The 54443-nt window shown below is 70.8% G+C and carries 56 protein-coding genes, 1 tRNA gene and 1 pseudogene (1 of these 58 only partly in view); 29 read left to right on the top strand and 29 right to left on the bottom strand.

Annotated elements, in window-relative coordinates; translation table 11 throughout:
• Nucleotides 1-383, top strand: partial view of an LLM class flavin-dependent oxidoreductase gene (locus HWV07_RS13180; protein ID WP_178334747.1) — the 3' portion only. 601 nt of this gene lie to the left of the window's left edge; the window shows 383 of its 984 coding nt (coding positions 602-984); its start codon lies off the left edge, out of view; it ends in the stop codon at nucleotides 381-383.
• Nucleotides 384-475: 92 nt separating this feature from the next.
• Nucleotides 476-1891: an LVIVD repeat-containing protein gene (locus HWV07_RS13175; protein WP_178334746.1), complete on the top strand. Its 1416-nt coding sequence runs from the start codon at nucleotides 476-478 to the stop codon at nucleotides 1889-1891.
• Here HWV07_RS13175 and HWV07_RS13170 read toward each other — a convergent pair.
• Together HWV07_RS13170 and HWV07_RS13165 are read right to left on the bottom strand one after the other, a co-directional pair.
• Nucleotides 1871-3241: a ribonuclease FAU-1 family protein gene (locus HWV07_RS13170; protein WP_178334745.1), complete on the bottom strand. Its 1371-nt coding sequence runs from the start codon at nucleotides 3239-3241 to the stop codon at nucleotides 1871-1873. The two genes, HWV07_RS13175 and HWV07_RS13170, sit on opposite strands and share 21 nt — an antisense overlap.
• On the bottom strand, nucleotides 3238-3612 hold the full coding sequence (locus HWV07_RS13165) for a DUF7532 family protein (protein ID WP_178334744.1): 375 nt from the start codon (nucleotides 3610-3612) through the stop codon (nucleotides 3238-3240). The genes HWV07_RS13170 and HWV07_RS13165 overlap by 4 nt, the downstream gene beginning before the upstream one ends.
• 130 nt (nucleotides 3613-3742) lie before the next feature.
• Here HWV07_RS13165 and HWV07_RS13160 point away from each other — a divergent pair, with 130 nt between their 5' ends.
• Entirely contained in the window at nucleotides 3743-4786 is a 1044-nt protein-coding gene (locus tag HWV07_RS13160; RefSeq protein ID WP_178334743.1) for a PrsW family intramembrane metalloprotease, read from the top strand.
• Nucleotides 4787-4855: 69 nt separating this feature from the next.
• Here the strand turns inward: HWV07_RS13160 and HWV07_RS13155 are convergent, their stop codons facing one another.
• Together HWV07_RS13155 and HWV07_RS13150 are read right to left on the bottom strand one after the other, a co-directional pair.
• The gene (locus HWV07_RS13155) at nucleotides 4856-6286 is read right to left on the bottom strand and encodes a hypothetical protein (RefSeq protein ID WP_178334742.1); all 1431 of its coding nucleotides are present in this window, start codon (nucleotides 6284-6286) and stop codon (nucleotides 4856-4858) included.
• Nucleotides 6283-7020, bottom strand: a complete 738-nt coding sequence (locus tag HWV07_RS13150) for an ABC transporter ATP-binding protein (protein WP_178334741.1) — start codon at nucleotides 7018-7020, stop codon at nucleotides 6283-6285. Before HWV07_RS13150 ends, HWV07_RS13155 begins: the two co-directional genes overlap by 4 nt.
• An 80-nt stretch (nucleotides 7021-7100) precedes the next feature.
• On the opposite strand from HWV07_RS13150, the gene HWV07_RS13145 reads away from it, so the two are divergent.
• Complete coding sequence (locus HWV07_RS13145; protein WP_178334740.1) at nucleotides 7101-8018, top strand: oxidoreductase; 918 nt, start codon at nucleotides 7101-7103, stop codon at nucleotides 8016-8018.
• Here HWV07_RS13145 and HWV07_RS13140 read toward each other — a convergent pair.
• The 6 genes from HWV07_RS13140 to HWV07_RS13115 form a co-directional block, all read right to left on the bottom strand.
• A complete protein-coding gene (locus HWV07_RS13140) occupies nucleotides 8015-8161 on the bottom strand; it encodes a DUF7331 family protein (protein WP_178334739.1) in 147 nt (48 codons plus the stop codon). The two genes, HWV07_RS13145 and HWV07_RS13140, sit on opposite strands and share 4 nt — an antisense overlap.
• 70 nt (nucleotides 8162-8231) lie before the next feature.
• Complete coding sequence (locus HWV07_RS13135; RefSeq protein WP_178334738.1) at nucleotides 8232-8864, bottom strand: DsbA family oxidoreductase; 633 nt, start codon at nucleotides 8862-8864, stop codon at nucleotides 8232-8234.
• An 84-nt stretch (nucleotides 8865-8948) separates the two neighbouring features.
• Nucleotides 8949-9416 carry a DoxX family protein gene (locus tag HWV07_RS13130; protein WP_178334737.1) on the bottom strand — a complete coding sequence of 156 codons (468 nt, stop codon included), beginning with the start codon at nucleotides 9414-9416 and terminating at the stop codon, nucleotides 8949-8951.
• Nucleotides 9417-9510: 94 nt separating this feature from the next.
• The gene (gene corA, locus HWV07_RS13125) at nucleotides 9511-10491 is read right to left on the bottom strand and encodes a magnesium/cobalt transporter CorA (RefSeq protein ID WP_178334736.1); all 981 of its coding nucleotides are present in this window, start codon (nucleotides 10489-10491) and stop codon (nucleotides 9511-9513) included.
• Nucleotides 10488-10658 carry a hypothetical protein gene (locus tag HWV07_RS13120; RefSeq protein WP_178334735.1) on the bottom strand — a complete coding sequence of 57 codons (171 nt, stop codon included), beginning with the start codon at nucleotides 10656-10658 and terminating at the stop codon, nucleotides 10488-10490. Before HWV07_RS13120 ends, corA begins: the two co-directional genes overlap by 4 nt.
• A gap of 39 nt (nucleotides 10659-10697) precedes the next feature.
• Nucleotides 10698-11522, bottom strand: a complete 825-nt coding sequence (locus HWV07_RS13115; protein WP_178334734.1) for a CehA/McbA family metallohydrolase — start codon at nucleotides 11520-11522, stop codon at nucleotides 10698-10700.
• Nucleotides 11523-11621: 99 nt separating this feature from the next.
• On the opposite strand from HWV07_RS13115, the gene HWV07_RS13110 reads away from it, so the two are divergent.
• A complete protein-coding gene (locus HWV07_RS13110) occupies nucleotides 11622-12821 on the top strand; it encodes a potassium channel family protein (RefSeq protein WP_178334733.1) in 1200 nt (399 codons plus the stop codon).
• Nucleotides 12822-12854: 33 nt separating this feature from the next.
• Here HWV07_RS13110 and HWV07_RS13105 read toward each other — a convergent pair whose 3' ends face one another.
• From HWV07_RS13105 to HWV07_RS13095, 3 genes are all read right to left on the bottom strand, one after another.
• Nucleotides 12855-13370: a magnesium transporter gene (locus tag HWV07_RS13105; protein WP_178336067.1), complete on the bottom strand. Its 516-nt coding sequence runs from the start codon at nucleotides 13368-13370 to the stop codon at nucleotides 12855-12857.
• A gap of 47 nt (nucleotides 13371-13417) precedes the next feature.
• A complete protein-coding gene (locus HWV07_RS13100; protein ID WP_178334732.1) occupies nucleotides 13418-13993 on the bottom strand; it encodes a magnesium transporter in 576 nt (191 codons plus the stop codon).
• 118 nt (nucleotides 13994-14111) lie between these two features.
• Nucleotides 14112-14390 carry a hypothetical protein gene (locus HWV07_RS13095; RefSeq protein ID WP_178334731.1) on the bottom strand — a complete coding sequence of 93 codons (279 nt, stop codon included), beginning with the start codon at nucleotides 14388-14390 and terminating at the stop codon, nucleotides 14112-14114.
• 99 nt (nucleotides 14391-14489) lie between these two features.
• On the opposite strand from HWV07_RS13095, the gene mutS reads away from it, so the two are divergent.
• Complete coding sequence (gene mutS, locus HWV07_RS13090; RefSeq protein ID WP_178334730.1) at nucleotides 14490-17129, top strand: DNA mismatch repair protein MutS; 2640 nt, start codon at nucleotides 14490-14492, stop codon at nucleotides 17127-17129.
• A 16-nt stretch (nucleotides 17130-17145) separates the two neighbouring features.
• Here mutS and HWV07_RS13085 read toward each other — a convergent pair whose 3' ends face one another.
• Entirely contained in the window at nucleotides 17146-17295 is a 150-nt protein-coding gene (locus HWV07_RS13085; RefSeq protein WP_178334729.1) for a hypothetical protein, read from the bottom strand.
• 178 nt (nucleotides 17296-17473) lie between these two features.
• On the opposite strand from HWV07_RS13085, the gene HWV07_RS13080 reads away from it, so the two are divergent.
• On the top strand, nucleotides 17474-18379 hold the full coding sequence (locus tag HWV07_RS13080) for a hypothetical protein (RefSeq protein ID WP_178334728.1): 906 nt from the start codon (nucleotides 17474-17476) through the stop codon (nucleotides 18377-18379).
• Between the two features lie 24 nt (nucleotides 18380-18403).
• Here HWV07_RS13080 and HWV07_RS13075 read toward each other — a convergent pair whose 3' ends face one another.
• Nucleotides 18404-19000, bottom strand: a complete 597-nt coding sequence (locus HWV07_RS13075; RefSeq protein ID WP_178334727.1) for a riboflavin synthase — start codon at nucleotides 18998-19000, stop codon at nucleotides 18404-18406.
• Nucleotides 19001-19088: 88 nt separating this feature from the next.
• On the opposite strand from HWV07_RS13075, the gene HWV07_RS13070 reads away from it, so the two are divergent.
• On the top strand, nucleotides 19089-19412 hold the full coding sequence (locus HWV07_RS13070) for a DUF7533 family protein (protein ID WP_178334726.1): 324 nt from the start codon (nucleotides 19089-19091) through the stop codon (nucleotides 19410-19412).
• A gap of 6 nt (nucleotides 19413-19418) precedes the next feature.
• Entirely contained in the window at nucleotides 19419-19679 is a 261-nt protein-coding gene (locus HWV07_RS13065; RefSeq protein ID WP_178334725.1) for a DUF7533 family protein, read from the top strand.
• Nucleotides 19680-19709: 30 nt separating this feature from the next.
• Here HWV07_RS13065 and HWV07_RS13060 read toward each other — a convergent pair whose 3' ends face one another.
• Nucleotides 19710-21554: a UvrD-helicase domain-containing protein gene (locus HWV07_RS13060; protein ID WP_178334724.1), complete on the bottom strand. Its 1845-nt coding sequence runs from the start codon at nucleotides 21552-21554 to the stop codon at nucleotides 19710-19712.
• Between the two features lie 133 nt (nucleotides 21555-21687).
• Nucleotides 21688-21858, bottom strand: coding sequence for an HVO_0416 family zinc finger protein (locus HWV07_RS13055; RefSeq protein WP_178334723.1), 171 nt, complete (start codon nucleotides 21856-21858; stop codon nucleotides 21688-21690).
• A gap of 117 nt (nucleotides 21859-21975) precedes the next feature.
• Between HWV07_RS13055 and HWV07_RS13050 the strand changes: the two genes are divergently transcribed.
• From HWV07_RS13050 to HWV07_RS13040, 3 genes are all read left to right on the top strand, one after another.
• Nucleotides 21976-22635: an alpha/beta hydrolase gene (locus HWV07_RS13050; RefSeq protein WP_178334722.1), complete on the top strand. Its 660-nt coding sequence runs from the start codon at nucleotides 21976-21978 to the stop codon at nucleotides 22633-22635.
• Between the two features lie 116 nt (nucleotides 22636-22751).
• Complete coding sequence (gene larE / locus HWV07_RS13045; RefSeq protein WP_178334721.1) at nucleotides 22752-23612, top strand: ATP-dependent sacrificial sulfur transferase LarE; 861 nt, start codon at nucleotides 22752-22754, stop codon at nucleotides 23610-23612.
• 69 nt (nucleotides 23613-23681) lie between these two features.
• Nucleotides 23682-23909 carry a hypothetical protein gene (locus HWV07_RS13040; protein ID WP_178334720.1) on the top strand — a complete coding sequence of 76 codons (228 nt, stop codon included), beginning with the start codon at nucleotides 23682-23684 and terminating at the stop codon, nucleotides 23907-23909.
• 33 nt (nucleotides 23910-23942) lie between these two features.
• Here HWV07_RS13040 and HWV07_RS13035 read toward each other — a convergent pair whose 3' ends face one another.
• The 4 genes from HWV07_RS13035 to tatC all read right to left on the bottom strand — a co-directional run bounded on the left by HWV07_RS13035 (nucleotide 23943) and on the right by tatC (nucleotide 27373).
• Nucleotides 23943-24980, bottom strand: coding sequence for a hypothetical protein (locus HWV07_RS13035; RefSeq protein ID WP_178334719.1), 1038 nt, complete (start codon nucleotides 24978-24980; stop codon nucleotides 23943-23945).
• A 1-nt stretch (nucleotide 24981) separates the two neighbouring features.
• Entirely contained in the window at nucleotides 24982-25836 is an 855-nt protein-coding gene (locus tag HWV07_RS13030; protein WP_178334718.1) for a hypothetical protein, read from the bottom strand.
• 73 nt (nucleotides 25837-25909) lie between these two features.
• Nucleotides 25910-26527: a histidine phosphatase family protein gene (locus HWV07_RS13025; protein ID WP_178334717.1), complete on the bottom strand. Its 618-nt coding sequence runs from the start codon at nucleotides 26525-26527 to the stop codon at nucleotides 25910-25912.
• 69 nt (nucleotides 26528-26596) lie between these two features.
• Complete coding sequence (tatC, locus tag HWV07_RS13020) at nucleotides 26597-27373, bottom strand: twin-arginine translocase subunit TatC (protein ID WP_178334716.1); 777 nt, start codon at nucleotides 27371-27373, stop codon at nucleotides 26597-26599.
• Between the two features lie 161 nt (nucleotides 27374-27534).
• Between tatC and HWV07_RS13015 the strand changes: the two genes are divergently transcribed.
• From HWV07_RS13015 to HWV07_RS13000, 4 genes are read left to right on the top strand one after another with little or no spacing between them, the layout of a single operon-like run.
• Nucleotides 27535-29778 carry a twin-arginine translocase subunit TatC gene (locus tag HWV07_RS13015; protein ID WP_178334715.1) on the top strand — a complete coding sequence of 748 codons (2244 nt, stop codon included), beginning with the start codon at nucleotides 27535-27537 and terminating at the stop codon, nucleotides 29776-29778.
• Nucleotides 29779-29820: 42 nt separating this feature from the next.
• Nucleotides 29821-30000, top strand: coding sequence for a ribbon-helix-helix domain-containing protein (locus HWV07_RS13010; RefSeq protein WP_178334714.1), 180 nt, complete (start codon nucleotides 29821-29823; stop codon nucleotides 29998-30000).
• A complete protein-coding gene (locus HWV07_RS13005) occupies nucleotides 29993-30727 on the top strand; it encodes a queuosine precursor transporter (protein ID WP_178334713.1) in 735 nt (244 codons plus the stop codon). The genes HWV07_RS13010 and HWV07_RS13005 overlap by 8 nt, the downstream gene beginning before the upstream one ends.
• A gap of 40 nt (nucleotides 30728-30767) precedes the next feature.
• Nucleotides 30768-30962, top strand: coding sequence for a hypothetical protein (locus HWV07_RS13000; protein ID WP_178334712.1), 195 nt, complete (start codon nucleotides 30768-30770; stop codon nucleotides 30960-30962).
• Here the strand turns inward: HWV07_RS13000 and HWV07_RS12995 are convergent.
• Entirely contained in the window at nucleotides 30959-31717 is a 759-nt protein-coding gene (locus tag HWV07_RS12995) for a 23S rRNA (uridine(2552)-2'-O)-methyltransferase (protein WP_178334711.1), read from the bottom strand. The genes HWV07_RS13000 and HWV07_RS12995 overlap by 4 nt on opposite strands.
• A gap of 128 nt (nucleotides 31718-31845) precedes the next feature.
• On the opposite strand from HWV07_RS12995, the gene lpdA reads away from it, so the two are divergent.
• Nucleotides 31846-33270, top strand: coding sequence for a dihydrolipoyl dehydrogenase (gene lpdA / locus HWV07_RS12990; RefSeq protein ID WP_178334710.1), 1425 nt, complete (start codon nucleotides 31846-31848; stop codon nucleotides 33268-33270).
• A gap of 11 nt (nucleotides 33271-33281) precedes the next feature.
• On the opposite strand, the gene HWV07_RS12985 is transcribed toward lpdA, so the two are convergent.
• Entirely contained in the window at nucleotides 33282-34166 is an 885-nt protein-coding gene (locus HWV07_RS12985; RefSeq protein ID WP_178334709.1) for a hypothetical protein, read from the bottom strand.
• A gap of 90 nt (nucleotides 34167-34256) precedes the next feature.
• Between HWV07_RS12985 and pheA the strand changes: the two genes are divergently transcribed.
• Together pheA and HWV07_RS12975 are read left to right on the top strand one after the other, a co-directional pair.
• A complete protein-coding gene (gene pheA, locus HWV07_RS12980; RefSeq protein ID WP_178334708.1) occupies nucleotides 34257-35060 on the top strand; it encodes a prephenate dehydratase in 804 nt (267 codons plus the stop codon).
• Nucleotides 35061-35306: 246 nt separating this feature from the next.
• Nucleotides 35307-36581, top strand: coding sequence for a CARDB domain-containing protein (locus tag HWV07_RS12975; protein WP_178334707.1), 1275 nt, complete (start codon nucleotides 35307-35309; stop codon nucleotides 36579-36581).
• A gap of 12 nt (nucleotides 36582-36593) precedes the next feature.
• On the opposite strand, the gene radA is transcribed toward HWV07_RS12975, so the two are convergent.
• From radA to HWV07_RS12945, 6 genes are all read right to left on the bottom strand, one after another.
• Nucleotides 36594-37628, bottom strand: coding sequence for a DNA repair and recombination protein RadA (gene radA / locus HWV07_RS12970; protein ID WP_178334706.1), 1035 nt, complete (start codon nucleotides 37626-37628; stop codon nucleotides 36594-36596).
• A gap of 116 nt (nucleotides 37629-37744) precedes the next feature.
• Nucleotides 37745-38347, bottom strand: coding sequence for a PspA-associated protein PspAB (gene pspAB / locus HWV07_RS12965; protein ID WP_178334705.1), 603 nt, complete (start codon nucleotides 38345-38347; stop codon nucleotides 37745-37747).
• Nucleotides 38348-38562: 215 nt separating this feature from the next.
• Nucleotides 38563-40638, bottom strand: coding sequence for an NAD-dependent DNA ligase LigA (ligA, locus tag HWV07_RS12960; protein ID WP_178334704.1), 2076 nt, complete (start codon nucleotides 40636-40638; stop codon nucleotides 38563-38565).
• A 73-nt stretch (nucleotides 40639-40711) separates the two neighbouring features.
• Nucleotides 40712-41824 (bottom strand): pyridoxal-phosphate-dependent aminotransferase family protein, encoded by a 1113-nt coding sequence (locus HWV07_RS12955; RefSeq protein ID WP_178334703.1) that lies wholly within the window; start codon nucleotides 41822-41824, stop codon nucleotides 40712-40714.
• Between the two features lie 83 nt (nucleotides 41825-41907).
• A complete protein-coding gene (locus HWV07_RS12950; RefSeq protein ID WP_178334702.1) occupies nucleotides 41908-43098 on the bottom strand; it encodes an MFS transporter in 1191 nt (396 codons plus the stop codon).
• 102 nt (nucleotides 43099-43200) lie between these two features.
• Nucleotides 43201-43482, bottom strand: coding sequence for a MarR family transcriptional regulator (locus HWV07_RS12945; protein ID WP_178334701.1), 282 nt, complete (start codon nucleotides 43480-43482; stop codon nucleotides 43201-43203).
• 146 nt (nucleotides 43483-43628) lie between these two features.
• Between HWV07_RS12945 and HWV07_RS12940 the strand changes: the two genes are divergently transcribed.
• The 10 genes and pseudogenes from HWV07_RS12940 to HWV07_RS12895 all read left to right on the top strand — a co-directional run bounded on the left by HWV07_RS12940 (nucleotide 43629) and on the right by HWV07_RS12895 (nucleotide 54388).
• Nucleotides 43629-43946: an EMC6-like membrane protein gene (locus HWV07_RS12940; RefSeq protein WP_178334700.1), complete on the top strand. Its 318-nt coding sequence runs from the start codon at nucleotides 43629-43631 to the stop codon at nucleotides 43944-43946.
• Nucleotides 43946-45790 carry a ribosome biogenesis/translation initiation ATPase RLI gene (locus HWV07_RS12935; RefSeq protein WP_178334699.1) on the top strand — a complete coding sequence of 615 codons (1845 nt, stop codon included), beginning with the start codon at nucleotides 43946-43948 and terminating at the stop codon, nucleotides 45788-45790. Before HWV07_RS12940 ends, HWV07_RS12935 begins: the two co-directional genes overlap by 1 nt.
• 189 nt (nucleotides 45791-45979) lie before the next feature.
• Nucleotides 45980-48346 (top strand): DEAD/DEAH box helicase, encoded by a 2367-nt coding sequence (locus HWV07_RS12930; protein ID WP_246279765.1) that lies wholly within the window; start codon nucleotides 45980-45982, stop codon nucleotides 48344-48346.
• Nucleotides 48347-48393: 47 nt separating this feature from the next.
• The gene (locus HWV07_RS12925) at nucleotides 48394-48777 is read left to right on the top strand and encodes a Rid family detoxifying hydrolase (RefSeq protein WP_178334698.1); all 384 of its coding nucleotides are present in this window, start codon (nucleotides 48394-48396) and stop codon (nucleotides 48775-48777) included.
• Nucleotides 48774-49034 (top strand): DUF7981 family protein, encoded by a 261-nt coding sequence (locus HWV07_RS12920; RefSeq protein ID WP_178332315.1) that lies wholly within the window; start codon nucleotides 48774-48776, stop codon nucleotides 49032-49034. The genes HWV07_RS12925 and HWV07_RS12920 overlap by 4 nt, the downstream gene beginning before the upstream one ends.
• A gap of 56 nt (nucleotides 49035-49090) precedes the next feature.
• A tRNA-Ser gene (locus HWV07_RS12915) sits at nucleotides 49091-49172 on the top strand.
• Between the two features lie 623 nt (nucleotides 49173-49795).
• Nucleotides 49796-50791 (top strand): glycosyltransferase, encoded by a 996-nt coding sequence (locus HWV07_RS12910; protein ID WP_178334697.1) that lies wholly within the window; start codon nucleotides 49796-49798, stop codon nucleotides 50789-50791.
• A gap of 94 nt (nucleotides 50792-50885) precedes the next feature.
• A complete protein-coding gene (locus tag HWV07_RS12905) occupies nucleotides 50886-51758 on the top strand; it encodes an alpha/beta fold hydrolase (protein ID WP_178334696.1) in 873 nt (290 codons plus the stop codon).
• Between the two features lie 268 nt (nucleotides 51759-52026).
• A pseudogene (thsB, locus tag HWV07_RS12900) lies at nucleotides 52027-53671 on the top strand (thermosome subunit beta).
• Between the two features lie 249 nt (nucleotides 53672-53920).
• Nucleotides 53921-54388 (top strand): cupin domain-containing protein, encoded by a 468-nt coding sequence (locus HWV07_RS12895; protein WP_178334695.1) that lies wholly within the window; start codon nucleotides 53921-53923, stop codon nucleotides 54386-54388.
• Nucleotides 54389-54443: the final 55 nt, after the last annotated feature.

The raw sequence follows: 54443 nt of genomic DNA, 5'->3' as shown, positions 1-54443 counted from the left end.
CCGACGTCGACGTCGCTCCTTACGTGCCCGCGGCCGTCGCCGACGACCCCGAGGAAGCGAAGGACGTCGTCCGCGGCCACGTCGCCTACTACGTCGGCAACGGCCGCGGCTACGAGCGGGCGGTCGCCGGGCGGTTCCCGGACGGCGCGGAGGCGGTCGCCGAGGCCTGGCGTGACGGCGACCGGTCGGCCGCCGCTGAGCGCGTCACCGACGAGATGGTGGCGGCCCTCGGCGTCGCCGGGACCCCCGAGGAGGCCCGCGAACAGTTCCGCGAGGTCGCGGCCATCGACTGCGTCAGCCGCCCGATGGTGACCATCCCCAGCAACGCGGACGACGAGACCGCCCGCCGGACCATCGAGGAACTGTCGCCCTCGCGGACCTGAGCGGCGTCGTCACAGTCGCCGGCTCGGGGAGCCGCGACGCCGACGACTGCCGGACCGAAACCCATAGGCGGCACACCGGCGTAGCGGGCGCAATGCGACGACGCGACGCGCTGCGGGCGACCGCCGGGGGGCTGGTCGGCGGCTCGCTGGCGGCCGCGCGGGCGGCGGCCCACGGCCACCCGACGCCGGAGTCCACCGACGACGGGGGCGGGGGCGGCGACGACACGAACGTCGCCACCGGCGGCTTCGAACCGCTCGGCCGACTGCCCGTCGCGGGCGCGAAGGAACTGGTCGTCGACGGCACCACCGCCTACGTCGCGGCGACCGACGGCTTCGCGACGGTCGACGTCTCGGACCCGGCCGACCCGACGCTCCTGGCGGAGCGTCGCGACCTGCTGGCCGACCATCCCGACGGGCCGCTCCGGAACATCTACGACGGCAAGTTCGGCGGCGGGCTCTACGCCCTCGGCGCGCCAGGCAACCCCACGGCGGGCGCGCTGAACGCCGCGGTCGTCTACGACGTCTCCGACCCCGCCGACCCCGAGCGCGTCCTGACCCACGAGACGGCGTTCTACCACCACAACCTCGACACCGACGGCGAGACGCTCTACCTCTGCGGCAACGACCGCGACCGGAACCCGCTGGTCTGCGTCGACGTCGACTCCGGCGAGGAACTGGGCCGCTGGTCGGTCCTCGACGAGGACGAACGCTGGGCGGACGTCGACCCCGGACTCTGGGAGATCCACGACGTCTGGGTCGAGGGCGGCGTCGCCCACGTCGCCAACTGGAACGCCGGAACGTGGCTCGTCGACGTCGCCGACCCCTCGGACCCCTCGACGATCGTCGGGCTCCGGGGCCTCGACCCGGGCGAGCAGGCGTCGGTCCAGAGCGACGAAGCGATTCGACGCGGCCGGTTCGGACTGCCGGGGAACGACCACTTCGCGATGCCGCAGCGCGGCGCCGACGGCGACCTGGTCGCCCTCAACGAGGAGGCATGGGGATTCGAGGCGGACGCACCGACGAGCGACCTCGGGAGCGTCGAGATCTGGGACGCCGCCAGCGAGGAGCGGCTGGCGAACATCGAGGCGCCGCCGACCGAGGACGCGACCTACGCCGGCGTCTGGACGACGCCGCACAACTTCGAGTTCTTCGAGGACTCGCTGTACACCGCCTGGTACCGCGGCGGCGTGAAGATCCACGACGCCAGCGACCCCTCGAATCCCCGGGAGCTGGCCCACTGGCGGGACTCCGCGACGACCGAGTTCTGGACCGTCCAGCGCGCCGAGAGCTGCCTGGTCGCCAGCAGCTGGCGGGACCCCTCGGCCGACGACCCCGAGGCGTCGGCGGCGGTCTACACCTTCCCGGACCGCGACGGCCTGTCCGAACGCGGCGCCGGCACGGAGACGGCGGGCGACGGCAACGGACTGGGCCTACTCGCCGGCGCGGTCGGCCTCGGGGCGGCCGCGAGCGCCGCCGTCCGTCGCCGCCTAGAGCGCGCTCTCGATTGACGACGCGACCTCGCGGGCCCGCTCGGCGAGCGGCTCGCTCATCCGGCCGGCGTCGACCGCCGCGTCGAGTTCGTCGTCGTCGACGCGGCGCACCTCGCCGTCCGGTCCCTTCACCACGTCGACGTGGAGGTCGACGTACCGCACCGAGTCCGGGAATATCTCGACGGGCGTGCAGACGTTGACGTAGGTGCCGCGGCGCTGTCCGTCGCTCCCCTCGTAGACGGTCGCGTACCACCACCGGCCCTCGACGAACGTCGTCCGCGCGACGTCGCCGGCCCGCCGGTCGACGCCCAGGGCGTCGTAGGTGCCGCCGCCGGTCATCTCCCGCTCGACGACGATCGACCCCTCCGGGTCCCGCTCGGTCACCTCGCCGCGGCCGAGCGTGACGCGGCGACCGTCCGGCTTGCCGTGCTCGATGGCGACGTCGTCGCCACGCTGCGGGCCGAACTGCCGCGTGACCACGTCGAAGGGGAACTCGCCCGACGGCTCACAGAGCGCCTCCGCGAAGTCGACCGCCGCGCTGGCGGCGTCGGTCGCTGCCTTCGTCCGGTGGTGGCCGGGCATCGTCGTCTCGACGGCCCGCCGGTGCTCGTCGAGTTCGAAGCGGCACTCCCGGCCGAACCAGATCCAGGCGCCCGACTGGGGCTCGGCCACCCGCCCGGGGGCGTCGTCCGCGTCGAAGTCCGCGACGGCCGCCATCACGTCCTCGGCGCGCTCCGCCGCCCGCTCCAGCGCCGCGGCCATCGCGTCCAGCGAGGCGTCGTCGGCCGCCCGGGACCACCGCGGCGCCCACCCCTCCGGCGGGTCGACCGGCAGGAGGTCCGCCATCCGCGCCGTCTCGTTCGTCGACCCGCCGCCCCCGCGCCGGAGCTCCACGAGGCCGCCCGGGACGCGCAGGTCCGTCGCCAACGACGGCCGGTCGCCGCTCCACGGCGGTTCCGGACCGGCGACCTGCAGCCGGTAGGTGTCGCCCTCGTTCACGTAGCCGTCGACGCGGTTGTACGGGAGGAATCCCTCCGCCTCGCCTAGATCCACGACCGCACCGGACCCCAGCGTCTCGCTCACGACGCCCTGGAAGACGGCGCCGCGCGGCGCGGGGTCGTCCCAGTCGAAGGCGTCGCGGCCGACGCCCCGGAGCCGCTCGCGGAGGGCGGCGACGGCGCCCTCCTCGCCCGAGACGCCGACCCCCTGGCGGTCGTCGGTGGTGTCGACGGTCGCGTCGGCGACGTCGGCCGGGAACTCGGCGTCGAACCGCTCGCGGATCGGCGGCGACGCCTGGACGACGTCGTGGTCGCCGCGGAGCAGTTCGGTCAGCGCGGTCGTGTAGATGCCGCGGACCCGGACGTTCATAGCGCGTCGCGGTCGGCGGCGAAGCGGACGCGGTCGTGGACGGTCTCGCCGAGGGACAGCTCCACGACGTCCTCCGAGAGGACCCGCCCGCCCTCGACGTAGGCGCCCCACCCGTCGAACTTGACGTACCCGCGGAGGTCGTCGGCGTGGGTGTAGAGGTCGACGTACTCCAGGTCGTGCTCCGGGAACTCGTCGGCGGAGTGGGCCAGGTCCATGTCGGAGTAGACGGTCTCTCGGTCGGCGAAGAACGCCTCGAGGTCGGCGGCGGCCTCGGCGGTGGCCTCGACGACCGCCTCGCTCACCTCGCGGACGTCGTCGGTCGAGAGGCCGAACTCGCGGAGCGCCTGCTGGGTGCGCTGGTCGAAGTGCATGCCTCCGGGTTCGGCGCCGGGGACCGAAAGCGTCCCGGCTCCGGGTCGCTCGCCGGTCGACCGCTGGCTCACCGGCGACAGAGGTTCGGAGAGCCAAAGCGTTAGGGCGAACCCGGGCGAACGCCAGGGTATGCAAGACCCGGTGGAGGCCCGCGCCGACGAGGACGAGGACCTCTACGACGTCGCGTCGTGGGAGCCGCGGACCGCGCTCGACCGCCTGGCGGTGAAGACCCACCGCAGGGTCCTGAAGGCCAGCCGGTGGCTCGTCATCCTCCTCGGGGTGTTCGTCCTCGTCCTCATCCTCGCCGGGGGCGCCGGCGCCATCCTCATCGAGGACCCGTTCGTCCTCGGGCTGATCGTCCTCTCGATCGTCCCCGCGGGGCTGCTGGCGCTGTACATCTACCGCAGCGACATCACGACGAAGGAGCCGCCGCAACTGTTGGCCGCCACGTTCCTCCTCGCGATTCTGTTCGCCGGGTTCGCCGCCGTCGTCAACTCCATCTTCGGGTTCCTGCAGGCGCTCGGGCTCGTCGGCATCGTCCTCTACTACTACCTCGTCGTCGGCCCCGGCGAGGAGGCCGTCAAGCTGCTGGCCGTCCGGCTGTACGCCTACCGGGACGGCCGGTTCGACTCGGTCATCGACGGCGCCGTCTACGGCGCCGTCGCGGGGCTCGGCTTCGCCACCATCGAGAACGTCCTCTACATCACGCAGGGGCTGCAGACGCCGTCGTCGCTGCTCGCCGCGAGCGCCGCGTCGTACGCCGCCCAGTTCTCCGAGACCGTCGAGGCAGGCGGCCAGCTGGCGGCGGTCCGCGGCCTCGCCGGCCCGGGCCACGTCATCTACTCGGCGTTCGCCGGCTACTACCTCGGGCTCGCGAAGTTCAACCGCGAGAACGCCGGCCCCATCGTCGCGAAGGGGCTGCTCATCGCCGCGTTCATCCACGCGACGTACAACACGCTCGTCGGCATCGTCCCGGCGCTCGTCGCCCTGGTCGTCCCCGGCGTCCCGCTGCTCGTGCTGTTCTTCGGGTTCGTCGTCGTCTACGACAGCCTGTTCTTCTACGTCCTCTACCGGAAGATCCGGCGCTACCGGCGCACGTACACCCGGGTCCACGCGGGCCCCGACCGGGCGGTCGACCACGACTCGGAGCTGACGGAGTTCGACTCCCGGTAGCGAGGCAGGGTGAAGAAGCGGAGGACGAGGTGGAGGACGAGCGAGGGACGGACCGAGGCCCTCGCCGGTCTACGCGCCGTCGGCGAGCACCGTCCGCTCCCAGCGCGACCCGGCGGACCGGTAGAGGGCGAATCCGAGCCCGCCGGCGAGCCAGGCGTAGGCGACGCTGCCGGCGGCGAGGCCGGTCGGCGAGAGCCGGAACGCGATGGCGGCGACGACCAGCGGGATGAGCGCGACCATCATCGCCAGCGTGAACGCGGCGAAGATGGGCGTGTCGAACAGCAGTTCGGTCGGCTCCAGGCCGGCGACGTAGGCGGTGACGCCGAAGACGTAGAGGCACAGCGGCGGGAAGACCGCGACGCCGACCAGCATCGTCCCGGTGCCGAAGACGACGCTGCCGACGGCGAGGAAGGCGAGGCCGGCCGGCAGCGCCAGCAGGCAGAAGCCCAGCAGCTTCGCCCGGAAGACCGCCCGGAGGGTCACCGGGTACCGGAGGTAGAACTCGGTGTCGTCGAACTGGCAGAGCCAGTTGTAGGTGGTGAACGACCCGAGGGCGAGCACGGCGGCGATGGTGAGGCCCGGCTCCGGACGGACCGGCACCACGTCGGGGAGGAACGCCAGCAGCACCGCGAGCACGGCGAAGACGAGCCCCTGCGAGAAGACGACCTTCCAGAGCCCCCCGGAGGACCGGACGACGTCGAGCAGCGACTTGGCGAGGAGCCCCTGCCGGTCGACGGCCCCCAGTTTCCGGTGGAGCGTCCCGAAGCGGTTCGCGGCGGTCCGGGAGGGCGTCCGGCGGTCGAACTGGAAGGCGGCGACACCGACGACGCCGAGGGCGACCGGGAGGAGGACGCTGGCGGCGACCGTCAGGGGCCGAACGCCCGAGAGCAGGCCGTAGGGCGTCAGGGAGAGCACCCGGCCCCCGTCGACGACGAGCGCGGCGACGGCGGCGAGCCCGACGGCCAGCGACGCGACCCGGGAGCGCGTGTGGACGCCGACCAGCGCGAAGCTGGCGGCGACGCCGACCGCGAACATCCCGACGCTGGTGCCGAACAGCAGCGGCAGGCGGGTGGCGGGGACGTCGGCCAGGACGACCAGCGGGACGAGCCCGACGGTCAGCGGCAGCAGGAACAGCCCCGCGTAGTAGCCGACGTCCTTCACGAGGAAGGCGACGAGCAGCTTCCGGGGGTCCAGCGGGAGCGTCCGCGCCGAGAACAGCAGCAGCGTCGTCTCGCCGAGCAGGTCCTCGAGGGCGTCGCGGCCGACGAGACCGACGGTGCCGACCTGGAGACCGAGCGCGGCGACGACGAGGTGGAGCCCGGCGATCAGCAGGTCCGTGTCGGCCTCGGCCAGCGCGAAGAAGGCGGCCGTCCCGGCGGCGACCGCGGCGACGAAGACCGGGAACAGCGCGAAGCGCGCGCCGCCGAACAGCCGGCTGTGGAGCCGCCACTCCTCGCGGGCCATCACGCGGAGCAGGTAGCGCGTCGAGATGCCCGTCATCGCGTCAGGGCCGCGGCCTCGACGTCGTCCTCGACCGACGCGAAGAACCGGTCGAGCAGCGCGTCGCCGTCCATCCCGCGAGGTCGGATCTCCTCGAGCAGGCGCCCGCGGTTGATGATGCCGACCTGGGTGCACACCTCGGCGGCCGTCTCGACGAAGTGCGTCGAGAGGAACAGCGTGTTGCCGGCCTCGCGGTAGGTCTCGAAGAACCGCTTGACCCGCTCCTGCATAATGGGGTCGAGGTTCGTCAGCGGCTCGTCGATGAAGACGACCCGGGGCTCGTGGAGGAACGCCTGCGTGATGAGGACCTTCTGGCGCTCGCCCTGCGAGAGGTCCGTACAGAGGGTGTCGAGCTTGTGGGCGAACTCCAGTCGCTCGGCCCAGCGGTCGATACGGTCCTCGAGGGTCGACTCGTCGAGTTCCCGGGTCGCCGCGGCGAACTCGAAGTACTCGCGGACGGTGAGGAACGACGGGGGGCGTCCGCTCTCCGGCAGGACGCCGACGTGGCGGCGGACCTCGACGGGCGCCTCGACGGGGTCGACCTCCGCGACCCTGACGCTGCCGGAGTCGGGGACCAGCTGTCCGGTGAAGATGTTGATCGTCGTCGACTTCCCGGCGCCGTTCGGCCCGAGGAAGCCGTAGCACTCGCCGTCGTCGACGGTGAGCGACAGCGAGTCCAGCGCCGTCACCTCGCCGTACCGCTTCGACAGTTCGCGCGTCTGGATGGCGGCCATTCGAAGCGGGTTCGACGCGGGGTGGTGTATAGCCTGCGGCGACATCGAGTATTTAGTCGGTGGCGGTGCAACCGTCACCCATGTCGAAGTGGACCGCCGACGACGTGCCGGACTGTTCGGGGGCGACGGTCGTCGTCACCGGCGCCAACAGCGGGCTCGGCCTCGAGGCGACCCGATTGTTCGCCCGCGAGGGCGCCGAGGTCGTGATGGCCTGCCGGGACCTCGACCGCGCCGAGACGGCCCGCGAGGAGGTCCGGGCGGACGTCTCCAGGGCCGACCTGGACGTCCGGAAGCTGGACCTCGCCGACCTCGACTCGGTGCGGCGCTTCGCCGACGGCGTCGCAACCGACCACGAGCGGGTCGACGTCCTCTGCAACAACGCCGGCGTGATGGCGCTGCCCCGCGGCGAGACCGCGGACGGCTTCGAGCGGCAGTTCGGCGTCAACCACCTCGGCCACTTCGCGCTGACGGGGCTGCTGTTGGAGGCGCTCCGCGCGGCGCCGGACCCGCGGGTAGTCACCCAGAGCAGCGGCCTCCACGCGAACGGCGAGTTGGGCTTCGAGGACCTCCACGGCGAGGCCGACTACGACCCCTGGGACGCCTACGCCCAGAGCAAGCTCGCGAACCTGCTGTTCGCCTACGAGCTCGACCGCCGCTACGGCGGCGAGCTGACGAGCGTCGGCTGCCACCCGGGCTACGCGGCGACGAACCTCCAGCGCCGCGGCCCCGAGCAGCGCGGCTCGCGGCTCCGGGTGGCGCTGATGTCGGTCGCCAACCGGCTGTTCGCCCAGCCGGCCGAGCGCGGCGCGCTGCCGATGGTCTACGCGGCGACGGCCGAGGGGGTCGACGGCGGCGAGTACGTCGGGCCGGGCGGGTTCCGGAACATGCGGGGGCACCCGGAGGTCCAGCGCTCCAGCGGCCGCTCCTACGACGAGGCGACGGCGCGGCGGCTCTGGGCGGTCTCCGAGGAGCTGACCGGCGTCGAGTACCCCGACTAGGTCTCCAGCGCGGCGGGCGGCGCGACGCGGACCCACGCGCTGGCGTTCTCGCGGTCGTAGACGACGAGGCCGTCGTCGCCGAGCCGGAACTGCCCGTAGCGGTCGTCCCGGGCGTCGGCCCCGTCAGTGTGCAGCAGCGACATGTTCATGCTGTGCCTTGCCGTCACGTACCCGTTCCGGACAAAAAGTCTCTCGGCCGCCTCGGGCGGTGATTCAGGTCCCGTCGACCAGTCGCCGAAGCTGCTCCGGCGGCACCGCGCCGCGGGCGGCGTGCTCGCCGGCGACGAACGTCGGGACCCCGGAGACGCCGCGCTGCTGGGCCGCGCGGAAGGCGTCCTCCAGGGCCGCCTCGCTGGACTCGTCGGCCAGCACCTCGCCGACGTACCCGTCCGGCAGGCCGGCCTCGGCGGCGAGGTCCTCGAGCACCTCTCGCTCGCCGATGTCCCGGCCGTCCTCCCACAGCGCGTCGAAGACCGATCGGTGGAACGCCTCGAAGGCCTCGGGGTGGTCGTCGCGGGCCCGCCAGGCGACCCGCTGGGCGTCGAAGGAGTCGACGTCCTTCCGGAGCTCCTGTGCCAGCTCCACGTCGTACTCGTCGGCCAGCCGCCGGACGTTCTTCCGGGCCTCCTCGTAGTAGTCCTCGTCCTTCCCGTCGTCGACGGCGTGGTCGATGGAGCCGTCCTCGTTCCGCTTGCCCGACCGGAGGTCGAAGGGGTGCCAGTCGGCCTCGACCGGGTCGTCGCGGTCCTCCCGGAAGCGGTCGAACGACGCGTACCCGAGGTAGCAGAACGGGCAGACGTAGTCGGCGTAGACCTGGACCACCGGCGTGGACTGGGGTTCGCTCATACCTCGACTGGGGACCGCAGCGTGAAAAGGGCGGGCCGGCTGTGCGAGCGGTGTCGCACACCGCGATCGGCTGTCGTCGCTACGCTACTCGTCGCGCTCGCGGCCGAGCTGGAGGAAGACCAGCGCCGCGCCGAACAGCGCGCCGTTCTTCATGAACTGGATGATCTCCTGCTGCTGTTCCGCGTCGTCCTCGGCGTTCCAGAAGTCGTGCATCAGGGGGGTGACGCCGAGGAAGAACCCGGCGACGGCGGTCGCCGACGCCCGCGGGAGCCGCCACAGCGCCAGGCCGACGCTGCCGAACAGCAACCCGGTGCTGACGCCGGGGACGGTCAGGTCGGGGGCCGGGGCGCCCTTCGCCTCGGCGTACTGGACGCGCTCCTCGAGGTTCCGGAGGTTGTCGATCGCGAGGAAGGCGAGGATGCCGCCGAACAGGGCGCGTCCGAGCTGGAACGCCGAGGCGTCGAAGACCACGTTCGAGACGTCCCGGCGCTCCGAGGGGCCGAGCGTCCGCTCCTCCGACGGCGATCCCGTCTCCCGTAACTGGTCGAGCATTACCCCCACGGAGGAGCCTCCGGCATTTACCCGCGCTGCTTGCATTTGAGGGCCGGCGACCCGACGGCGGCGCGGCGGCACGGTCGGCGCGCGCTCAGATGTACCCCTCGCGGCGGAACGCCCACACCATCACGATGCCGAGCAGCGCCATCCCGGCCATCACCGCGGGGTAGCCGAACCGCCAGGTCAGCTCCGGCATGTTGTAGGGGCTCCCGCCGAAGTTCATCCCGTAGACGCCGGCGACGAACGTCAGCGGCAGGAAGACCGTCGCGATGACCGTCAGCACCTTCATCACCTCGTTGCTGGACTGCTGGAGGGTGTTGAGGTAGATGTCGCGCGTACCCGCGACCAGGTCGCGGTATGTCTCGATGAAGTCGACGACGTGGACGAGGTGGTCGTAGACGTCCCGGAAGTACTTCTCCGTGGACTGCCGGACGTGGGCGGGGTCGCCGCGGGCGAGGACGGACAGCGACTCCCGCATCGGCCAGGCGAGCTTCCGGAACGACAGCAGGTCCCGGCGGACGTCGTTGATGGCCTGGAGGGTCTCGATGTCGGTGCTGACGAGCACCTCCTCCTCGATGGCCTCGATCTGGTCGCTGATGTGGTCGAGCAGCGAGAAGTACTCGTCGACGACGACGTCGACGATGCGGTAGGCGGTGAAGTCCGGGCCCTGCTGGAGGAGGCGCTCGTCGCCGCGAACGACGGCCGACCAGACGCGGTCGACGGGCGCGTCGTCGCCAGTCGCCATCGAGACGATCCAGTCCGAGCCGACGAAGACGCCGACGGACTCCTCGATGATCTCCTCGTCGAAGCGGGTCTCCCCGCGGGTCAGCTCGGCCGACTTCACGAGCACGAACGTGTACTTCGAGAACTCCTCGGTCTTCGGTCGCACGCCCTTGACGACGTCCTCGATGGCGAGGCGGTGGATATCGAAGGCGTCGGCGACGGCGTCGACCTCGGCGTCGGTCGCCGTCGAGGCCCGCACCCAGGTCGTCCCGTCGGCGGCCTTCGCGGCGGCGAGGTCGTCGTACTCGGCTGTCCCGTCCTCGCGGTAGACGACGGCCCGGAGGGTCACGGGTTCGCCTCCCGGGCCGTCCGCCCGACGACGACCAGCGCCAGGCCGAGCATGAACGCCGTCACGGAGAACGACCGGCCCGGGTAGGCCACGAACACCCCCGCGGCGTAGCCGACCGCGCCGGCGCAGAGCGCGGCCGCGCCGGCCGCCAGCAACAGCCGATCCATACCTCCGAGTCGCGGGCGCCGCTCAAAAGCGTTTGCCGGCTAGACGAACGGGAGCGCGCCGGCCGCGACGCGCCGGGCGCCGTAGCCGCCCTTCCGGAGGACGGTCGAGGCCCCGCCGCCCCCGTGCTTCGCGGCGACCATCGCGCCGTAGCCGCTCTTCCGGGCGGCGGTCTCGACGCCCCAGGCGGCCTTCCTGCCGGCGGCCTTCGCGTAGTGGCCCGCCGAGCGCCGGACCGAGGCGCGGTGGCCCCGGATGTCGGTGTCGCCGGCCCGGATCGCGTCGACGACGTCCGCGGCGTCGACCTCGGCGATCGGCGCGTCGACCGTGACCTCGGTGTAGGCGCGGCCGACCGTCAGCAGCGAGTGGGCGTCGCTGCCGCCGACGCCGGGGTAGCCGTAGCGGGCGGCGTACTGGCGGGCCCGCCGGTTCCGGTAGCCGGTGAACAGCCAGGCGTTGAACGTCTCGATGGCGTCGGGGTCGACCGCCTTGAGCCGGCGCTTCCGGACGCCGTGGCGCGTGCGCTGGAAGGGGTGGGGGACGACCGCGACGCCGCCCTGCGCCCGGACGGCGGCGACCGTCTCCTCCATCGGGCGGCCCGTCGGCGGCATCTCCTCGACGCCGATGCCGAGCAGGTGGCCGTCGGCGGTCGAGACCTCGACGCCGGGGATGCCGACGAGGCCGTAGTCGGGAGCCAGCTCCGCGGCCTCGACGGACGCCTCGAGGGTGTCGTGGTCGGTGATCACGACCGCGTCGAGGCCGATGTCCGCCGCGTGTTCCAGTATCAGTTCGATCGGCTCGTGCCCGTCGTAGGACGCCTCGCTGTGGACGTGCAGGTCCACCTCGAGGCGCGTCGGACCGCTCATCGTCCGTCGTTCGGCGGCTGCAGATAAAAGCGACCCGGGGGGCTCGGTCCGTGGCGGGCCCGGCAAGCCTTTTGTGAGGCGGTGCGTATGGGTCGGCGTATGGCCGGCTTCGAGGGCGAGGCACCGGAGGCGCTGGACTACGAGCCGATCAGCGTCAAGGACCTCCTCGTCGAGATGAAGGACACCTCGGAGCTGCTGATCGACCTCGCGTACTCGGCGGTGCTGCACGGCAGCGAGGACGTCGCCTGGGAGGTCCTCGCCCTCGAGGAGAAGATGGACGTCCTCCAGATGCGCGCGCGGATGAGCCTCATGATGGCCGCGCGCAACCCCGACGAGGTGGAGGCGCTGGCCCCCGTCCTGGGGCTGGCGGCGGGCGCCGACCGCATCAGCGACGCCGCCGGCGACATCGCGAAGATCGTCCTCGAGGACATCGGGCTGCCGGAGGCGATGCGGGCGGCGCTGCCGGAGGCCGTCGAGACGCTGGTCCGCGGGACGGTCGACGCCCAGTCCCCGTACGTCGACCGGACGCTGCTCGACATCAACCTCGAGAGCGAGACCGGCGTCCGCGTCCTCGCCATCCACCGCGGCGACGACTGGATCCTCAACCCCGGGCCGGAGACGGTCATCCGGGCCGACGACCGGCTCATCCTCCGCGGCCCCGAGCAGACCATCGACGCCGTCTACGAGCGGGCGACCGACGAGCCCTACGAGGCGCCCGACCCGCCCGAGCCGGAGGTCGACGACCTCGAGCGGGCCGTCGACTCGATCGTCCTGATGAAGAACCTCTCGGAGCTGGCGGTCGACCTCGCCTACGGCAGCATCCTCTTCGACAACCACGACCTCGCCGAGGAGGTCCGGAACCTCGAGGTCGAGGTCGACGCCCTCCGCTCGCGCTTCGAGGCGTGGCTGCTGCAGGCCGCGGCCGACGCCGACGACCCCGTCGCCCTCCGGGGGCTCATCCACCTCGGCGTCTCGACGGAGGTCATCAGCGACGCCGCCCTCGACATCACCGAGGGCGTCCTCCGGGGGCTGTCGGTCCACCCGGTCGTCGAACTCGCCGTCCAGGAGTCCGACGAGATCATCACGCGGGTCGTCGTCGGCGAGGGCAGCCGCCTCGACGGCGAGCAGGTCGCCGACGGCGTGCCGGAGCCGGAAATCGGCCTGAACGTCCTGGCGATCCGCCGCGGCGACGACTGGCTTTTGGCGCCGGACGCCGACGTCACGCTCCAGGCGGGCGACGTCATCATCTCGAAGGGCACGCGCACCTCCGCCGGCGAGTTCGAGGCGCTGGCGACCTGAGCCGTCTACTCGTTCCCCCTCGCGTCGGCGCGCCTACAGCACGACCGCGGCGACGCCGGAGAGGATGATGACCCCACAGATGTCGCAGACGTTCGTGACGACGGGGATGGTGGTGTCGTCGGGGTCCAGCTCCTTCCGGTAGGAGACCCACGTCGCGCCGACCGACAGCAGCACTGCCAATCCGGCCAGCAGCATCCCGCTGACCAGCGAGATGACCAGCAGGTCCGAGAACGCCATGGGGTGGGCGAAGACCTGTCCGACGAGCCACGCGGCGACGCCGAGGGCGGTGAAGACGGTCGCCGCCAGCAGCAGGATGGCCGCGACGTTCGTCAGCAGCACGCGGTTCCGGGGGTCGAACTCGAGGGTCCCGAGGTGGAGCCGCGTCGAGAGCCGCGAGGAGAGGATGGCCCCGAGGTTGCCGCCCATCCCGATCATGACGGGGACGAGCGTCAGGAGCGTCGGGTTGGCGAGGTACGTCTCCTCCAGGGACTCGAGGACGTAGCCCGACCCCATCTCGAGGACCGACAGCGCGATGAGCAGCGGGAACATCGTCGCGACGATGTGGCGCGTGCGCCAGGAGCCGAGGTCGCTGCCGCTCACAGTACCACCCCGACCACGACGACGGCGACGTAGAGGAAGCAGACGCCGAAGACGTCGCCGAGCGTGGTGACCAGCGGGCCGACGAGGTTGTCGGGGTCGAGCCCGAGTTCGTAGCTGCCGAAGACGAGTATCAGCAGCCCGAAGACGAGGACGACGGACGTCAGCACGCCCGAGACGAAGGTGATGCCGACCAGTTCGACCAGCCGGGCGGACTCCCGGCCGAGCGCCTGCAGGATGGCCCACGAGAGGGCCCCGATGAGCACCGAGATGCCGATGCCGTTGACGAAGGAGGCGACGACGGCGTTGGCGAGCCGGTCGTCCCACTCGAACTCGGGGTCGATGAGCCCCTGGTGGAGCCCAGAGGAGATGCGCGCGCCGAAGGCGCCGTAGACGTTGCCGCGGGTGGCGAGGAACGCCGGCAGGAGCAACAGGAGCCCCGGGAACTGGACGAAGGCCTCCCGCATCGGCCCGCTCCCGAGGACGGTCCCGGCGAACAGCCCGCCGAGGAGGCTCACCCCGAGGATGCCGATGGACTCCCGGTAGATGCGCCAGACCTCGCGGCGGGCGTCCATACGGTTGCAGTGAGGCGGTCGAGTCATAAAAGCCGCGGGCCGCGCCCGTCGCGGGCGGCGGTCGCAGTAGCGATCGCGGTGGCGGTCGCGCAAGCAGCCCGCGGCACGCCCCGGCCGTTCAGAGGAGCAGGTCGGCGACCAGCACGGCGCCAAGGGCGGCGGCGAGCTGGACGGTCGGCCCGACGGGGGTCAACAGCCCGAGGGCGACGACCAGGACCGCGAAGGCGAGGGCGCCGATCTCGATCCGCCGGACCGGCAGGTCGAGGTCGAGGTCGTGGGTGACCTCGATGCTCGTGTCGCCGGTGACGTCGACGTTGTGCTCCATGTCTTCGCCGAGGAACTCGCTGGGGGCGAAGAGACGCGGGTCGAGGAGGGGTCTCGGTTCGTCGTCGGCCATGGCGGAGGCTTCCGCGGCAACGATAAATAATCCGCCGCCTCCCGTCGGCGGAACCCCGCCGTCCGGTGAGTATTTGGCCGCCGAGATGCACCTCGGGATATGGACGAGGCGCTGGGGCCGCCGCCCGCGATGGCCGAGAGGGCCGAGGAACTCACGCCGATGCTGTCGCAGTACCTGGAGCTCTGCGAGCGCTACGACGACGCGCTCGTGCTGTTCCAGGTCGGGGACTTCTACGAGACCTTCTGTGAGGCCGCCGAGGCGACCGCGCGGGTCCTCGAGATCACGCTCACCCAGCGGGAGGACTCGACCGGCACGTACCCGATGGCCGGCATCCCGATCGACAACGCCGAGTCGTACATCGAGACGCTGCTGGAGGCCGGCTACCGGGTCGCCGTCGCCGACCAGGTCCAGGACCCCGACGAGACGTCCGGGCTGGTCGACCGCGCCGTGACGCGGGTGGTCACGCCCGGCACGCTGACGGAGACGGAACTGCTGGAGGACGCCGACAACAACTTCGTCGCGTGCCTGACGGAGGGGTACGGCCTCGCGCTGCTCGACGTCTCGACGGGCGACTTCTACGCGACGCGGCTCGACCGCCAGGAGGCCGTCGCCGACGAACTCGAGCGGTTCGACCCCTCGGAGGCCGTCGTCGGCCCCGACGCGCCCACCGAGCCGTTCGCGTCGGGCTGCATGGTGACGCCGTACGAGCGGTCGGCCTTCGACCTCGAGACCGCCCGCGAGAAGGTCGAGAGCTACTTCGGGGCGACGCCGCTGGCCAGCGACGCCGAGGTGCGGGCCTGCGGCGCGCTGCTCGCCTACGCCGAGTACGCCCGCGGCGGGACCACGGACGGCGAGATCGAACAGCTGGACTACCTCAACCACCTGACGCGCTACGACCCGCGGGAGTACATGCTGCTGGACGCGGTGGCGCTGCGCTCCCTGGAGGTCTTCGAGCCGCGGCACGTCCACGGCCTCGAGGGCGCCGCGCTGGTCGAGACGCTCGACGAGACGGCCTCGGCGCTGGGCGGCCGTCGACTGCGCGACTGGATCCGCCGGCCGCTGCTCGACACCGACCGCATCGAGGCGCGGCTGGACGCCGTCGAGGCCCTCGTGCGGTCGGTCGGCGACCGCGAGCGCGCCCTCGAGCGGCTGGCGGACGTCTACGACCTCGAGCGGCTCGTCGCCCGGGTCTCACGCGGCCGCGCCGACGCCCGCGACCTCCGGGCCCTGGAGTCGACCCTCTCCGTGGTGCCGGCCCTCCGGGAGTGCATCGCCGACTCGACCGACGACAGCGAGAAGCTCGCGGCCGTCCACGACCGCCTCGACGACTGCCCCGACGTCCGGGAGCTGATCGACCGGGCCATCGCGGAGTCCCCGCCCGTCGAGATCACCGAGGGCGGCGTCATCAGCGAGGGCTTCGACGAGGAGCTCGACGAGCTCCGGACCACCGAGCGCGAGGGCAAGGCCTGGATCGACGACCTCGAACAGCAGGAGCGCGAGCGGACCGGCGTCGACTCGCTGAAGGTCGGCCACAACTCCGTCCACGGCTACTACATCGAGGTGACGAACCCGAACCTCGATTCGGTGCCCGACGACTACCAGCGCCGCCAGACGCTGAAGAACTCCGAGCGGTTCTACACGCCGGAGCTGAAGGAGCGCGAGGACGAGATCATCCGCGCGGAGGACCGCGCCGACGACCTCGAGTACGAGCGGTTCCGGGAGGTCCGCGGCGAGGTCGCCGAGGAGACCGAGCGCATCCAGGAGACCGCCGCGGCCGTCTCGGAACTGGACGCTCTCTGCGCCCTGGCGACCGTCGCCGCCCAGTACGACTACTGCCGGCCCGCGGTCGGCTGCGAGGGCATCGACGTCGAAGGCGGCCGCCACCCGGTCGTCGAGCGCACCGAGGAGGCGTTCGTCCCGAACCCGACCGACCTGCCGCGGGAGCGCCCGATGGCGGTCGTCACGGGCCCCAACATGTCCGGGAAGTCGACGTACATGCGGCAGGTCGCGCTGCTCTGCGTAATGGCGCAGGTCGGGAGCTTCGTCCCCGCCCGAAGCGCCGCCCTCCCCGTGGTCGATCGGGTGTTCACCCGCGTCGGCGCCTCCGACGACATCGCCGGCGGTCGCTCGACGTTCATGGTCGAGATGACGGAGCTGGCGACCATCCTCGAGGACGCCGACGAGGACTCCCTCGTGGTGCTCGACGAGGTCGGCCGCGGCACCTCGACGCGGGACGGCTACGCCATCGCGCAGGCGGCCACCGAGTACCTCCACGACGAGGTCGGCGCCTACACGCTGTTCGCGACCCACCACCACGAACTGACCGACGTGGCCGAAGACCTCCCGCGGGCCAGGAACTACCACTTCGCGGCCGAGCGCGGCCCGGACGGCGTGACCTTCGAGCACGACCTTCGGGAGGGGGCCGCGACGGCCTCCTACGGCGTCGAGGTCGCGAACGTCGCCGGCGTCCCGGCGCCCGTCGTCCAGCGCGCCGAGGCGCTGCTGGACGCGGAGGTGGGCGAGGGGTCGGCGCTCGACCGCGCGACCGCCCTCGAAGACACGACGACGAGCGACTCGCCGGCTACGCCGGCCGCGGACCCGACGGCCGGGACCGCCTCGACCGACGGCGGCGAACTGCCGGAGGAACTGCTCGCGGAGCTGCGGGCGGTCGACCTGGCGGACACGACGCCGCTGGAGGCGCTGAACCTCCTGTCCCGGCTGCAGAGTCGCGTTGAGTAGCGGGGTCGGTCCTCCGTCAGCCCTCCTCGTCGGGCGCGCAGTTCTCCCTGACGCCGATGACTAGCTGCTGGATCTCGCGGAGCTCCTTCCGCTGCTCGGGCTCGTCGATCTCGTCGAGTAGTCCCTCCAGTCGGTCGAGAATCGCGTCGATTCGGTCCCTCTCCATCGTCGAGTATCCCCGTGGGCGTCCCTGCACCCACCATCGATTACAGCGTTCTGCAGGCTATAGGAGGCGTTATTTGACGTTCGCCGGCCCTTCGGGCGGTCTCGACCGCCGTCTCGGCGCCCACTCACCGGCTGTTCCGGGCGGCGTCTTTTTGCCGGGGCGGTGCCCAGACCCGCCAGTGACAGGCCAGGAAGACCGCCCGGGGACCGGGTCCGAGGGGTACCGGATCCTCTGTGAGCAGACGCTGCCGGTCGGCGACCCCGAGCGCGTCCTCTACGACGTCTTCGAGGACGTCGAGAACGCGCCGTCACGGGACGAGCTGCCCGAGCCGGAGGTGGCGATCCGCTACCTTCCGGTCGTCGACGTCGAGGCGGTCACCCGCGGGACCTTCGAAGCGAGCGGCGAGGTCGTCCACCGCGTCGACAGCCGCGACCACGTCGTCGTCGAGGCCGACGACCGCGGCCCGCGGCTGGCGCCCGACGACCTCGTCGACCTCGTCGGCGTCGAGGCCGTCTCCCTCGAGGACGCCCAGAGCGAGCACGGCGGCGGCGCCGTCCGCTTCCGGGAGACCGGCGAGGCGGTCCGCGAGTGGGTGACCGAACGGCTCTGCGAGCTGCTCGCCGAGGAGGTCACCTACACCGACGGCGGCGAGGAGTTCACCACGGAGTGCCGCCCCGTCCCGGACGACGTCTCGTTGCGCTCGATGCGGCCGCTGTACGTCCCCCGCGTCGACGCGGCCGTCGAACTCGGCGACCACCGCCACCACTACGAGTACGACGCCGCCGGCGAGCGCCACGTCGTCCGCGACGACGGCGTCCGGCGCTGCGACCACTGCGAGACCGCTGGCCCCGAGGCGGCCACCTACACCTACTGCGGCAACTGCGGCAGCATCAGCTGCGAGGCCGATATCAGGACCGAGCGGCTCACCGGCGAGCCGGTCTGCGTCGGCTGCGCGGTGACCGAGGAGTACCTCCTCGCGACGAACCACTTCTTCGACGAGGCCAACCGCGCCACGTTCCGGGAGCGCTACGAGGCGATGTCGCTGGCCGAGAAGGTCCGCGAGAACCTGCCGCTGGTCGGGTAGTCGGGCGAAACTGCTGGAGACCGTTCAGACGTACCCCTCGGTGAGGCGCTCGACGTACTTCGCGACGACGTCGACCTCGAGGTGCACCGGATCGCCGACGGCCTTCCCCGAGAGCGTCGTCAGGTCGTACGTGGCGGGGATGATGGCGACCACGAAGTCGCCGTCGTCGTCCCGGAGGTCCGCGACGGTCAGCGAGATGCCGTCCACGCAGATCGACCCCTTCTCGACGACGTACCGCGCCAGCTCCTCGGGCAGCGAGAACCCGAAGTACCAGTCATCTCCCACCTGCTCGATCTCGGTTACCTCGCCGACGCCGTCGACGTGGCCCTGCACGAAGTGACCGTCGAAGCGGCCGTCGGCGGGCAGCGCCCGCTCGAGGTTGACGGCGTCCCCGACCTCGACCTCGTCGAGGTACGTCCGCTCCAGCGTCTCCTCGGAGCAGAACAGTTCGAAGTCGTCGGCGTTCCAGTCCTCCACGGTCAGGCAGGCCCCGCTGACGGCGATGCTCTGGCCGTGCTCGAGGTCCTCGCAGAACGAGGCGGCGACGCGGATCCGGCGGCCCTCGGGGCCGTCGTGGACGTCGACGATCTCCCCCGTCTCCTCGACGATGCCGGTGAACATACCCCGGCTACGCCGGGGGGCGCCGAAAGCGTGTCGTAATCCGGGCGGGAGCGGCGGGCTTTTCCCGTCCAGCGACGACTACCCGACAATGGGCCTCATCGACACCATCTCGCTGTACGGGACGGCCGTGCTGGCGATCCCCATCGCCCTCCTCGGGATCGAGTTCCTGGTCTTCGGCGATCGGCCGGTGACGGGGGCCGTCTTCCTCGGGCTCGGCGCGGCGCTGCTCCTCGGACAGTACTACCTCCCCGACCTCAAGGGCGAGCTCCTCGGCGGCGCGAGCGACGTCGTCCTCGGCGACGCCGCCGACCCCGACGCGGGCGACGAACGCGACGGTGGTCACGCCGACAAACGTGGCAGCGGCCACGCCGACAAACGTGGCAGCGGCCACGCCGACGACGCCCGGGAGTGAGCACGGATGGGCGTCGTCAGGTCGCTGCAGTTCGTCGGCACGCTCGTGGTCGCCGGCCCGGTCGCGATGGTCGGCGTCTTCAACCTGCTGGAGGGCCAGTACGGCCTGGGCGCGTTCTTCCTGGTCGCGGCGCTGGGGCTGCTGGCGGTCAGCGAGTACGTCTACGTCCGGCTGACCGACAAGACGGTCGGCCGCGTCAGGCGGCTGAAGAACTACCGGCCGTGGCGGCGCAGGGGCGGCAGCGACGACGGGGACGGGGAGACGTAGCGTCGAAGCGGCGGTGTGGTTCCGAGCCGGTCAGTCGGCGGTCGCCTCGGCGCCGGCCTCCTGGGCGTCGCGCATGAGCTCCTCGAGAGACAGGTCCACCGGCTCGTTGTGCAGGAGGACGTCGATGGGGAGCGTCGGCGCGCCGTCGACGAGGTTCTCCAGGAGGACGAGCCGCTCGCGGGCCCGCGACATCCCGACGTAGAAGACCCGGCGCTCGTTGTCGGTCAGCGTCGGGACGGGGTCGGAATGCTTGTTGAACTCGGTGACGCCGGGGACGTCCTCCGGGTCCTCGACCGAGGCGGCCATCTGCTCGACGACCTTCTCGGTGAGGTCGGTCGCGACGAAGACGTGGTCGGCCTCCCGGCCCTTCGCGGAGTGGATGGTGCCGAGGCGGAGCCGCGTGGGGTCCATCCCGCGGTAGTCGCCCTTGAAGTACGCCTTCACGGAGCGCTCCTGGAAGTTCGAGACCTTCGTGAGCATGTCCGCGGCGGAGGCTGGCCCGGGCGCGAACGGCGCGTGGTCGTCGACGAAGTCGGGGGCGACCTCCATGTCGGTGAGGTCGTCGACCCCCTCGGCGTCCTGCATCTCGTCGAGCGCGTCGAAGTAGTCCTGGCGCTCGCCGGTGCCGAAGGCGCTCTCGGCGAGCATCTCGCCGAGGCGCTGGGCCTGCAGGCCGTCGATGGGCTCGTCCTCGTCGACGGCGACGATGGCGTCGACGTAGCCGCGCAGGCGGTCGGTCCACATCCGCTGGTCGGTCAGCGACGTGAACGGGATGCCCTCGTCGATGAACTCGTCCATGAACTGGAACATCTGGTAGCGCGCGCGGAACAGCACCATCACGCTGCCCTCTTCGTCCTCCTCGAGGGTGCCGCGGACGTTCCGCACGAGGTCGAGCATCGACGGCGACGGGACGGCCTCGACGACGCCGCCCTGCTTGCGCGGCTTGAGGTCCTTGTCCTGGCGCTTCTCGATGTGCTCGATCTCCGTGTTGACGACGTTGAGGATGCGGGATGGCAGCCGGTAGGAGTTCGGGAGGACGATGTCGTCGTCGACCTCCTCGTCGAGCAGCAGCGCGGGGTCGGCGCCCTGCCAGGCGTAGACGACCTGGTCGTCGTCGCCGGCGATGAGGACGCTCTCCATGTGGGGCTTCCACTCCTCGTAGACGCCGTACTGCAGCGTCGTGATGTCCTGGAACTCGTCGATGACGAGGTGCTCGACGTTCGGCAGCAGCGACCGCTGCTGGACGCGCTCGAGCATGTCGGCGAAGCCGACGACCCCCTCCTCGCCCTTGTAGGTCCGCCACGCGCGGATGGCCTCGGGGATGTCGACGCGGTCGTCGTCGCTGGGCCACGTCGGCGTGTACTTGTTGCCGGTCTGGGCGTTGTCGTCGATGTCCGGCGGCAGGCGGACCTCCTCCTCGTTCCACTGGAAGGGGACGTCGTACCAGTCGGCGACGTCGCGCTCGGTCCGCTGGAGCCACTGGGAGGTGGCGATGATCTTGTTGCCGAGGGTCGTCGAGCGGGCCGATCGCCGGCGCGAGGACTTGTACTCGTCCTCGAACTCCAGGCCGTACTCGTCGCAGAACTCCTCCTTGTGCTTCTCGCCGACGACGTCGCCCCGCGAGAGGTTCAGCAGTTCGTATGCCTTCGCGTGCATCGTACAGACGTTGCCGCGCAGGGACTTCGGCGTGCAGTCGAGCCGCTCGGCGAGGCGGTCGCGGACCTCGGCGGCCGCCGCGCGGGTGTAGGAGACGACCAGGATGTCGTTGACCGCGACGCCGTCGTCGAGCATCTCGTCGACCCGGTCGAGGAGCGCAGTGGTCTTCCCACTGCCGGGGCCCCCGAAGAGTCGTGTCACGTGGGTGGAATCGGCCATTGGTATCTAGAGACCGTCCTGAAGTATAAATAGCGTGCTTGCTCCGCGCGCCGAAACGCCGGCGAACGGCACGGAGAGTGAGCGGGGAGGGAACGGAGGCTGCGGGGACGCCGAGGAGGAGCGGGGCGGCCGGTCAGTTCGGTCGCCAGCCGCAGACGGAGCAGGTCGAGGCCTCGAGTCCGTGGAGGCCGCCGCAGTCGGGACACCGCTTCTTGTTGTAGTCGCGCTCCCAGGAGGCGGGGTCGGTCTCGTGGCCACGTTCCTCGAGGAACTCGTCGAAGATGTCGTCGTTCGCGGTCGCCATACAGGTCTCCGTTGGCGGACGGCGCCAATAAAGCCTGTGGTAGTTCTTCACACGCGAGACGGTGCCGTAACACAAGTCCCACCGGTCCCTTTAGTCGGTCCGGCGCGTGCTCCCGGTATGAGCGACGCTCCCGACCTCCCGCTGGTCCACGAGTACCGGCCGGGTTCGGCCGAGTCGGACGCCCCCGCCGTCGTGCTGATCCACGGCCGCGGGACGAACGAGCGGGACCTGCTGCCCATCGGCGCCCAGTTGCCCGAGGACCTGGACGTGCTGAGCGTCCGCGCGCCCCAGTCGATGGGCGGGCCGAACAGCTACACCTGGTACGACCTCGACCTCTCGGACGGCGGCCTCGAGAACAGCCAGCCCGACCCCGAGGGGTTCCGCCGGAGCCTGGACCTCGTCCACGAGTTCGTCGAGGCGGCCGTCGAGGCGTACGACCTCGACCCCGAGCGCGTCGGCCTACTGGGCTTCAGCCAGGGCGCCATCACCAGCCTCTCGGCGCTGCTCGAGCGCCCCGACGCCTACCGCTGGGTCGTCGCGCTGAACGGCTACCTCGCCGAGAAACACGAAGACGAGGTCGCCAGCGCCGAGGACAAGCCCGTCTTCGTCGGCTGCGGCGCGATGGACCAGGTCATCCCCCCGAAGCGCGCCGAGCGCGCCGCCGAACTGCTGGAGGGGGACGGCGCCGACGTGCGGTTCGAGCGCTACGGCGTCGGCCACGGGACGACGCCCGAGGAGATCACCGACGTCGTACAGTGGCTGGAAGGGCGGTACTGAGCCCCAGCCGACCGAGGGTTTCGGAGACTTAGCGGACCAGCAGTTGCCACGCTCATCTGAGAAAACCCCTCTCTAGTGACGCTGGGCTTTTCTACGCGCACCCCCAGGCACAGGACATGACCAGTGTCGAGGCGAAGCGCGAGGCCGCGGTCGAGGACCTGCGGTCCTTCGACGGGGTCGTCGTCGCCTTCTCCGGCGGCGTCGACTCCGCGGTGGTCGCCGCGCTCGCCCACGAGGCGCTCGGCGAGGACGCCGTCGCGTGCACGGCGAAGAGCGAGACGCTGCCGGCCGCCGAACTGAAGGACGCCACCCGGGTCGCCGAGGAGATCGGCGTCCGCCACGAGATCGTCTCGTTCTCGGAGCTGGACAGCGAGGCGTTCGTGGCGAACGGCGACGAGCGGTGCTACCACTGCCGGTCGATGCGCCTCGGGCGGATGTTCGACAAGGCGCGGGAGCTGGACATCGAGACGGTCTGCGACGGGACGAACGCATCAGACCCCGGGGAGGGCCACCGGCCCGGCCTCCGGGCGGTCGAGGAGCTGAACGCCTACTCGCCGCTGCTGGAGCACGGCATCGCGAAGGAGGAGGTCCGCGAGATCGCGCGGCACTACGACCTGTCGGTGGCCGACAAGCCGTCGATGGCCTGCCTCTCGTCGCGCATCCCGACGGGCCTGGAGGTGACGGAGGAGCGGCTCACGAGGGTCGAGAAGGCCGAACGGCTGCTCCGGACGTGGGGCTTCGAGCAGTTCCGGGTCCGCGACCACGACGGGCTGGCGCGCATCGAGGTCGGCGAGGACGAACTCGAGCGGGCGCTGGACCCCGACTTCGCCGCGGCGGCGCGGGAGCACGTGGGGGACCTGGGCTTCGACCACGTGACGCTGGATCTAGCGGGCTACCGGACGGGGAGCGTCTCGCCCGAGGAGACCCCGGACGAGGCGGACGTCCTCGACGCGGAGTACCCGACCGGCGACGACTGAGAGCGCCTGGAACGGTCGTTCTTCTTGCCTGCGGAAAATTTCAATAGTCCCGGGACCGAGTAGATCACCATGGACGACCGGGTCGCGGAGGCGCTGAAGGTGGTCGGCTTCGTCGCGCTGCTGGGAGTCTGGATCAGGGCCGCGGCCGCGTTGTCGGTCCTGCCACTCGACGCGCTCCCGGACCCGGTCGCGGCGCTCGTCCTGCCGGCGTGGCTGCTGCTTCCGTTCTTGCTGCTCGGGGCGTACTACCGGCGCCGAAGCGCGGGCGAAGCCGGGTCACCCGCCAGGCCGCAGTGACGGGATTTGGTGAGGAACTCCGTCGACTGGCGGTCAGTCTTCGTCCGCAGTATCCACGGTCTCGCGGGAGTGCCAGGGGAACAGCGGCGCGCCGAACCGGATCATGAGTTCGTCGGCGGTCAGCCGGTCGCCGTCCTCGCCGTGGTGCAGCCCCCGGACGGGGTCGAACAGGGTGGCGGCGCCGACGTACTGCTCGTAGGCGCCCGGGATGCAGTTGGAGAAGGGCGTCCGCGGCTGCTGTTCCTCCATGACCCACTGTCCGAACCGCTGGTTCATGTCCTCGCGGCGCTCCCAGTGTTCGCCCTCCTCGAAGGGCGTCTCGTCGCGCTTGCGGCCGTCGGCGTAGAGGTAGTGCTTCGGGTAGGGGCTGACGTCCCACACCCGGGCGAGCGTCGCGCCGTCGGCCATGGCGACGACGTCGAGGAAGGTGTACATCGTCGGGGGCTGGACGACGAAGGCGGGGACGGCCTCGGCGTCCATCCCGGTCGTCTCGAGGAAGGCGACGGGGCCGAGTTCGTCGAACTTCTCCTTCATGACGACGATGTACGTGTCCCGGCCGCCGAGGAGCACCGAAGCGCGGACGCCCTCGACGCCCCGGACGGTCTCGCGGACGACGCCGCTCTCGAGGCGGTCGATCTCGGCGCGGAGCTTCGACCGGTTGTCGAACCACTCCAGGTCGTCCCGCTCGACGATATCGTGGACGACGTTCTCCTCGCCGGACTGGCCCTCGACGGCGACGTAGGAGGGCTTCCGGTCGGCGTTCGTGTCGTGGCGCACCGTCTCGGGCCTGACGCGCCGGCCGTCCGGGGTGGCGAAGCCGAGTTCGATCCGGTTCATGAGGCGGTGCCGACGCAGGCGCTCGTCGTACTCGGGGAGGTCCCGGCGCATCTCGAGGGCCGCCTCGAGGTCGTCGGGGTAGTCGGTCACGTGGTCGGCGGTGAACCAGGCGTCCAGCGACTTCCCGTCGTAGTCCGGCATCGCGCTGTCGTGTGCGTGCCCGTCGCCGGGCGTGTCCTCGCTGTGGCCGGGGAGCAGCGTCAGCGTCGTGGCGGCGGTGTCGATCCGCGGCATCTCAGACACCACCCTCGAACTCGACGGCCTCGCCCGCGACGGTCAGCCGGAAGCCGCCGTCGGCCGCCGCGAATCGGTACGGTACCGACGCGCCGTCCGCGAAGACGAACCGCCCGGCGTCGGCGGTCGGGCCGCGTTCGGTGACCTCGGTCCGCTCGTGGGAGCCGTGGTCGGCCTCGAGGCGCCGGATCGCCCGGACGAACCGGGCCGCGGCGACGGCGTCGGGGGTGCCGCTCGCCCGGACGACGTCGACGATGACGGCGCCACGATAGGGTGCGGCCGCTGCTTCCCCGTCGGGGTCGTCGCCGCGGTCCCGGGACGCGGGGTACCACGCAATCTCGAGGTGAGTCGCCCTGCCGGCGGCGAGCGGGTCGACCGCCGACGCGTCCCAGTAGACGCGCCCGGGGACCGCCTGCCGGACGGCGACGGGGTCGGAGCGGGCGACGACCTCGCGATCCCGGCCCTCGGCGCCGCCGCGAGCGAGGCGGAACTCGAAGGCGACCGGGCCGTCGAACCCGGCGACGCCGGGGACGACGTCCGCGGTCAGGTAGGGCGTCTCGAGCAGTTCGAGGGCGTCCGCGGGTCGGGTGATGGCGGGGACGCTCGCGCCGTCCGCGGTCGCCCGGAGCGCACGCTCGCCAGCGGATGCCGCCGTCGACCACGGGCCGCGTTCGACGCGCGTCAGTTCAGTTCCCTCCGCCGGCAACCAGCCGTCGTCGTCGTTGAAGCCGCCCAGTCCGACGGTATCCTCGGTCCCGGCGCCCAGTCCGGCGAGGGCCGGCGCCGCGGCCAGGCCCGCGAGCGCCGACAGCAGTTCCCGGCGCGACCGGTGGGTCGATCCCTCTTCTCGGTTCATGGTTCCCCGCTACGACGGGCACACCAGTTAGCCCTACCCCCGGTGCAGTCCGGGGCACTACGTCGGTCCGCCATCAGTCCCGCCACTCCGTCACGTTCCCGCGGACGACCTCGACGTCGTCCCCGTCGGCGCGGAACTCGTTGACCCCGCAGTTCGACTGGTGGTGGGTCCCGAGGGCGTCCTGCAGCGACAGGCCCTTCGCGTAGCCCAGGAGGACGTGCAGCGGGCCGCCGTGGGTGACGACGAGCAGCGTCTCGCCGGCGTGCTCGTCGACGACCTCGGCGAAGCGGTCGGTGACCCGGTCGGCGACGTCCCGGAGGGACTCGCCGCTCTCGGGGACCGCTAGCGCGGCCTCGTGGGCCGACTCGCCGAGGCCGAACCGGGGGAACCGCTCCTCGACGTCGGCGTAGGTCAGCCCCTGGTAGATGCCGAGGTGCCGCTCCCGCCAGTGGCGCTCGTACTCGGCCGGGAGGTCGCCGAAGGACTCGAGAATCGCCTCGGCGGTCTGCCGGGTCCGCAGGGAGTCGGAGCCGAAGACCCGGTCGACGTCGTACTCGTCGGCGAGCCACGCGCCCGCGGCGGCGGCCTGCTCGCGGCCGGTATCGTTGAGGGGGACGGGCGCCCACCCCTGCAGCCGGCCCTCGCGGTTCCAGTCGGTCTCGCCGTGGCGGACGGCGACCACACGCGTCATAGCGGCGGTAGCCAGCCGGCGGCTATGAGCTTTCCCCACCGGCGCCGGCGGCGGGGGATGTCGGTGCGGTCAGCGCCCGACCCACTTGAGGACCAGCAGCGTCGACTCGAAGAGGCCGATCATGGTCGCGGCGACCATGATGGGCGCCATCCCGGTCGGGTCGGGGCTGAAGAGGAACGCGATGCCGAGGAACGCCCCCCAGAAGTACAGGCGCTTGCTCGCGAGCCACGCCCGCGTCGTCAGCCCCATCATGATGGCGAGCATGACGAACAGCGGGATCTGGAAGACGGCGGCGAACAGCCCCATCATGAGGACGATGAGGTCGAACGTCTGGGAGAGCCCGAAGGCGATGGCGTCGACGGACTGCTCGGAGTACGACAGGAAGTACGTGAAGATGGCGGGGAGGATGAGGAAGTACGCGAACAGGACGCCGACGGCGGCGAGGACGAGGCTCGCCGGGACGGACGCGAGGTAGTAGCGGCGTTCGTGCTCGTAGAGGCCGGGGCGCATGAACAGGTACGTCTGGTAGACGAAGACGGGGAGGGCGATGACGAAGCCGCCGAGGGTGGCGACCTTCAGCCGCGCGAGGATGAGCCCCAGGGGGTGGTAAACCCGAGGGCGAGCGACGTCGCCGCCCGGGAGCACCGAGTACCACAGGAAGTTGATGATGTAGTCGCCGAAGGGGAAGACGAGGCCGGAGACGATGGCCATGACGACCAGGACGACGCCGAGCCGGTAGACCATCTCCTCGATGTGGTCGGCCAGCGGCATCTCCTGGTCGGTCTCGGGGCCCTCGCCGACCAGTCCCTCGTCGGCGTCGTATCCCCCGTCGGCGGACTCGACCATACGCCAAGGTCGGGCACCGCCGTTTGTAAGCCTTCTCGTCGCCGGCGAGAGCGGGGGGTCGCGCAGACGCCGGCCTCGGCTGCGAAGGCCGCCGTTCTCGGGGGGCGGAGCGAGAGCGCGAACGGAAAAGGTTGATAACCGCGAGTAGTCAACTTTCACTCGTGTCTAGCGCCGTAGACGACGACGTCGCCCAGACGGTCGCGGAGGGCCGACAGCACCTCGGCTCCTTCCTCCGGGCCGGCCAAAAGCACCTCCAGAAGGTGTTCATCGTCTTCGTGATCGGGTTCATGGGGACGTTCTCGCTGCTCCGGCTGTACATCTGGGAGATTCTCCGCCGGGACCTGAACGCCCACCCCGACATCGTCGTCGTCGCCATCACGCCCTTCGAGGTCATCCTGCTGCAGGCGAAGATCGGCCTCGTCGCGGGGGTCCTCCTCGCGCTGCCGGCGCTCGCGTACTTCGGCCGTGACTCCCTGAAGGAACGCGGCCGCTGGCCCGAGAACCTCCCCCGCTGGAAGCTGGCCGCCTTCGTGCTGATCGCCGCGCTGCTGTTCGCCGGCGGCGTCGCCTACGCCTACAAGCTCTTCTTCCCGCTGATGTTCTCGTTCCTCGCCGGCAACGCCATGGCCGCCGGCTTCCAGCCCACCTACTCCATCGCGATGTGGGCGCAGTTCATCTTCCTGCTGTCGATGTCGTTCGGGCTCGCCGCCCAGCTACCGCTGGTGATGAGCTCGCTGTCGTACACCGGCATCGTCCCCTACGAGACCTTCCGCGACAAGTGGAAGTACGCCGTCCTCGCCATCTTCGTCTTCGGCGCGCTGTTCTCGCCGCCGGACCCGTTCACCCAGATCATGTGGGCGGTGCCGCTCGTCGTCCTCTACGGCATCTCGCTGTACGTCTCGAAGATCCTCGTCACGACCAAGCGCTCCAGCGACTCCATCGACGTCCCGGGGACGATCCGCGACCGCTGGAACGTCCTCGCCGGCCTGCTGTTCGTCGGCGCGGCCGCCACCTTCGCCTTCTACACCTACGGCGGCGTCGAGGCGGTCAACGAGGGGCTCGCGACGGTCGGGTCGAGCTACCGGTTCCTCCCGGCCGAGGAGGCGTACGGCCTCGGCCGCGACGTCTACGTCGGCGTCGCCGCCGCCTTCTACGGCCTCCTGGCCGGCCTCGCCGGCCTGGCGTACCTGGTCTACGACGGCCTCGAGGAGCCCGAGGGCGACCGCTACGCCGTCGCCGACAGCGCCGGCGGCGACCCCGCCGAGATCGACCTCTCGGAGCTCGACGAGGCCGGCATCCGCGCCGCCCCCGCCGCCGCCTTCGTCAGACTCGACGAGGACGAGGCTGTCGAGCTGGCGAGCCAGGCGATGAACGACGACGACCCAGAGCGCGCCCAGGCCATCCTCGACCGCTTCGACGACGCCCAGCCGCCGGAGGAGGACGTCTCGCCGAACGACTTCCACTACCCGGAGGCCGACGACGAGACGGCCGCCTCGGGCGGGTCCGGCGTCGACGTCGAACCGGACGAGGGCGCGTCCGAAGACGAGGACGACGACTCCGGAATCCTCGCGCGGCGGGGCGCCGGCATCCTCGGGGCGTTCAGCGAGGACGACGTCGACGAGGACGACATCGGCGGCTACGCCTACGACATCGCGTTCGTCGCGGAGAGCCTCACCTCGAAGTCGTTCCGGCTGGTGGGGATCTTCATGGCCGTGATGGCGGCGACGTTCGTCGGCCTCTACCAGGGCGGCATCGCGGTCCTCCACGGGCAGTTCGTCAGCCGGATGCCCGACCAGTTCACCGCCGAGCAGGTCTCCATCGTCACGCTCCACCCCGTCGAGGCCCTCATCTTCATGATCAAGGTCTCCGTCATCCTCGGCGCGGCGGCGACGCTGCCGCTCGTCCTCTACTACGCGTGGCCGTCGCTGAAGGAGCGCGGCTTCGCCCGCGGCGACCGTCGCGTCCTCCTGGTGTGGGGCGGCAGCCTCCTGACAGCGATGACCGTCGGCAGCGTCCTCGGATTCATCTACGTCGCGCCGACCGTCATCTCCTGGCTCGCCACGGACGTCCTGAACGCGGAGATGATCATCGCCTACCGGGTCAACAACTACGGCTGGCTCGTGTTCTTCCTCACCGTGGGCATCGGAATCCTCTCGATGATCCCCATCTCGATGCTGCTGTTCCACGCCGGCGGCATCGTCCCCTACCGGTCGATGCGCAACCGCTGGCGGGAGTTCACCATCGCCGTCCTCGCCGTCGGGGCGTTCTTCTCGCCCCGCGGCGTCTTCACGATGTTCCTGCTCGGCGTCCCGGTCGTCGCCGCCTACGGGCTCGGCCTGGGGCTGCTGTGGGTGATCACGCTGGGCGGCCGCCGCAGTCACGACCCGGCCGAACCGGCGGACTGACGCTCCGATGGGGTTAAGATATTCGCCCGGTACTCCCCGGGTATGCCCAAGATAAGCGTCGAGATCCCACAGGAGCTGCTAGACGACCTCGACGAGCACGTCGGCGACGGGGGGAAGTTCGTCAACCGCAGCGACGCGATCCGCGCGTCGATCCGGAAGAACCTGGACCTCCTCGACGAGATCGACGCCCGCCACGACCGCCTGGAGGCGACCGATGAGTGAGGTGGCCAGCCGGCCGCGCCGGCCGGCGCTGCCCGTCGGCGCGGTCGTCCTCGCCGCCGTCTTCGTCGCGTCGCTGGCCACCGCACAGCTGACCGCCTCGAAGGTCCTGCAGTTCGGGGTCCCGTTCGGCGCCTCCGTGCCGCTGGCGGGCGACCAGCTCGCCCTCCCCGGCGCGGCGCTGGCGTACGCGCTGACGTTCCTGGCGTCGGACTGTTACACCGAACTGTACGGCCGGCGGGCGGCGCAGGTGCTCGTCAACGTCGCCTTCGCGATCAACTTCCTCGTGCTCGCGCTCGTCTGGAGCACCATCCTCGCGCCCGCGGCGCCCTCCAGCATCGACCCGGCGGCCTTCGCGACCGTCCTCGGGGCCTCCACCAACATCGTCGCCGGCAGCCTGCTGGCGTACCTCGTCAGCCAGAACTACGACGTCGTCGTCTTCGAGCGGCTCCGCGAGGCGACGGCTGGCGACCACCTCTGGCTCCGGAACATCGCCTCGACGGGGACGAGCCAGCTGCTCGACACCGTCGTCTTCGTCGGCGTCGCCTTCTGGGTCTTCCCGCAGCACCTCGGCCTCGGGCCGCAGCTGCCGACCGCCGCCGTCGTCTCGCTGATGGTCGGCCAGTACCTCCTGAAGCTCCTCATCGCGCTGCTGGACACGCCGTTCGTCTACCTGATCACGGGCGCCGTCCGCCGGACCGAGGCGCCGCGGGGCGTGGCGCCGCGCTGAGCGGGGAACGTTTTTCCCGGCGGGCCGAAACCGGACGGGTATGCTCCCCCTCCAGCTGGGCGTCCCCGGCGGTCCCGAACTCCTAATTATCTTCCTGATTCTGCTGCTGTTCGGCCTGCCGGTGCTGCTCGTGGCGCTGTTGCTGGCCAAACGTGGGGGCGGCGGCGACGCCGACCGCGTCGAGGAACTCGAGCGGCGGGTCGAGGAACTGGAGCGCGACCGCGAGGAGCGCTAGTCGACCCGCTCGGCGAAGCCGAACCGCGGCTTGACGTCCGTGACGCGGACCTGCAGGGTCTCGCCCTCCTCGGCGCCGGCGACGAACAGCGTGTACCCCTCGACCTTCGCGATGCCGTCGCCCTCGCGGCCGACGTCCTCGATCTCGACCTCGACCGTGTCGCCCTCCCGGACCGGTGCCGTGAGCCGGCCCTTCGCCACCATGAACAGCTCCGAGGAGGAGTCCCGGGAGGCGTCGGGGTGGATGGTCCGGACGTACTCGAACTCCTCGTCGATGTCCGCCCGGAGGTCGTCCGTGTCCGGGCCCTCGAAGACCTTCGCGACGAAGTCCCCGCCCGGCGCCAGCAGCTCCAGGGCCGTCTCGAAGGCCATCCGCGCGAGGTGGACCGACCGCGCGTGGTCCAGGGAGTACTCGCCGGTCATGTTCGGCGCCATGTCGGAGACGACGACGTCGGCCTCGCCCACCCGGTCGACGATCTCCTCGCGGGTCTCCTCGTCGGTCATGTCCCCGCGGACGGTCTCGACGCCGTCGATGGGCTCGATACCCTGGCGGTCGACGCCGACGACGGACCCGGAGTCGCCGACTTCCTCCGTCGCGACCTGCAGCCAGCCGCCCGGGGCGGCCCCGAGGTCGACGACCGTGTTCCCCTCGCCGAACAGCCCCGCGTCCGCGTCGATCTGCTTGAGCTTGTAGGCGGCCCGGGACCGGTAGCCCTCCTGTTTCGCCCGGTTGTAGTAGTCGTCCTTGCGAGCCATGGTCAGTTGGTGGACGTAACGGGCCGGAACTGATACGCGCTTCGTTAGCCGGCCGCGGGCGGCGACGCGTGGGCGTTCGGCAATTCCTGCCGTTTTTTACCCCCAGCCGACGAGGTGACGGACAACGAATGGTCGTCGGAGACATCGCGACAGGGACGGACGTACTGATCATCGGCGGCGGCCCGGGCGGCTACGTCGCCGCCATCCGCGCGGGACAGCTCGACCTCGACGTCACGCTGGTGGAGATGGACGCCTACGGCGGCACCTGCCTGAACGAGGGCTGCATCCCCTCGAAGGCGCTCGTCCACGCGACGGACGTGGCCCACGATGCCGGCGGCGCCGAGCACATGGGCGTCCACGCCGACCCCGCGGTCGACGTCCAGGGGATGGTCGATTGGAAGGACGGCGTCGTCGACCAGCTGACCGGCGGCGTCGAGAAGCTCTGCAAGGCCAGCGGCGTCAACCTCGTCGAGGGACGCGCCGAGTTCGCCGGCGAGAACACTGTCCGGGTCGCCCACGGCGGCGAGGGGCAGGGCAGCGAGTCCATCGAGTTCGAGCACGCCGTCGTCGCCACCGGGAGCCGGCCGATCGAGCTGCCGGGCTTCGAGTTCGACGGCGAGCGCATCCTCAGCTCGACGCACGTCCTCGACCTCGATGAGGTCCCCGAGTCCATGCTCGTGGTCGGCGGCGGCTACATCGGCATGGAGCTGTCGACCGTGCTCGCGAAGCTCGGCACCGAGGTCACCGTCGTCGAGATGCTCGACGACATCCTCCCGGGCTACGAGGACGACGTCACGCGCCTCGTCCGCGAGCGCGCCGAGGACCTCGGCGTCCGGTTCGAGTTCGGCGAGACCGCCCAGGGGTGGGAGGACACCGGCACCGACGCCTTCGTCACCACCGAGACCGAGGACGGCGAGACGGGCGAGTACACCGCCGAGAAGGTGCTCGTCGCGGTCGGCCGCCGGCCGGTCACGGACACGGTGAACCTCGAGGCGGTCGGCCTCGAGCCGAACGACCGGGGGTTCGTCGAGACCGACCACGAGGCCCGCACCGACGTCGACCACGTCTTCGCCGTCGGCGACGTCGCCGGCGAGCCGATGCTCGCCCACAAGGCCTACCGGGAGGGCGAGGTCGCCGCGGAGGTCATCGCCGGCGAGCCCGCCGCCCTGGACCACCAGGCCGTCCCCGCGGCCGTCTTCACCGACCCCGAGGTCGGCACCGTCGGACTGACCGAGGACGAGGCGGAGGCGGAGGGCTTCGACCCCGTCGTCGGCCAGATGCCGCTGCGGGCCTCCGGCCGCGCGCTGACGCTCGACGACACCGACGGCTTCGTCCGGATCGTCGCCGACGAGGAGACCGGGTTCGTCCTCGGCGCCCAGATCGTCGGCCCCGACGCCTCGGAGATGGTCGCCGAGGTCGGCCTCGCCGTCGAGATGGGCGCCCAACTCGAGGACGTCGCCGGGACCATCCACACCCACCCGACGCTCTCGGAGGCCGTCGGCGAGGCCGCGGCCAACGCGCTCGGGAAGGCGACGCACACCCTGAACCGGTAGCCCGCACCGGCCTACACCCGGTCGCCGAACAGCCCGCCCTCCAGCGACAGTCCGCCGCCCTCGCCACTATCGCCGCCCTCCCCTCCTTCGTCACCGTCGTCCTCGGGTTCGTCGTACTCGCCGCGGCGGTCGCGGAGCCACCACTCGACGGCCCCGACACCCGTGAACGCCGCCGCGAGCAGCGGCCAGACGCCCACCAGCAGCACCACGACCAGCTCCGCCCCCTCGGCCACCAGCGGCTGGAGGTACGCGAGGTCGACGAGCAGGTACGCGACGAGGCCGACGAGCGGCGCGAGCAGGTCGAACCGCCGGTGCAGCGCGACGGGCAGGCCGACGAGGACGAGCGAGGCGCCGAGGACGTACCAGAGCGTCAGCGCGAGATCCGCGGCGGGGGGCAGCGTCGCCGGCGCGCCGGTGTCGAGGCGCCACAGCGGCAGCGCGGCGCGGAGGGCGAAGACGCCGAAGTAGAGGAGTGCGGCCATCACGCCGACCGACAGCGCGCGGTAGCCGGCCTCCGTCGGCGGATTCCGAAGGCGTCCGAGCCAGGCCCGCGCCAGGGTCTCGCCGAGCGCGACGACGACCACGAAGGGGCCGGCGACGAGGACGCCGACGAGTACCTGGTCGGCGTGCCAGCCGAGGAGCGCCGGCAGGACCGCGAAGACGGTCGCGGTGACGAGCGGCAACACGACACGGTGGCGGAGCGCGAGTGCGGCCGCGCCGGCGCCGACGGCGAACGGGACGACGGCGAGCGTCGCGGCGACGAGCACCTCGCCGAAGGGGACGCCGGGGGTGGCGGGGAGTCGGACGAGGTCGGTGGCCACGCCGTAGGCGAGGGTGACTATCGCCGCGAGGGCGCCGACGGCGAGGCTACCCAGGCGGAGCGGTGGATTGCGCATACAACTGCCTCGGCCGGGGTGCACATAAATAGCGGAGCGGCCACCCCGCACCCAGTGGGCTTTTGCCACCCCGCCCGCTACCGGGGGGCAATGAAGGCGCTGACGCTCGGTCCGAAGGGGACGTACTCACACCGCGCGGCGATGTCGGTCGCCGACGAGATCGACTTCGTGGAGTCGGTGACCGGCATCGTCGAGGGGGTCTCCAGCGGCGAGTACGAGCGTGGGGTCATCCCCATCGAGAACAGCATCGAGGGGTCGGTGACGGAGTCGCTGGACGCGCTGGCCGACCGGAACGTCGCCATCGTCCGCGAGATCGTCACGCCGATCCAGCACGCCCTGCTCGCGCAGGCCAGCGAGTTCGACTCCGTCGCGAGTCACCCGCAGGCGCTGGCGCAGTGCCGCGAGTACCTCTCCCGGGAGTACCCCAGCGCCGCGACCGAGGCGGTCGCCTCGACGGCCCGAGGGGTCGAACGCGCCCGCGAGGACGCCTCCGTCGCCGCCATCGCGCACCCGGCCACCGCCGGCGACGACCTGAAGGTGCTCGCGAGGGACATCCAGGACAGTACCTCCAACGCCACCCGGTTCGTCGTCCTCGCCCCGGAGACCGAGCGCGACGACGCCGGCGGCAAGAGCACCGTCGTCGTCTACCCCAACACGAACTACCCGGGGCTGCTGCTCGAGATGCTCGAGCCCTTCGCCGACCGGGACATCAACCTCTCGCGGGTGGAGTCCCGCCCGAGCGGCGAGCGCCTCGGCGACTACATCTTCCACTTCGACTTCGCCGCCGGGCTGTACGAGGAGCGCGCCCAGGAGGCCGTCGACGAGCTCCGGGAAATCGCCTCGAACGGCTGGGTCCGGGTGCTGGGTTCCTACGACACCGAGCACGTTTTATAAAGGTCTCGGGGACGGCCGAGATTAAGAGCGGCTTTCCCTGGTGCTTCCACCGCGTTCCGGACCGGGGAGCGGCGGCTTTCGAGAACGAGGACGGGATACGGGACGGGCTCGACGAGTCTTCCGTATAGCGCCGCCGACCGCCCGGCCATCGGCGGAATCGTGCCACGGGGACACGTCACAATAGGACGCTGTTACCCGGTCTGATGCGTGCGTATAACAATCTGCTCGAGGTGTTTCGTGCCGGCAATGAGATCGGTCGCCGCGTTGAGTCTGGTCACAGTAGTGCTGCTCGGAGGCGTCGTCACCGGAGCCGTCATCACCGACGACGCCGGGGAGGTCGCACTCCCGTCTGACGCCGGACCGGGCGACGATGCCCCGGCGTCCCACGGCGACGCCGACCGACAGCCGTCCGCGACGACAGCCGGAGGCGATGCGAGCGACACGGCCAGCGACGACGAGTCGGCATCGACCGGCCAGCAGGGCGGTTCGATGGCGCAGGGGTCGTACTCCGAGGCGCCGAACGAGGACTACCAGAGCAACAACGACACCAACAACACCACCGACAACGATACGGGGTCGGGCGGCGGTCAGAACGACACCAACCAGTCGTCGCCGACGCCGGGGCCGGCGGACACGCCTACACCGACCCCGCAGCCGACCGACTCGCCCCAGCCTACCGAGACGGAGGCGGACGACGACGACGACGACGGCGGCTGGTTCTTCGATTCGCCGACGCCGGAGCCGACCGACACGCCGACACCGACCCCGCAACCGACCGACACGCCGTCGGCGGCCACCTTCGAGGTCGTCGACGCGCTCGGCAGCGATTCGGTGACCGTCGGCGAGTACGTCGAGGTGACCGCGATGGTGGAGAACCGGGGGGACCAGGCCGGGACCTACGAGACGGAACTGCAGGTCGACGGAGATCCGGTCGCGACGGAGGAGGTCTTCGTCGAGGGCGGCGACGTCCAGACGGTCACCTACCAGGTGCAGTTCGAGAACCCCGGCGAGTACGACGTCTCCGTCAACAACGCCGACGCCGGAACGGTGGAGGTGACGCCCCGCGAGACCGACCCCCAGGGTGGCGTGGAGGTCATCGACGCCGTGGTCCCGGCGGACATGGTCGAGTCGGGCGTCGAGACGACCGCCCGGGCGACGGTCGAGAACCCCACCGACCAGCAGCTCGAGGCGACGCTGAACGTGACCATCGACGGCGAGCAGGTCGCCCAGACCGAGGTGACGCTGGGGCCGGGCGAGCGGACCGAGGTGAGCATCCCCTTCGAGGCCCAGTCGGGGACCGTTGCGGTCAACGGCGTCGAAGCGGGCGAACTCCGGGTCGACGATTCGGTCGGGAACGACGAGGCCGAGTCCGCGGGGCCGAACGAGGAGTCCGGGATGGACCTGGGATTCCTCATCCTCGGGGCGGCGATCATCGTCGCCTGCGCCATCCTCGTGGCCGGAGCGGTCCGGTGGCAGAGCGACGACTCGATGCTCAGCAAGTTCGACGAACGGCGGCGGTGAGCCGGGACCCGGTTACTCGGGCTTGAGGCCCTCGCCCTTCACGCGCATGACCGCCTCGCCGTCGGGGAGGTTCGGGGCGTCGACGAGCTTGACGATGCGCTTGTCCTGCTTGGACTTCTTCAGGTACATCCGGAAGGTGGACTTGTGGCCGAGGATGTTGCCGCCGATGGGCTTCGTCGGGTCGCCGAAGAAGGCGTCGGGGTTCGACTGCACCTGGTTGGTGACGACGACGGCCGCGTTGTAGAGGTTGCCGACGCGGTCGATGTCGTGGAGGTGCTTGTTGAGCTTCTGCTGTCGGTCGGCGAGTTCGCCACGGCCGACGTACTCCGCGCGGAAGTGGGCGGTCAGCGAGTCGACGCAGAGCAGGCGGACGGGGTACTCCTCGTCCTCGTACTCCGCGGCGATCTCCTTGGCCTTCTCGGCCAGCAGGATCTGGTGGTTGGAGTTGAACGCCTTCGCGACGTGGATCTTGTCGAGGAACGACTCGACGAGCTCCGTCATCGCGGCCTCGTCGCCGGGCGAGCCCTCGATCTCGCGCTGGTCCATCGCGGCCTGGATGACGTCGTCGTCGAGGCCGCGGACCATCTCGTCGATCCGCTCGGGACGGAACGTGTCCTCGCTGTCGACGAAGATGCAGCGACCGTGCAGCCCGCCGACCTCCTTCGGGAGCTGGACGTTCACCGCGAGCTGGTGGGTGACCTGGGACTTGCCGGCGCCGAACTCGCCGTACACCTCGGTGATCGACTGGGTCTCGACGCCGCCGCCGAGCATCTCGTCGACCTCGGGGATGAGCCACTCGAGCTTGCCGATCTGTTCGCGGCGCTCGAGGACCGAGGCGCCGGTCTCGAAGCCCCCGATGTCGGCCGCCTCTCGGGCGGCCTGGATGATGTCGTTGGCGTTGGATTCGCCGACGTCGGCGGTGTTGGAGAGCTCGCCGGGACTGGCGACCGCGAGGCTCTGGTAGGAGTCGTAGCCGTTCTCGCTGAGCTTCTCTGCGGTGGCGGGACCGACACCCGGCAGGTCTTCGAGGTCTGCGGTTGCTGCCATGGACGTTCCTCTGTCCGCACGGTACATAAAGGCTCGTTAACACCCAAGTGAAAGTGAAACTGGCAGCCGTGACGGGGGCGCCGTCGTCGGGTCGCCGAAGGTTTAGAAGCGAGGCGTCAGCCCCAGGGGTGGGCGTCGCCCTCGGGCCACATCGGGTACCAGTAGGCGGTGTCGTCCTCGACCTCCAGCTCGCCGTCGAGGACGCTCTCGAGCTTGAACTCGACCTTCTGGTCGCGCTCGTGGTTGCCCGTCGGGATGAACGGATAGAACGCCCCGCGCCGGAAGGAGTACACCCAGTAGGCGGTCTTCTCGTCGCGGTCGAAGGCGAACAGCGCCGCCAGCAGCCGCGACCCGAACCCCGCCTCGACGAGCGTGTCGGCGGCGAAGTGGACGCTCGTCACCAGGCTCTCGAAGTCCGAGTCGTGGAGGACGACCCAGTGGTAGCCGTGGCTGTCCTCGACGAAGTCCGCGGTCGTCCCCGCTTCCTCCTCGCCGAGTTCCAGGATTGCCTCCACCTCATCGCGGGCGCGCGAGAAGGCAGTGCTGTCGACGTTGGCGAAGCAGAGCGCCGCGTCGCCCGTCGGGGCGAAGTCGAGGTCCGCCTCCATCGTCAGGTACGCCGTCGACATGCCGAAGAGGTCCTCCGGGTCGGCGTCGCGGCTGGCGTCGGCCTCCGCGCTCAACCCCAGGACCTGCCGGATCGAATCGAACACTCCCATTGCCGATGCTCCGTGCGCGCGACGCTTATACGCGGCGCTGCCGGGCGACGGTTCATGTAGGAGGACGCGGCCAGCGGCGCCGTGCCCTGAGCCATCGACGCCAGTCCGCCGGAGCAGGTGCGCGGGACACGGGCTGGCGAACGCGAGGTTTCGAGCGCAGCGAGAAACCTCGACGCGAGCGGTCAACGCCGCGAGCGAGCCGTCCCGCCTGTTCGCTACACGTCGATGCCGTGTTCGTCGAGGAGCGCCTCGAACTCCGTCCGGTCGACGATCGGGACGTCGTTGGCCTCGGCGTCGTCGCGCTTGCTCTGCCCCGGGTTCTCGCCGGCGACGAGGTAGTCCGTGTTGCCGGAGACGCTGGAGGTCGCCGACCCACCGTTGGCCTCGACCAGCTCCTGGGCCTCGCCGCGGGTGAGGTCCTCCAGCGACCCGGTGAAGACGAACGTCAGTCCCTCGAGCGCGTCACCCGCGGTCTCGGCCGCCTGCGGTTCGACGCCGCGCTCGCGGAGCGCCGCGACGACCTCGCGGTTCCGCTCGCTGTCGAAGAACTCGGCGATCTCCTCGGCCACGGTCGGACCGACGCCGTCGACCGCCTGGAGCTCCTCGGCGGACGCGTCCATCACCGCGTCGAGCGTCCCGAAGTGTCGTGCGATGTCGGCCGCGGTCGTCGGGCCGACCTCGGGGACGCCTAGCGCCGACAGGAAGTCCGCCAGCGGCGGCTCCTTGCTGGCCTCCAGTTCGGCGAGCAGGTTCTCGGCGCTGCGCTCGCCCCAGCCCTCGAGGTCGGCCAGCTCCGCAACGGTCAGGTCGTAGAGGTCTGGCAGCCCCTCGACCAGTCCCTCGTCGATCAGCTGGTCGACGGCCTTCTCGCCGAGGCCCTCGACGTCCAGTCCGGTCCGCGAGGCGTAGTGCTGGACGGCCCGGCGGAGCTGGGCGGGGCAGGCCACCCCGCCGGTGCAGAACGCCATCGGGCCCTCCCGCTCGACCGCGCTGTCGCAGACCGGACACTGGTCGGGGAACTCGAAGTGGCCGTCGCCCTCGGACTCGACGACCTCCTCGACGTAGGGGATGACGTCGCCCGCACGCTTGAGCCGGACTTTGTCGCCGAGCGCGACGCCGAGCTCGGCGATCTGCTCGGGGTTGTGCAGGGAGGCCCGAGAGACCTCCACGCCGCCGACCTCGACGGGGTCGAGCAGCGCCACGGGCGTCAGCCGGCCCGTCCGGCCGACCTGGACGACGACGTCCCGGACGGTCGTCACCTCGCTCCGCGCGGGGAACTTGTAGGCGTAGGCCCACCGCGGCGCCCGCGCGGTCGACCCCAGCAGGTCGCAGGCGTCGTGGTCGTCGATCTTAATCACGGTCCCGTCGATCTCGTAGTCGAGGTCGTCTCGAGCGTCGAGCATCTCGTCGCGGAACGCAACGGCGCCGTCGACGCCGTCGACCGGTCGCGTGTGGTCGTCGACGCGGAACCCCCACTCGGCGACGGTCTCGTGTTCCTCGACCCGCGTCTCGAAGCCGTAGCCGCCGTCGTCGAGCACGTCGAAGACGAAGCAGTCCAGCGGCCGCTCGGCGGTGATGGAGGGGTCGAGCTGTCGGAGGGTGCCGGCGGCCGCGTTCCGGGGGTTGGCGAAGGGGTCGTCGCCGCGCTCGATGCGCTCGCGGTTGTACTGCTGGAAGGCGTCCTTCGGCATGAACACCTCGCCGCGGACCGCGAGGAAGTCGGGGTGGTCGCCGCGGAGCTCCAGCGGCACCGACCGGATCGTCCGGACGTTGGCGGTCACGTCGTCGCCGCGCTGGCCGTCGCCGCGGGTGGCCGCCCGCTGCAGTTCGCCGTCCTCGTAGACCAGTTCGACGGAGAGGCCGTCGAACTTCGGCTCGCAGAGGTAGTCGACGGCCCCCTCGTACCCCTCGCTCGCCAGCCGGTCGCGGACCCGCCGGTCGAACTCGCGGACGTCGGCCTCCTCGACCGAGGAGTCGATCGACAGCATCGGCGTGACGTGCTCGACGGTCTCGAGTTCGTCGAGCGGCTCGCCGCCGACGCGCTGCGTCGGGCTCGTCTCGGACTGCAGGTCGAACTCGGCCTCGAGGTCCTGGAGGCGCGAGAAGAGCCGGTCGTACGTGCGGTCGGAGACGGCCGGGTCGGCCCGCTGGTAGTACCGCTCGTCGTGGTAGCGGATCGCCTCGCGGAGCAACTCGACCTGCTCGCGGGCCGCCGCCTCGTCGAGCTCCTCGACGGGCGTGAAGTCGAGGGGCGGGTCCCAGACGTAGGGGTTGTCCTGCGGCTCGTCCATTGACGGGGCATCGGCAGCCCGGGGCAAAAAGTCGGCCGTCTCGCTCCGCGACCGGTCGGACCTGCCCGTCGGGCTACAGCCCGGCGACGTCTTCGATGGCGTCGGTCAGCGCCCGGATGCTCTCGACGTCGTGCTCGCCCATGTGGCCGATGCGGAACGTCTGCTCGCCGAGCTGGGAGCCGTAGCCGTTCGAGAAGACCATGTCGTACTCCTCGGAGACCGTCTCGATGGTCCCGGCGACGTCGATGCCCTGGGTGTTCTCGATGCAGGCGACGGTCTGGGACTCGTAGCCCTCCTCGGGGAACACGTCGAAGTGCTCGCGGGCCCACTCCCGTGTGTACTCGGCCATCTCGCGGTGGCGCTCGTCGCGGGCCTCGTGGCCCTCCTCGAGCATGTGCTTCATCTGCTTGCGGTAGGCCAGCATGACGGGGATGGCGGGCGTCGAGTGGGTCTGGCCCTTCCGGTCGTAGTAGTCCAGCGAGCGCTGGAAGCCGCCGTACCACGACGCGGAGTCCTTCTCGAGTTCGCGCTCGTAGGCCTCGTCGCTGACGACGCAGACCGCCACGCCAGGCGGCATCGCGAAGGCCTTCTGGACCGACGTGAAGATGACGTCGATGCCGTGGGCGTCGATGTCGACGTAGTCGCCGCCCAGCGCCGAGACGGCGTCGACGACGAAGTAGGTCTCGGGGTACTCGTCGACGACGTCGCCGATCTCCTCGATGGGGTTGCGGACGCCGGTCGAGGACTCGTTCATCACACAGGTTACGGCGTCGTAGTCCGCGTCGGCGGACTCGAGGCGCTCGCGGACGTCCTCGGGCTTGACCGCCTGCCCCCACTCGTACTCGAGTGTGTCGACGTCCTTGCCGAGGCGCTCTGCGACGTTGGCCTGCCGCTCGCTGAAGCTGCCGCAGGTCGTACAGAGGACGTTCTCGTCGACGAGGTTGAGGATCGAACTCTCCATGAACTCGGTGCCGGAGGCGGTGAGGACGATCACCTCGTTGTCGGTGCCGAGGAACTCCTTGGTGTCCTCGACGACGGTCGTGTAGAGGTCGGTCATCCGGTCCATCCGGTGGCCGAACATCGGTTCACACATCGCCTCGACGACGTCCTCGCGGACCTCGGTCGGCCCCGGGATGTACAGCGTCTTGTCGGGATAGTCGTCCCTGTATTCGCGTTTCTCGGTCACGGAAACCACCTGAGTGGGTGTACCCTCGCGGCCGGGCGGCATGGTAGTTTTGATGCCCGCCGCGCGCCGACGGCCGGGCGGCGCTACTCCGGCGTCCCGAACGTCGCCGTCGGGTCGGGGACGACCCGGACCAGCACCGGGAGCGCGACGAGGACGATGCCCATCTCCAGGCCGCCGGCGACGGCGAACGCCGTGAAGAAGTCGAAGCGGGAGGCGACGCCGCCGCCGACGATGACGCCGCCGAGGAAGCCGAGGCTGCCGAAGATGTTGAACCCGCCCATGGCGGCGCCGCGCTCGCCGGCGGCGGCCATGTCGGTGACCAGCGCCATCGTCGCGGGCGCGACCAGCGCCCCGAGGACGCCGACGACGACCATGCCGGCGGCGGCGAGTTGGACGGTCGGCGCCAGCCCGACGCCCAGGATGGCCAGCCCGTAGCCGACCGACCCGGCGACGATGGGGACGACCCGGCCCACGCGGTCCGAGAGCATCCCCATGGGGTACTGGAGCAGCGCGAACGGCGCGAAGAAGCAGGCGAGGACGAGCCCGGTCGCCATGGGGTCGAGGTCGAAGGTCTCCCGGAAGTAGTACGTCCCGACGAGCCCGAAGAAGCCGGCGGTGAAGCGGTCGGCGAACCCAAAGGCATAGGGGATCGCGAGTTCGGGCGTCCGGCGGAGGCCCGCGAAGACGTCCCCGAGACTGCGGCCGTTCGAGGGGGCGCGGTCCCGGACGGTCGCCATCGCGAGGGCGACGGCCAGCAGGAGGACGGCCGAGGCGGCGATCGGCGCCAGCGGTCCGACCGAGTACAGCGCGCCGCCGATGGGGGCGCCGAGGGCCGCGCCGGCGCCGATGGCGATGCCCGCCGCGCCCATGTTCCGGCCGTGGCCGCCCTCGAGGTCCATCAGCATCGTGATGGCCAGCGAGAAGGCGCCGATGGTGAACGACCCCTCGAGGAACCGGAGGGCCAGCGCCAGCCGGAAGTCGCCGACGCCGGCGACGACGACGACGCCGAGGAGCGCGAGGTAGGCGACGGCCCCGCCGAGCGCGCCGGAAACGATGAACGGGACCCGGCGGCCGGCGCGGTCGGAGAGGGCGCCCCACACCGCCGAGAAGAGGACGAAGGCGGCCAGCTGGACCGCGAGGAACGCGGTGCCGGCGTCGAGCGTCGGGGCGCCGCCCAGCGCCGCGACGAGGTCCTCGACGCCCGGGTACACCAGCAGCTGCGTGAACAGGACGACGAAGACGACGGCCGCCAGGCGGGCGCGCTCGAGGTTCACGTCCGAGCTAGGAGCGGGGCGGATTATCTACCCTGCGACACGCGGGCGACACCGGACGGTGGCCGGTTCGCGGAGCGACGGTCGGTCGGCGGAGAATGGCGGTCAGTCGTCGCAGCAGGCGGGGTCGGTGCCGCCGTCGGCGGTCGCCTCCACGGGCTCGCTGAGCTCGTAGAGGTTCTGCCGGGCGTCGGCGAAGTAGACGTCCTCGGAGACGACGTCGATGTCCTCGAGCCGTTCGAGGGCGTAGCGGACGGTCCGGGCCGACAGCATCGACTCCTCGACGATGCCCTTCTGGGTCATCGGACCGTTGTACTCGAGCACTTTGAAGACGAGTTTCGCGCTTGGCGGAAGGTCCGAGAGTTCTTCCCCGTCAGAATCAGCCATCTGTACCGGCACAGACGTGAGCCAGCGGTATAAAGATTGAGGCAGACGCGGCTCTCGAGGCCGTTGCGGCCCGCGGACCCGCGCGGAGGCGGGGGCGTCGTCCCCGGAACGAACGCCTTTTGGCGGTGGGTCGTCGAAGAGGGAACATGGCTACCGAATCGGCCGAACGCCGGGTCGCCCACGTCCGCGGGGTGACGGTCACGGCGCTGGCGTGTCTCGCTGGCGTCGTCGCGGCGGTCGTCTCCTCGGCCGTCGCCAGCGGCGCGACCGACACCCTCGGGGTGTACGTCCTGGCCGCCGCCGTCATCGTGCAGTTCCCGCTCCACCGGGTCCTCGAGCAGGCCGGCGTCGAACTCGACGTCGACGACTTCGGCCCGAAGGACTACCTGTACGTCGCGTTCATGACGTTCGCGCTCTGGTTCGTCTGCTGGACGATCCTCCTCACCACCGGAGCGAGCGTCTGATGGCGGACGACAGCATCGCCGTCGTCGACCTCGACCGCTGTCAGCCCGACCGGTGCAACTACGAGTGCGCCAACTACTGCCCGCCGAACCGGACGGGCAAGGAGTGCATCGTCACCCGGGAGGAGCGCTACGAGGACGACGACATGTACGCCGGCGGCCCCGACCAGGTGTCGATCTCCGAGGAGATCTGCCTGGGCGAGACCTGCGGCATCTGCGTCGAGAAGTGCCCCTTCGACGCCCTCGAGATCATCAACCTCCCCCAGGAGCTCGACGAGGAGCCCACCCACCGCTACGGCGAGAACGCCTTCTCGCTGTACGGGCTCCCCGCGCCCCAGGAGGGCCGCGTCACCGGCATCCTCGGGCCGAACGGTATCGGGAAGACGACCGCCGTCCACATCCTCGCCGCCGAGATCACGCCGAACCTCGGGGACTTCCAGTCCGAACCCGACTGGGACGCCGTCCTCGACGAGTACCGCGGCACGGAACTCCAGGAGTACCTCGAGGACCTCCGGGAGGGCGACGTCACCGTCGCCCGCAAGCCGCAGTACGTCGACAAGATCCCGGACACCTTCGACGGGAAGACCAGCGAGCTGCTCGCCGGCGTCGACGAGCGCGGCGTCGCCGACGACCTCGTCGAGCGCCTCGGCATCGAGCCGATCGTCGACCAGCCCATCGACACGCTCTCCGGCGGCGAGCTCCAGCGCGTCGCCATCGCCGCCACGCTCGTCCGGGACGCCGACTTCTACTTCCTCGACGAGATCACGCCGTACCTCGACATCGGCCAGCGCGTCACCGCCGCGCGGCTCATCCAGCAGCTCTCCGCCGAGGGCCGCTCGATGCTCGTCGTCGAGCACGACCTCGCGGTGCTGGACCTCCTGGCCGACGCCCTCCACGTCGCCTACGGCGAACCCGGCGCCTTCGGCGTCGTCACGCCGCCGAAGTCGACGAAGTCGGGCATCAACGAGTACCTGGAGGGGTACCTCGAGAACGAGAACATGCGCATCCGGCCGAACGCCATCGAGTTCGAGGAGCACGCCCCCCGGACGGCCTCCCGCGGCGAGACGCTCGTCGAGTACCCCGACATGACGAAGTCCTACGGCGACGGCGAGTTCACCCTCGAGGTCGACGGCGGCGAGATCCGCGAGAACGAGGTCCTCGGCATCGTCGGCCCGAACGGCATCGGCAAGTCCACGTTCGCGAAGCTGCTCGCCGGCCGGCTGGAGCCCGACGAGGGCGAGTTCGACGCCCGCCTGGACATCTCCTACAAGCCGCAGTACGTCGAGATCGACCAGCACATGCGCGTCGACGCGTTCCTCCGGTCGATCACCGACGACTTCGGCTCCTCGTACTGGAACACCGAGATCGCCCAGCCGCTCCAGCTCGAGCGCATCATGGAGCAGAACCTCACCGACCTCTCCGGCGGCGAGCGCCAGCGCGTCGCCATCGCGGCCTGCCTCTCGAAGGAGGCGGACCTCTACCTGCTCGACGAGCCCTCGGCCCACCTCGACGTCGAGCAGCGCGTCCTCGCGACGCGGGCCATCCGCCGCTACACGGAGACCAACGACAAGACGGCGATGGTCATCGACCACGACATCTACATGATCGACCTGCTGGCCGACCGCCTGCAGGTCTTCGAGGGCGAACCCGCCGAGTTCGGCCGCGCCGGCCGCCCCGTCGGCATGCGCGAGGGCATGAACACGTTCCTGTCGAACCTCGACGTCACGTTCCGCCGCGACGAGCGGACCGGCCGACCGCGGATCAACAAGCCCGACTCCCAGAAGGACCGCGAGCAGAAGCAGGCCGGCGAGTACTACTACGCGCCGACCGACGACGACGAGGAGTAGGACGTCGCCGACTTTCGGTAGGTTTTCTATCGATTTCAGAGTCGGGTGGTTGGTCGCAACCTCGCCAGCAGCCACCCGATTCGAACCGGTCCAACCGCAACGAAGCCGGGCCGGAACACGCCCCCGAAACACCCCCGGAAACGTTCCGGAAGAGAAGCGCTTTTCGTCGCTGAGTTCGCCGGTCCAGTAGTGGCAACCTCCGCCGGCATCGAGGACATCCTCCCCGAGTTCGCGGACGTCTTCCCCTTCGAGTCGTTCAACGACATGCAGGAGGAGGCGCTGGACGCCGTCCTCGGGACCGACGAGAACGTCGTCGTCAGCGCGCCGACCGCCAGCGGGAAGACCGCGCTCGCGGAGCTGGCGATCTGTCGGGCACTGCGGAACGACGGCACCGCGCTGTTCCTCGCACCGCTGCGGGCGCTGACCAACGAGAAGGAGTCGGAGTGGGAGCGCTTCGAGGAGCTGGGCTACTCCGTCTACGTCGTCACCGGCGAGCGGGACCTGAACCCCCGCCGCGCCGAGCGGGCTGACATCCTCGTGATGACGCCGGAGAAGGCCGACTCGGCGACCCGGAAGCACGACTCGCCGCGGTACTCCTTCGTGACGGACGTCGACTGCTGCGTCATCGACGAGGTGCACCTGCTGGACTCGGACCGCCGCGGGGCGGTCCTGGAGGTCACCATCTCGCGGCTCCGCCGGCTCTGCGACCCGCGGGTGGTGGCGCTGTCGGCGACGATGCCGAACGTCGAGGACGTCGCCGACTGGCTCGACGCGCCGCCGGAGTGCACCTTCGAGTTCGGCGACGAGTACCGGCCGGTGCCGCTGTCGGCGTCGGTCGAGACGTACGCCCACGGCGACAACGCCTTCGCGGACAAGTACCGGCGGCTCTACCGGGCGCTGGACCTCTCGCAGCCGCACATCGAGGACGGCGGGCAGGCGCTCGTCTTCGTCGCCTCGCGGCAGGACACCGTCCGCGCCGCGGAGAAGGCCCGGGACGTCATCGCCGAGCGCGACGTCGAGATGGGCTCCCGCGGCGACTACGACTTCCACACGGACGCCCAGGACCTGAACAACGACACGCTGCGGCAGTCCGTGGTCGACGGCGTCGGCTTCCACCACGCCGGCCTCGCGAAGGAGGACAAGGACCGCGTCGAGGACTGGTTCAAGGAGGGCAAGATACAGCTGCTCTTCTCCACCTCGACGCTGGCCTGGGGCGTCAACCTCCCGGCCCGCTGCGTCGTCATCCGCGACACGAAGCTCCACGACCCCCTCGAGGGCGAGGTGGACATGAGCCCGCTGGACATCCTCCAGATGCTGGGCCGCGCCGGGCGGCCGGGCTACGACGACGCGGGCTACGCTTACGTGGTCTGCGACGGCGCCGACGCCGAGAAGTACCGACAGCTCCTCCGGGACGGCAAGCCCATCGAGTCGCGGCTCGCCGAGGACCTCGACTCCCACCTCAACGCCGAGATCGCGCTGGGCGTCGTCGACGACATCGAGGACGTGATGGACTGGCTGGAGACGACCTTCTACTACGCGCGCGCACAGAGCGCCCCGGAGCAGTACGACGACAGCGACTCGCTGCGCGACCGGGTGTCGGCGACGCTGGCGCGGCTCGTCGACGGCGGCTTCGTCGACCAGTCCGGCCTGGAGATCGAGCCCACCGCGCTCGGCCAGCTCGCCTCGCAGTTCTACCTCCGGCTCGACACCGCCGAGAACTTCCACCGGCTCTGCGAGCGCGCCGCCGCCGAGGACACGCCCGACATCGACGACTCGGCGGTCCTCCGGACGGTCGCCGAGGCCGGGGAGTTCGACAGCGTCTCGGCGCGCCGCGACGAGCGGGAGGCCTTCGGCGCGGTCCTCGGCGGCGAGGCCGACGACCTCGACCCGAGCAACCGGAAGGTCCTGGCCATCCTCCGGGCGGGGATGTCGGGGACGACGCCGGCGGAACTGCAGAGCGACGCCTGGGTCATCCGGCAGAACGCCCTGCGGATGGTCGCGGCGCTGCGGGCGTTCTGCGAGCGGTTCGCCGCGCCGCGGGACGCCAACCTCGTGCGTCGAATCGAAGCGAGGGTCGAACACGGCATCAGCAGCGAGGCGGTCGGGCTCACCGCCATCGAGGGCGTCGGGAAGGGCCGCGCGCAGAAACTGGCCAAAGAGGGCCTGGAGACCCCCGATGACGTCAGGCGGGCCGGCGTCTCGGGGCTCGTCGACGCCGGGCTCTCGGAGGGCGTCGCCGAGCGAGTCCTCGAGCAGGCCCGCGCGCTCCCGGCCCTCGATTTCGAGTGGAGCGACGTCCCGGAGACCATCGCCCGCGGGGAGAACACGATGGGCGAGGTGACGGTGACCAACGGGAACGACGGCGCGCCGGCGGGCGTCCGCGTGACCGTCAACGGAATCGAGATGTCCCGGGAGACCCGCTACCTCGGCGAGACGACGGTCCCGGTCGGCGTCTTCGGCGGCGACGCCGAGGAGCTCACCTACACCGTCGAGGTGGCGTTCTCCGAGTTGCCGCTGCTGCCGGTCTCGGACAGCCGGACGGTCCGCGTGGAGTAGCGACGACAGCCGCCCGTTTTTTGTCCGCGCGCGCCGCACCGGGAGGTATGCCCAAAGAGACCGTCCACACCGACAGCGCGCCGGCGGCGGCGGGCGCGTACAGCCAGGCGACGACGACCGACGACCTTGTGTTCACCGCGGGGCAGATCGCCCTGACGCCCGACGGCGACTCGCTGGCCGACGAGCCGGTCGACGTCCAGACCGAGCGGGCCCTCGACAACCTCGCGGCGGTGCTGGAGGAGGCCGGCGCGGGCCTCGACGACGTCCTCAAGACGACGGTGTACCTCGCGGACATCGACGACTTCGAGGCGATGAACGAGGCCTACGCCGACTACTTCGAGTCGCAGCCGCCGGCCCGGTCGGCGGTGCAGGCGGGCGCCCTCCCGCTGGGGATGAGCGTCGAGATCGAGGCGGTCGCCACCCGGTCGTGACCGTGACCGCTGACGCCGGCGGAACAGGTCGGCGCCGGTCGGCCGTGCTGTGGGGCGCTGTCGGCGCGCTGCTCTTCCTGGTCCTCCACCAGGGGTACCTGCTGCTCGACGGCGCGTTCCTCGGCGTCGGCCCCGTCTCGGCGGTGGCCGCCGCCGTCTTCGCGGTCACGACCGCCGCGAGCTACTACGCCGCGGGCCGCCGCGAGGCGTTCGACCCCGGGGCGGCGACCGCCGAACGGCGCGACGGCAGCGAGTGACACGCCGGACGGGAACGCGAAGCCTTTAAACGGTCCACTCCGGTAGGTTGGGGTGAGCCAGGATGGCCGAACGGTAAGGCGCACGCCTGGAAAGCGTGTTCCCTTTCGGGATTCTGGGTTCAAATCCCAGTCCTGGCGTTTCTGTGGCGAACCGAGTGGACGACGCCCAGCGAGAGCGTATCGTGAGGCAGGACGTCGACTGACCGAACGGGCGGCGCCGACGGCAGCAGGCGAACGAATCCGGTTTCAGGCACAGAATCTGAGGACGGTCGTCCATCACAGTGACTCCCGGTTACTTCGATGCGAGTGAACTGTCGTGAGAACGGCGCTAGGGAGTGATTAGCGCCGTTCGAATCGAGTCCCTCGACGGATGCGGTCGGCCATCGTCGACCGGACGAAGACCGCTTCTACCCGCTCGAACTGGGCGGTCGCGTATCGACTGCGGAGCGTTCGTCGTCCCGTAACACGCCGGTTTCTGGAGGCCATCAGGGCGATCACGAGACCGCGACGATAGGCGCTGCAGCCCCCGTGTTTTACCTGAGGTAACCGTCGACGAGCGGGCGGTACGGAACTGCAAAAGGGAATCTAGGGAGCGTTACAGGGTCACATGTTCGGCTATCCGTGACATAACAATGTGTCCGCCCTCCGTCGGTACTGCCCGTGATGAGTTCGAGTCCACCGGTGTGGCCATCGGCTCCGGGGGAGCCGTGTCGAACTGGCGGGGCTGGGCGCGAAGCAACCGCGGGACGGCCGGTCGACGGATGACGGCCCCCGAGACGCGAGTGGTGTCGGCCCGGCCGGCCGCCCCGGTCGACCTGTCGGTGCTCAGCCTCGTGACGACGCCCGAGGTGGCGTCCTACGCCGACCAACTGCGAGCGCTCTCGGAGCTGGGCGTCGAGACGACCGTCCTGTCGGCGACCGGCGACGGAGACGGCGACTGCCCGAAGAGTCGGTCCGACGGGGACGCCCGGCGGCTGGCGGCGGGGGTCGTCGACCGGCCGCTCGGGGAGTACGACCTGCTCCACGCGAACCACGGCCGGACGGGGGCGGCGGCGCTGGCTCAGACCGACCTGCCGGTGGTGCTGTCGCTGTGGGCGTCCGAACGGCGCGCAGGGGACGGCGTTTCGAGCCGGCACGCGGCGAGCCGCGCCGACGCCGTGGTGGTCCCGTCGGAGGCGATGGGCCAGGCGCTGGACCGGGACTACGAGGTGATTCCGCGGGGCGTCGACCTCGATAGAGTCCGTCCACAGCCGCCCGGCGAGGCGCGGGCCGCGGTGGGGTGGGACGACGACGCCAGACACGTCGTCCAGCCGGCGCTGTCGTCGGAGGGTCGCGGGGTCCACGACCTGACGGCGGAGGCTGTCGAAGCCGCCGAACGGCGGCTCGGCGAGCCGGTCGACCTCCACACGCTCGACCGGCGAGTCCCGTACGGCGAGAGGGCGATCTACCTGAGTGCGGCGGACGCGATGGTCCTGCCCTCGCGGTCCGAGCGGTCCTCCACCGCGGCGGCGGAGGCGATGGCCTGCAACCTGCCCGTGGTGGCGACGGACGACTGCGACGTCGCCGGGCGGCTGGCGGCGGTCGAACCCTCGCCGGTCTGTGGGTCGGCGTCGGCGGTCCCCGGGGCGCTGGTCGAAGTGCTCCGCCGGGGGGAGCGCTCGACCGGCCGGGCGTACGCCCGGGAACTGCACACCGAGCGGACGGCCTGGCGCGTCCTGGGGGTCTACCGGGACGTCCTCGACCTGGATTCGGCCTGACTGCGCCGGGGATCCGTCGGCCCGGGCCGGACGGATTAAAGCCGCCGTGAATGCGCGGGGAAGAGACGATTGCGGTTGTGCGAGGTGTATAGCCATGGCACACGACGTCGAGCGGACGACGATCCCGACCGCCGACCTGGAGTTCGCGGCGCTGACCTGCGGCGACGGCGACCGCACGGCGCTGGTCCTCCACGGCTTCCCCGACGCCCCCACCACCTTCGAGCCGGTGCTCCGCCGGCTGGCCGACGCGGGCTACACCGCCGTCGCGCCGTACATGCGCGGGTACGGCGAGACCGACCGGCCGCCCGTCGAACCGGGCAACTACTCGCCGATGGTGCTGGCCTCCGACGTGTTCTCGCTGCTGTCGGCCCTCGAGACCGACGACCCGCTGGTGGTCGGCCACGACTGGGGCGCCATCGCCACCACGACGGCCGCGGTGACCGACCCCAGCCGGATGGGGACCTGCGCGGTCATGGCCGTGCCGCCGAACTTCTGGGCGCAGGTCGACGAGTACGCGAGCCAGGCGCTCCGGAGCTGGTACATGACCGAGTTCCAGATCCCCGGCCACGGCGAGGAGATCCTGCGACGGAACGAGTTCGCGCTCCTCGAGCGGCTCTGGCAGCTCTGGAGCCCGAACTGGAACTACGGAGACGAGGAGCTCGCCGCGGTGAAGGAGACCTTCGCGACCGGCAATACCGTCGAAGCCGCCCTGCAGTACTACAAGGACATGTTCGACATGATGCTGCCGCGGCGGCAGTCCCAGCTTGCGGTCTCCGGGATCGACGTCCCGACACTGCTGGTGGCCGGCGGCGCCGACGGCTGCATCGGCGCGGACATGTTCGAGTCGGCGACGGACTGCTACGACGCGCGGGCCGAACTCGAGGTCCTCCCGACGGCCGGGCACTTCGTGCACGCCGAGCGCCCGGACGAGGTCGTCGACCGCATCCTCGAGTTCGAGGCGGACTGAACGCCCCGACCGCGGCGGGAGCGTGTGGCGCGTCCGGGGCGGACGAGTGTGTATAAAGGCAGGGTCGAACTCGAATGATATCCGCGGCGGCGGGTCGCGGCCCGTCCCCGGACACTCACCCCCACGGCGTCGCAGTTGCCCGTTTTTCCGCGGCTACGTCGATTCCATCGCGGCGGCTCCGCGCACCGCCATCAGAAGCGTTTATATAGAACCGTGGACAATCATCCGGACGACCATGAGCCAACAGCAGCGAATGGGAGGCCAGCCGATGATCATCCTCGGCGAGGACTCCCAGCGGATGAAGGACCGCGACGCCCAGTCGCACAACATCTCTGCGGCGCAGGCGGTCGCGGAATCGGTCCGCTCGACGCTCGGCCCGAAGGGAATGGACAAGATGCTCGTCTCCTCGATGGGCGACATCACCGTCACGAACGACGGCGTCACCATCCTCCAGGAGATGGACATCGACAACCCGACGGCCTCGATGATCATCGAGGTCGCCGAGACCCAGGAGGACGAGGCGGGCGACGGCACGACGACCGCCGTCTCCATCGCCGGCGAACTCCTGAAGAACGCCGAGGACCTCCTCGAGCAGGACATCCACCCGACGGCGATCATCCGCGGGTTCGACCTCGCGAGCGCTCGCGCACGCGAGGAGATCGACAACGTCGCCCGGGACGTCGATCCCGAGGACACCGACCTCCTCCGGAAGGTCGCCGAGACCTCGATGACCGGCAAGGGCGCCGAACTCAACAAGGACGTCCTCGCGCAGCTCGTCGTCGACGCCGTCCAGGGCGTCACCGTCGAGGCCGACGACGGCGAGACCATCGTCGACCTCGAGTACGTCAACGTCGAGACCCAGACCGGCCGCTCGGCCGGCGACAGCGAGCTCCTCAACGGCGCCGTCATCGACAAGGACCCCGTCCACGCCGACATGCCGACGTCGGTCGACGACGCCGAGGTCCTGCTCATCGACGAGGCCATCGAGATCGACGACACCGACGCCGACGCCAGCCTCCAGCTGGACAGCCCCGACCAGCTCCAGGACTTCCTCGACCAGGAGGAAGAGCAGCTCCGCGAGAAGGTCGAGGCCATCGCCGACACCGGCGCGGACGTCGTCTTCTGCCAGCGCGGCATCGACGACCTCGCCGAGCACTTCCTCGCGAAGAAGGGCATCCTCGCGGCCTCCCGCGTCAAGAAGACCGACCTCGGCTTCCTGAAGGAGGTCACCGGCGCCACCATCGTCTCCGACCTCGACACAGTCTCCGGCGACGCCCTCGGGAACGCCGACGTCCGGTTCGACGACGACGAGGAGCTGTTCTACGTCGAGGGCACCGGCGACGAGACCCACGGCGTGACGCTGCTGCTCCGCGGCTCCACCGAGCACGTCGTCGACGAGCTCGAGCGCGGCATCGGCGACGCCCTCGACGTCGTCTCCCAGACCGTCTCCGACGGTCGCGTCCTCGCCGGCGGCGGCGCCGTCGAGGTCGAGGTCGCCCGCCGCGTCCGCGACTACGCCGACAGCGTCTCCGGCCGCGAGCAGCTCGCCGTCGAGGCCTTCGCCGACGCCCTGGAGCTCGTCCCCGCGCGTCCTCGCCGAGAACGCCGGCCTCGACTCCATCGACACGCTCGTGGACCTCCGTGCGGCCCACGACGACGGCGACGAGACCGCCGGGCTCAACGTCTTCAGCGGCGACGTCGTCAACACCTACGACGCCGGCGTCGTCGAGCCCGCCCACGCCAAGCGCCAGGCGCTGTCCTCCGCGACGGAGGCCGCCAACCTCGTGCTCAAGATCGACGACATCATCGCCGCCGGCGACCTCAGCACCGAGGGCGAAGAAGAGGAAGGCGGCCCCGGCGGCGGTATGGGCGGCATGGGCGGTATGGGCGGCGGCATGGGCGGTATGATGTAGAACCTTTTTCGGCCTCGGGTGCGGCTTCGCCGCACCGCTCGGCCGAAAAACGTTCATGAAAAAGGCCGGACGCTCGCTGCGCTCGCGTCCGGGGAAACGGCGCGCTTCGCGCGCCGTATGCTACTCTCCCGATCGCCGCTGCTTCCGTATCGCTCGTCGACTGCAGGCCGTGGCAACGCTCCTGTTCTACGTCCCCTTCCGTCTCGCGTCGACCCACACTTTTTGCTCCGTGCCGTCTCATTCGGGGGTATGGAGAAAGTCGCCATCGACGACCTGGACAACTGGATGGGCCCGGCCGACGTCAAGCGGCCGGTCGGGAAGGCGCTGGGCACGGAGCACATGGGCATCCGGTTCTACGAACTCGAACCCGGCGAGAGCACCGCCTTCGGCTACCACGCCCACGCCGACCAGGAGGAGGTCTTCTACGTGCTGGACGGTACCCTGTCGTTCGAGACCGAGGACGGCGACGTCGAGGTCGGCGAGGGGGAGGTCATCTACTTCGAGCCCGGGGAGCTCCAGCAGAGCCGCAACGCCGGCGACGGCCGCGCCCGGGTGCTGGGACTCGGCGCCCCCACCGACGGCGGCGACCTGACGCTGCTGCGGGAGTGCGAGGACTGCGGCGAGCGCACCGACCAGGAGATCGAGCGCAGCGACGACGGCGAGGCGCTCCTCACGGTCTGCGTCGAGTGCGGGTCCGAGACCGGCCGGTTCTCGTGACGCGGGGAGCCACGACGCGCCGGAGTCGGGAATTCTAAACCGTCCGCGTCCATAC

The organism is Natronomonas salina (assembly GCF_013391105.1).
Classification (GTDB): Archaea; Halobacteriota; Halobacteria; order Halobacteriales; family Haloarculaceae; genus Natronomonas; species Natronomonas salina.
The sequence above is the reverse complement of the archived record's forward strand: the minus strand, read 5'-3'. Positions and strand labels throughout refer to the sequence as shown.

What these genes read in the sequence shown, in the direction of transcription:
- HWV07_RS13175 (WP_178334746.1), top strand. Translation starts at nt 476, where the DNA reads ATGCGACGACGCGACGCGCTGCGGGCGACCGCCGGGGGGCTGGTCGGC.
- HWV07_RS13170 (WP_178334745.1), bottom strand. Translation starts at nt 3,241, where the DNA reads ATGAACGTCCGGGTCCGCGGCATCTACACGACCGCGCTGACCGAACTG.
- HWV07_RS13165 (WP_178334744.1), bottom strand. Translation starts at nt 3,612, where the DNA reads ATGCACTTCGACCAGCGCACCCAGCAGGCGCTCCGCGAGTTCGGCCTC.
- HWV07_RS13160 (WP_178334743.1), top strand. Translation starts at nt 3,743, where the DNA reads ATGCAAGACCCGGTGGAGGCCCGCGCCGACGAGGACGAGGACCTCTAC.
- HWV07_RS13155 (WP_178334742.1), bottom strand. Translation starts at nt 6,286, where the DNA reads ATGACGGGCATCTCGACGCGCTACCTGCTCCGCGTGATGGCCCGCGAG.
- HWV07_RS13150 (WP_178334741.1), bottom strand. Translation starts at nt 7,020, where the DNA reads ATGGCCGCCATCCAGACGCGCGAACTGTCGAAGCGGTACGGCGAGGTG.
- HWV07_RS13145 (WP_178334740.1), top strand. Translation starts at nt 7,101, where the DNA reads ATGTCGAAGTGGACCGCCGACGACGTGCCGGACTGTTCGGGGGCGACG.
- HWV07_RS13140 (WP_178334739.1), bottom strand. Translation starts at nt 8,161, where the DNA reads ATGTCGCTGCTGCACACTGACGGGGCCGACGCCCGGGACGACCGCTAC.
- HWV07_RS13135 (WP_178334738.1), bottom strand. Translation starts at nt 8,864, where the DNA reads ATGAGCGAACCCCAGTCCACGCCGGTGGTCCAGGTCTACGCCGACTAC.
- HWV07_RS13130 (WP_178334737.1), bottom strand. Translation starts at nt 9,416, where the DNA reads ATGCTCGACCAGTTACGGGAGACGGGATCGCCGTCGGAGGAGCGGACG.
- HWV07_RS13120 (WP_178334735.1), bottom strand. Translation starts at nt 10,658, where the DNA reads ATGGATCGGCTGTTGCTGGCGGCCGGCGCGGCCGCGCTCTGCGCCGGC.
- HWV07_RS13115 (WP_178334734.1), bottom strand. Translation starts at nt 11,522, where the DNA reads ATGAGCGGTCCGACGCGCCTCGAGGTGGACCTGCACGTCCACAGCGAG.
- HWV07_RS13110 (WP_178334733.1), top strand. Translation starts at nt 11,622, where the DNA reads ATGGCCGGCTTCGAGGGCGAGGCACCGGAGGCGCTGGACTACGAGCCG.
- HWV07_RS13105 (WP_178336067.1), bottom strand. Translation starts at nt 13,370, where the DNA reads ATGTTCCCGCTGCTCATCGCGCTGTCGGTCCTCGAGATGGGGTCGGGC.
- HWV07_RS13100 (WP_178334732.1), bottom strand. Translation starts at nt 13,993, where the DNA reads ATGGACGCCCGCCGCGAGGTCTGGCGCATCTACCGGGAGTCCATCGGC.
- HWV07_RS13095 (WP_178334731.1), bottom strand. Translation starts at nt 14,390, where the DNA reads ATGGCCGACGACGAACCGAGACCCCTCCTCGACCCGCGTCTCTTCGCC.
- mutS (WP_178334730.1), top strand. Translation starts at nt 14,490, where the DNA reads ATGGACGAGGCGCTGGGGCCGCCGCCCGCGATGGCCGAGAGGGCCGAG.
- HWV07_RS13085 (WP_178334729.1), bottom strand. Translation starts at nt 17,295, where the DNA reads ATGGAGAGGGACCGAATCGACGCGATTCTCGACCGACTGGAGGGACTA.
- HWV07_RS13075 (WP_178334727.1), bottom strand. Translation starts at nt 19,000, where the DNA reads ATGTTCACCGGCATCGTCGAGGAGACGGGGGAGATCGTCGACGTCCAC.
- HWV07_RS13070 (WP_178334726.1), top strand. Translation starts at nt 19,089, where the DNA reads ATGGGCCTCATCGACACCATCTCGCTGTACGGGACGGCCGTGCTGGCG.
- HWV07_RS13065 (WP_178334725.1), top strand. Translation starts at nt 19,419, where the DNA reads ATGGGCGTCGTCAGGTCGCTGCAGTTCGTCGGCACGCTCGTGGTCGCC.
- HWV07_RS13060 (WP_178334724.1), bottom strand. Translation starts at nt 21,554, where the DNA reads ATGGCCGATTCCACCCACGTGACACGACTCTTCGGGGGCCCCGGCAGT.
- HWV07_RS13055 (WP_178334723.1), bottom strand. Translation starts at nt 21,858, where the DNA reads ATGGCGACCGCGAACGACGACATCTTCGACGAGTTCCTCGAGGAACGT.
- HWV07_RS13050 (WP_178334722.1), top strand. Translation starts at nt 21,976, where the DNA reads ATGAGCGACGCTCCCGACCTCCCGCTGGTCCACGAGTACCGGCCGGGT.
- larE (WP_178334721.1), top strand. Translation starts at nt 22,752, where the DNA reads ATGACCAGTGTCGAGGCGAAGCGCGAGGCCGCGGTCGAGGACCTGCGG.
- HWV07_RS13040 (WP_178334720.1), top strand. Translation starts at nt 23,682, where the DNA reads ATGGACGACCGGGTCGCGGAGGCGCTGAAGGTGGTCGGCTTCGTCGCG.
- HWV07_RS13035 (WP_178334719.1), bottom strand. Translation starts at nt 24,980, where the DNA reads ATGCCGCGGATCGACACCGCCGCCACGACGCTGACGCTGCTCCCCGGC.
- HWV07_RS13030 (WP_178334718.1), bottom strand. Translation starts at nt 25,836, where the DNA reads ATGAACCGAGAAGAGGGATCGACCCACCGGTCGCGCCGGGAACTGCTG.
- HWV07_RS13025 (WP_178334717.1), bottom strand. Translation starts at nt 26,527, where the DNA reads ATGACGCGTGTGGTCGCCGTCCGCCACGGCGAGACCGACTGGAACCGC.
- tatC (WP_178334716.1), bottom strand. Translation starts at nt 27,373, where the DNA reads ATGGTCGAGTCCGCCGACGGGGGATACGACGCCGACGAGGGACTGGTC.
- HWV07_RS13010 (WP_178334714.1), top strand. Translation starts at nt 29,821, where the DNA reads ATGCCCAAGATAAGCGTCGAGATCCCACAGGAGCTGCTAGACGACCTC.
- HWV07_RS13005 (WP_178334713.1), top strand. Translation starts at nt 29,993, where the DNA reads ATGAGTGAGGTGGCCAGCCGGCCGCGCCGGCCGGCGCTGCCCGTCGGC.
- HWV07_RS13000 (WP_178334712.1), top strand. Translation starts at nt 30,768, where the DNA reads ATGCTCCCCCTCCAGCTGGGCGTCCCCGGCGGTCCCGAACTCCTAATT.
- HWV07_RS12995 (WP_178334711.1), bottom strand. Translation starts at nt 31,717, where the DNA reads ATGGCTCGCAAGGACGACTACTACAACCGGGCGAAACAGGAGGGCTAC.
- lpdA (WP_178334710.1), top strand. Translation starts at nt 31,846, where the DNA reads ATGGTCGTCGGAGACATCGCGACAGGGACGGACGTACTGATCATCGGC.
- HWV07_RS12985 (WP_178334709.1), bottom strand. Translation starts at nt 34,166, where the DNA reads ATGCGCAATCCACCGCTCCGCCTGGGTAGCCTCGCCGTCGGCGCCCTC.
- pheA (WP_178334708.1), top strand. Translation starts at nt 34,257, where the DNA reads ATGAAGGCGCTGACGCTCGGTCCGAAGGGGACGTACTCACACCGCGCG.
- HWV07_RS12975 (WP_178334707.1), top strand. Translation starts at nt 35,307, where the DNA reads ATGAGATCGGTCGCCGCGTTGAGTCTGGTCACAGTAGTGCTGCTCGGA.
- radA (WP_178334706.1), bottom strand. Translation starts at nt 37,628, where the DNA reads ATGGCAGCAACCGCAGACCTCGAAGACCTGCCGGGTGTCGGTCCCGCC.
- pspAB (WP_178334705.1), bottom strand. Translation starts at nt 38,347, where the DNA reads ATGGGAGTGTTCGATTCGATCCGGCAGGTCCTGGGGTTGAGCGCGGAG.
- ligA (WP_178334704.1), bottom strand. Translation starts at nt 40,638, where the DNA reads ATGGACGAGCCGCAGGACAACCCCTACGTCTGGGACCCGCCCCTCGAC.
- HWV07_RS12945 (WP_178334701.1), bottom strand. Translation starts at nt 43,482, where the DNA reads ATGGCTGATTCTGACGGGGAAGAACTCTCGGACCTTCCGCCAAGCGCG.
- HWV07_RS12940 (WP_178334700.1), top strand. Translation starts at nt 43,629, where the DNA reads ATGGCTACCGAATCGGCCGAACGCCGGGTCGCCCACGTCCGCGGGGTG.
- HWV07_RS12935 (WP_178334699.1), top strand. Translation starts at nt 43,946, where the DNA reads ATGGCGGACGACAGCATCGCCGTCGTCGACCTCGACCGCTGTCAGCCC.
- HWV07_RS12925 (WP_178334698.1), top strand. Translation starts at nt 48,394, where the DNA reads ATGCCCAAAGAGACCGTCCACACCGACAGCGCGCCGGCGGCGGCGGGC.
- HWV07_RS12910 (WP_178334697.1), top strand. Translation starts at nt 49,796, where the DNA reads ATGACGGCCCCCGAGACGCGAGTGGTGTCGGCCCGGCCGGCCGCCCCG.
- HWV07_RS12905 (WP_178334696.1), top strand. Translation starts at nt 50,886, where the DNA reads ATGGCACACGACGTCGAGCGGACGACGATCCCGACCGCCGACCTGGAG.
- HWV07_RS12895 (WP_178334695.1), top strand. Translation starts at nt 53,921, where the DNA reads ATGGAGAAAGTCGCCATCGACGACCTGGACAACTGGATGGGCCCGGCC.